Source organism: Metabacillus lacus, assembly GCF_009674805.1.
Lineage (GTDB): Bacteria > Bacillota > Bacilli > Bacillales > Bacillaceae > Metabacillus_C > Metabacillus_C lacus.
Genome location: NZ_WKKI01000009.1, coordinates 1 through 57,671 on the forward strand (window position 1 = coordinate 1; position 57,671 = coordinate 57,671).

General features: G+C 37.0%; 47 protein-coding genes and 3 pseudogenes (1 of these 50 running past the window's edge). 34 read left to right on the top strand and 16 right to left on the bottom strand.

The genetic code is table 11. The features are described 5' to 3' along the window. Window positions 1-337 precede the first annotated feature (337 nt). The gene (locus GJU40_RS07120; protein ID WP_154307067.1) at window positions 338-490 is read right to left on the bottom strand and encodes a lmo0937 family membrane protein; all 153 of its coding nucleotides are present in this window, start codon (window positions 488-490) and stop codon (window positions 338-340) included. A 170-nt stretch (window positions 491-660) separates the two neighbouring features. On the opposite strand from GJU40_RS07120, the gene GJU40_RS07125 reads away from it, so the two are divergent. Beyond that, the gene (locus GJU40_RS07125) at window positions 661-1,749 is read left to right on the top strand and encodes an AI-2E family transporter (RefSeq protein WP_343031448.1); all 1,089 of its coding nucleotides are present in this window, start codon (window positions 661-663) and stop codon (window positions 1,747-1,749) included. A gap of 405 nt (window positions 1,750-2,154) precedes the next feature. Here GJU40_RS07125 and GJU40_RS07130 read toward each other — a convergent pair whose 3' ends face one another. From GJU40_RS07130 to GJU40_RS07150, 5 genes are all read right to left on the bottom strand, one after another. After that, window positions 2,155-2,916: a YibE/F family protein gene (locus tag GJU40_RS07130; protein ID WP_154307069.1), complete on the bottom strand. Its 762-nt coding sequence runs from the start codon at window positions 2,914-2,916 to the stop codon at window positions 2,155-2,157. Further along, window positions 2,913-4,046 (bottom strand): YibE/F family protein, encoded by a 1,134-nt coding sequence (locus tag GJU40_RS07135; RefSeq protein WP_154307070.1) that lies wholly within the window; start codon window positions 4,044-4,046, stop codon window positions 2,913-2,915. The genes GJU40_RS07130 and GJU40_RS07135 overlap by 4 nt, the downstream gene beginning before the upstream one ends. Window positions 4,047-4,266: 220 nt before the next feature. Beyond that, window positions 4,267-4,833 (bottom strand): hypothetical protein, encoded by a 567-nt coding sequence (locus GJU40_RS07140; RefSeq protein WP_154307071.1) that lies wholly within the window; start codon window positions 4,831-4,833, stop codon window positions 4,267-4,269. 213 nt (window positions 4,834-5,046) lie between these two features. Next, the gene (locus GJU40_RS07145; protein WP_154307072.1) at window positions 5,047-5,343 is read right to left on the bottom strand and encodes a spore coat protein; all 297 of its coding nucleotides are present in this window, start codon (window positions 5,341-5,343) and stop codon (window positions 5,047-5,049) included. Window positions 5,344-5,363: 20 nt separating this feature from the next. Continuing rightward, the gene (locus GJU40_RS07150; protein WP_154307073.1) at window positions 5,364-5,564 is read right to left on the bottom strand and encodes a spore coat protein; all 201 of its coding nucleotides are present in this window, start codon (window positions 5,562-5,564) and stop codon (window positions 5,364-5,366) included. Window positions 5,565-5,742: 178 nt separating this feature from the next. On the opposite strand from GJU40_RS07150, the gene GJU40_RS07155 reads away from it, so the two are divergent. Beyond that, on the top strand, window positions 5,743-6,489 hold the full coding sequence (locus GJU40_RS07155; protein WP_154307074.1) for a tryptophan-rich sensory protein: 747 nt from the start codon (window positions 5,743-5,745) through the stop codon (window positions 6,487-6,489). Window positions 6,490-6,684: 195 nt separating this feature from the next. On the opposite strand, the gene GJU40_RS20965 is transcribed toward GJU40_RS07155, so the two are convergent. Continuing rightward, window positions 6,685-6,765 carry a putative holin-like toxin gene (locus GJU40_RS20965; RefSeq protein WP_343031456.1) on the bottom strand — a complete coding sequence of 27 codons (81 nt, stop codon included), beginning with the start codon at window positions 6,763-6,765 and terminating at the stop codon, window positions 6,685-6,687. A gap of 178 nt (window positions 6,766-6,943) precedes the next feature. Between GJU40_RS20965 and GJU40_RS21200 the strand changes: the two genes are divergently transcribed. From GJU40_RS21200 to GJU40_RS07180, 6 genes are all read left to right on the top strand, one after another. Continuing rightward, complete coding sequence (locus tag GJU40_RS21200; RefSeq protein WP_281350673.1) at window positions 6,944-7,072, top strand: hypothetical protein; 129 nt, start codon at window positions 6,944-6,946, stop codon at window positions 7,070-7,072. A gap of 157 nt (window positions 7,073-7,229) precedes the next feature. After that, the gene (locus tag GJU40_RS07160) at window positions 7,230-7,925 is read left to right on the top strand and encodes an MgtC/SapB family protein (RefSeq protein WP_154307075.1); all 696 of its coding nucleotides are present in this window, start codon (window positions 7,230-7,232) and stop codon (window positions 7,923-7,925) included. A gap of 163 nt (window positions 7,926-8,088) precedes the next feature. Continuing rightward, window positions 8,089-9,312: a Bcr/CflA family efflux MFS transporter gene (locus tag GJU40_RS07165; RefSeq protein WP_154307076.1), complete on the top strand. Its 1,224-nt coding sequence runs from the start codon at window positions 8,089-8,091 to the stop codon at window positions 9,310-9,312. A 249-nt stretch (window positions 9,313-9,561) separates the two neighbouring features. Further along, window positions 9,562-10,317 carry a GNAT family N-acetyltransferase gene (locus GJU40_RS07170; RefSeq protein ID WP_154307077.1) on the top strand — a complete coding sequence of 252 codons (756 nt, stop codon included), beginning with the start codon at window positions 9,562-9,564 and terminating at the stop codon, window positions 10,315-10,317. A 36-nt stretch (window positions 10,318-10,353) separates the two neighbouring features. Further along, window positions 10,354-11,292 (top strand): acetamidase/formamidase family protein, encoded by a 939-nt coding sequence (locus tag GJU40_RS07175; protein WP_154307078.1) that lies wholly within the window; start codon window positions 10,354-10,356, stop codon window positions 11,290-11,292. A 104-nt stretch (window positions 11,293-11,396) separates the two neighbouring features. Further along, window positions 11,397-12,164: an SDR family NAD(P)-dependent oxidoreductase gene (locus GJU40_RS07180; RefSeq protein WP_154307079.1), complete on the top strand. Its 768-nt coding sequence runs from the start codon at window positions 11,397-11,399 to the stop codon at window positions 12,162-12,164. A gap of 64 nt (window positions 12,165-12,228) precedes the next feature. Here GJU40_RS07180 and GJU40_RS07185 read toward each other — a convergent pair whose 3' ends face one another. Together GJU40_RS07185 and GJU40_RS07190 are read right to left on the bottom strand one after the other, a co-directional pair. Next, entirely contained in the window at window positions 12,229-13,074 is an 846-nt protein-coding gene (locus GJU40_RS07185; RefSeq protein WP_154307080.1) for an STAS domain-containing protein, read from the bottom strand. 265 nt (window positions 13,075-13,339) lie between these two features. After that, complete coding sequence (locus GJU40_RS07190; protein ID WP_154307081.1) at window positions 13,340-13,507, bottom strand: hypothetical protein; 168 nt, start codon at window positions 13,505-13,507, stop codon at window positions 13,340-13,342. A 274-nt stretch (window positions 13,508-13,781) separates the two neighbouring features. Between GJU40_RS07190 and GJU40_RS07195 the strand changes: the two genes are divergently transcribed. Next, entirely contained in the window at window positions 13,782-14,957 is a 1,176-nt protein-coding gene (locus GJU40_RS07195) for an NAD(P)-binding domain-containing protein (RefSeq protein WP_154307082.1), read from the top strand. Between the two features lie 176 nt (window positions 14,958-15,133). Continuing rightward, entirely contained in the window at window positions 15,134-16,066 is a 933-nt protein-coding gene (locus GJU40_RS07200; RefSeq protein ID WP_154307083.1) for a manganese-dependent inorganic pyrophosphatase, read from the top strand. Window positions 16,067-16,152: 86 nt separating this feature from the next. Here the strand turns inward: GJU40_RS07200 and GJU40_RS07205 are convergent, their stop codons facing one another. After that, window positions 16,153-17,025 carry an alpha/beta fold hydrolase gene (locus GJU40_RS07205; protein WP_154307084.1) on the bottom strand — a complete coding sequence of 291 codons (873 nt, stop codon included), beginning with the start codon at window positions 17,023-17,025 and terminating at the stop codon, window positions 16,153-16,155. 121 nt (window positions 17,026-17,146) lie between these two features. On the opposite strand from GJU40_RS07205, the gene GJU40_RS07210 reads away from it, so the two are divergent. From GJU40_RS07210 to GJU40_RS07235, 6 genes are all read left to right on the top strand, one after another. Then, the gene (locus tag GJU40_RS07210) at window positions 17,147-18,130 is read left to right on the top strand and encodes a CobW family GTP-binding protein (protein WP_154307085.1); all 984 of its coding nucleotides are present in this window, start codon (window positions 17,147-17,149) and stop codon (window positions 18,128-18,130) included. Between the two features lie 113 nt (window positions 18,131-18,243). Next, on the top strand, window positions 18,244-18,603 hold the full coding sequence (locus GJU40_RS07215; RefSeq protein WP_154307086.1) for a hypothetical protein: 360 nt from the start codon (window positions 18,244-18,246) through the stop codon (window positions 18,601-18,603). A 411-nt stretch (window positions 18,604-19,014) separates the two neighbouring features. After that, window positions 19,015-20,151 (top strand): YsnF/AvaK domain-containing protein, encoded by a 1,137-nt coding sequence (locus tag GJU40_RS07220; protein ID WP_154307087.1) that lies wholly within the window; start codon window positions 19,015-19,017, stop codon window positions 20,149-20,151. A gap of 178 nt (window positions 20,152-20,329) precedes the next feature. Continuing rightward, window positions 20,330-21,991 (top strand): catalase, encoded by a 1,662-nt coding sequence (locus GJU40_RS07225; RefSeq protein WP_154307088.1) that lies wholly within the window; start codon window positions 20,330-20,332, stop codon window positions 21,989-21,991. A 164-nt stretch (window positions 21,992-22,155) separates the two neighbouring features. Then, window positions 22,156-24,045, top strand: a complete 1,890-nt coding sequence (locus tag GJU40_RS07230) for an LTA synthase family protein (protein ID WP_154307089.1) — start codon at window positions 22,156-22,158, stop codon at window positions 24,043-24,045. Window positions 24,046-24,192: 147 nt separating this feature from the next. Beyond that, on the top strand, window positions 24,193-24,828 hold the full coding sequence (locus tag GJU40_RS07235) for a LysE family transporter (protein ID WP_425481207.1): 636 nt from the start codon (window positions 24,193-24,195) through the stop codon (window positions 24,826-24,828). A gap of 151 nt (window positions 24,829-24,979) precedes the next feature. Here the strand turns inward: GJU40_RS07235 and GJU40_RS07240 are convergent, their stop codons facing one another. Further along, entirely contained in the window at window positions 24,980-25,426 is a 447-nt protein-coding gene (locus GJU40_RS07240) for a GNAT family N-acetyltransferase (protein ID WP_154307091.1), read from the bottom strand. A gap of 137 nt (window positions 25,427-25,563) precedes the next feature. On the opposite strand from GJU40_RS07240, the gene GJU40_RS07245 reads away from it, so the two are divergent. The 7 genes and pseudogenes from GJU40_RS07245 to GJU40_RS07270 form a co-directional block, all read left to right on the top strand. Continuing rightward, the gene (locus GJU40_RS07245; protein ID WP_154307092.1) at window positions 25,564-26,130 is read left to right on the top strand and encodes a GntR family transcriptional regulator; all 567 of its coding nucleotides are present in this window, start codon (window positions 25,564-25,566) and stop codon (window positions 26,128-26,130) included. Window positions 26,131-26,659: 529 nt separating this feature from the next. Then, complete coding sequence (locus tag GJU40_RS07250; RefSeq protein WP_154307093.1) at window positions 26,660-27,874, top strand: RES domain-containing protein; 1,215 nt, start codon at window positions 26,660-26,662, stop codon at window positions 27,872-27,874. A 975-nt stretch (window positions 27,875-28,849) separates the two neighbouring features. After that, window positions 28,850-28,981: pseudogene (locus GJU40_RS20970) on the top strand (SgcJ/EcaC family oxidoreductase); the annotation flags it as partial. 814 nt (window positions 28,982-29,795) lie between these two features. Continuing rightward, entirely contained in the window at window positions 29,796-31,553 is a 1,758-nt protein-coding gene (locus GJU40_RS07255; protein ID WP_154307094.1) for a TerB N-terminal domain-containing protein, read from the top strand. Window positions 31,554-31,559: 6 nt separating this feature from the next. Continuing rightward, complete coding sequence (locus GJU40_RS07260) at window positions 31,560-32,876, top strand: ATP-binding protein (protein WP_154307095.1); 1,317 nt, start codon at window positions 31,560-31,562, stop codon at window positions 32,874-32,876. A 376-nt stretch (window positions 32,877-33,252) separates the two neighbouring features. Next, window positions 33,253-35,391 (top strand): DEAD/DEAH box helicase, encoded by a 2,139-nt coding sequence (locus tag GJU40_RS07265; RefSeq protein ID WP_154307096.1) that lies wholly within the window; start codon window positions 33,253-33,255, stop codon window positions 35,389-35,391. A 201-nt stretch (window positions 35,392-35,592) separates the two neighbouring features. Continuing rightward, window positions 35,593-35,758: pseudogene (locus GJU40_RS07270) on the top strand (IS1595 family transposase); the annotation flags it as partial. Here GJU40_RS07270 and GJU40_RS21345 read toward each other — a convergent pair. Further along, window positions 35,756-36,760, bottom strand: a complete 1,005-nt coding sequence (locus GJU40_RS21345; protein ID WP_154307097.1) for an HNH endonuclease — start codon at window positions 36,758-36,760, stop codon at window positions 35,756-35,758. The pseudogene GJU40_RS07270 and the gene GJU40_RS21345 overlap by 3 nt on opposite strands. A 341-nt stretch (window positions 36,761-37,101) precedes the next feature. Between GJU40_RS21345 and GJU40_RS07280 the strand changes: the two genes are divergently transcribed. The 5 genes from GJU40_RS07280 to GJU40_RS07300 all read left to right on the top strand — a co-directional run bounded on the left by GJU40_RS07280 (window position 37,102) and on the right by GJU40_RS07300 (window position 42,918). Beyond that, window positions 37,102-38,142, top strand: coding sequence for a nucleotidyltransferase domain-containing protein (locus tag GJU40_RS07280; protein ID WP_154307098.1), 1,041 nt, complete (start codon window positions 37,102-37,104; stop codon window positions 38,140-38,142). 9 nt (window positions 38,143-38,151) lie between these two features. Then, window positions 38,152-39,972, top strand: coding sequence for an E2/UBC family protein (locus GJU40_RS07285; protein ID WP_154307099.1), 1,821 nt, complete (start codon window positions 38,152-38,154; stop codon window positions 39,970-39,972). Then, window positions 39,962-40,432: a Mov34/MPN/PAD-1 family protein gene (locus GJU40_RS07290; RefSeq protein WP_154307100.1), complete on the top strand. Its 471-nt coding sequence runs from the start codon at window positions 39,962-39,964 to the stop codon at window positions 40,430-40,432. The genes GJU40_RS07285 and GJU40_RS07290 overlap by 11 nt, the downstream gene beginning before the upstream one ends. A gap of 4 nt (window positions 40,433-40,436) precedes the next feature. Further along, the gene (locus GJU40_RS07295) at window positions 40,437-41,540 is read left to right on the top strand and encodes an SAVED domain-containing protein (protein ID WP_154307101.1); all 1,104 of its coding nucleotides are present in this window, start codon (window positions 40,437-40,439) and stop codon (window positions 41,538-41,540) included. A 619-nt stretch (window positions 41,541-42,159) separates the two neighbouring features. Continuing rightward, on the top strand, window positions 42,160-42,918 hold the full coding sequence (locus GJU40_RS07300; protein ID WP_154307102.1) for a DUF2397 domain-containing protein: 759 nt from the start codon (window positions 42,160-42,162) through the stop codon (window positions 42,916-42,918). A gap of 31 nt (window positions 42,919-42,949) precedes the next feature. Here the strand turns inward: GJU40_RS07300 and istB are convergent, their stop codons facing one another. Together istB and istA are read right to left on the bottom strand one after the other, a co-directional pair. Beyond that, a complete protein-coding gene (istB, locus tag GJU40_RS07305) occupies window positions 42,950-43,717 on the bottom strand; it encodes an IS21-like element helper ATPase IstB (RefSeq protein WP_154307103.1) in 768 nt (255 codons plus the stop codon). Continuing rightward, complete coding sequence (gene istA, locus GJU40_RS07310; protein WP_343031450.1) at window positions 43,714-45,273, bottom strand: IS21 family transposase; 1,560 nt, start codon at window positions 45,271-45,273, stop codon at window positions 43,714-43,716. The genes istB and istA overlap by 4 nt, the downstream gene beginning before the upstream one ends. 152 nt (window positions 45,274-45,425) lie before the next feature. Here istA and GJU40_RS07315 point away from each other — a divergent pair. The 4 genes and pseudogenes from GJU40_RS07315 to GJU40_RS07330 form a co-directional block, all read left to right on the top strand. Continuing rightward, a pseudogene (locus GJU40_RS07315) lies at window positions 45,426-46,154 on the top strand (DUF2397 family protein); the annotation flags it as partial. A 1-nt stretch (window position 46,155) separates the two neighbouring features. Beyond that, window positions 46,156-47,325 carry a TIGR02678 family protein gene (locus tag GJU40_RS07320; protein ID WP_154307105.1) on the top strand — a complete coding sequence of 390 codons (1,170 nt, stop codon included), beginning with the start codon at window positions 46,156-46,158 and terminating at the stop codon, window positions 47,323-47,325. Next, complete coding sequence (locus GJU40_RS07325) at window positions 47,315-51,544, top strand: TIGR02680 family protein (protein ID WP_170289347.1); 4,230 nt, start codon at window positions 47,315-47,317, stop codon at window positions 51,542-51,544. The genes GJU40_RS07320 and GJU40_RS07325 overlap by 11 nt, the downstream gene beginning before the upstream one ends. 13 nt (window positions 51,545-51,557) lie before the next feature. Continuing rightward, on the top strand, window positions 51,558-52,859 hold the full coding sequence (locus tag GJU40_RS07330; protein ID WP_170289348.1) for a TIGR02679 family protein: 1,302 nt from the start codon (window positions 51,558-51,560) through the stop codon (window positions 52,857-52,859). Between the two features lie 153 nt (window positions 52,860-53,012). On the opposite strand, the gene recJ is transcribed toward GJU40_RS07330, so the two are convergent. Both recJ and GJU40_RS20980 read right to left on the bottom strand, forming a co-directional pair. Then, window positions 53,013-54,674, bottom strand: a complete 1,662-nt coding sequence (recJ, locus tag GJU40_RS07335) for a single-stranded-DNA-specific exonuclease RecJ (protein WP_343031458.1) — start codon at window positions 54,672-54,674, stop codon at window positions 53,013-53,015. Continuing rightward, entirely contained in the window at window positions 54,675-55,037 is a 363-nt protein-coding gene (locus GJU40_RS20980) for a hypothetical protein (RefSeq protein ID WP_154307109.1), read from the bottom strand. Between the two features lie 192 nt (window positions 55,038-55,229). Between GJU40_RS20980 and GJU40_RS07345 the strand changes: the two genes are divergently transcribed. Next, a complete protein-coding gene (locus tag GJU40_RS07345) occupies window positions 55,230-57,095 on the top strand; it encodes a TniQ family protein (RefSeq protein WP_154307110.1) in 1,866 nt (621 codons plus the stop codon). Between the two features lie 288 nt (window positions 57,096-57,383). After that, window positions 57,384-57,671: the beginning of a Mu transposase C-terminal domain-containing protein gene (locus GJU40_RS07350; protein ID WP_154307111.1), read on the top strand. It continues 1,689 nt past the right edge of the window; only the first 288 of its 1,977 coding nucleotides appear in the window; it begins with the start codon at window positions 57,384-57,386; the stop codon falls past the right edge of the window.

Below are 57,671 nucleotides of genomic sequence, written 5' to 3' on the forward strand. Positions count from 1 at the left end.
AAATGACAAAGGAAATGTCCTTCATCAAGCCGATGAAGGACAAAACTAAGTGGAATAGCAAGAGAAATGTCCTTCATCAGGGCGATGAAGGACAAAACTGCGTGGAAAAGCAAGCGAAAAGTCCTTCATCAGGGCGATGAAGGACAAAACAGATAAGAAAAGCAGAAAACGGTCCTTCAGTTGCCGAACCCAAACCAACCCTCCAGCTGAAGACAGTGGATCCTAAAATCTAAAGCAAGAAAACAGGCTGTCGAAGCTTTTCGACAGCCTGTTTTCTGCTATATGAAACTGAGCAAATTGAGACTCATCGCTTTTCATACTGCAATTGCGCACTATCCTATCTGGCAGCAGAGCGCCGGCCTTTGATCACTCTCATAATAAATAGAACAGCAGCCACTATCAGGATGATGTGAATTAAACCGCCTATTAGATCAAGGGCAAATCCAATCAGCCAGAAGATTATCAGTACGGAGATAATGGTCCAAAGCATGATGTTCACCTCCCGGTGTAATAGTTTGTCTATTTTACCTGCTTGTTATTCTGATACCCGCTCTTTTGAACTTCAAAACTGCTGTATAAAGGGAGAGAGAAAGAGATGGTTGAAAGAAAAGAATTAAGGGAAAGAATATGCGAAAAGAAGATTTGAGAGGAGGAGGAACTGTGTGGTATAAACATCCGTTCTTTAAGTATATGACCGGGGCAGTCTTGGTTTTAATTGCATTGTATTTACTGGGAAGAATGAGCTATATTCTCTATCCAATCTTTCAGGTAATTTCTACGCTGTTTTTCCCCATTGTCATCGGAGGATTCTTTTATTACATTCTTAGGCCGCTTGTAGAGCTGCTTGCAAAAGGAAAATATATACCGAGAGCGCTTGCTGTGCTGATTGTATTCCTCATTTTAATCGGTGGTATTGCTTTTGCAGGTTACTCTATCGGTGATATTGTCAAAACTCAAGTGGCCCAGTTGATAGAGCGGCTGCCTGAAGACATGGGAGAGACCGCAGAACAGACAGAGAATTTTATTAACAATAATAATTTTGGGTTGATGGAAGCAGAGGAGCTCAAGGAAAGATTTTTCACCTTCGCTAGAAATCTGGCTGAAAGTATCGGAAATAACATCATGGGAATATTAACTGCGATCACCAGTGTGGCAACAATCATGGTGGTAGTCCCGTTTGTACTGTTCTTTTTCCTGAAGGACGGGCACAAATTTCTGCCATTGACATTGCAGGCATTTCCCTACAAATACAGGGAAAAAGCACGAAAAGTATTTACCGACATCGATGATACGCTGTCAAAATACATAGTCGGACAAATGACGGTGGCCTTTATAGACGGGGTACTGATTTATATCGGCTATTTAATCATTGGCCTGGATTTCGCATTGGTTCTTGCTTTATTTGCCATTATAACTGGTGTAATTCCCCTGCTTGGTCCGCCGCTCGGAACGCTTCCTGCAGTGCTTGTTGCTCTGATGGAGGATCCAATGCTCGCGGTATGGGTTGTGGTGGTAGTTCTGATTGTACAGCAGCTGGAAGGGAATTTGATTTCCCCGCTTGTGTTCAGAAGCAGGCTGAAGCTTCATCCTCTCACAGTTATTCTGCTGCTGGTAGTGGCCGGTTCAATCTATGGCCTGATCGGGATTCTTATTGCCGTTCCATTATATTGTGTAATAAAAGTGACTTTTATTAACTTTTATACATTTTATCAGGAACGGAAAGCAAAGGAGCTTCCGCCAAGTATATGACACGCAGGAATATAGTGAAAAAAAGACTCATCAGCTTGGGCTGATGGGTCTTTTTCCTGAATCATCAACTATCAAAGATGCAATTGCGTCCTTGTGCAATATTCCGATGAATAGACGGAGCAATTCCGCTTAAGCAGCAGTTAGCAGTTAAAAACAGCTTCATTAAACGGAGAAATTCCATCTATCTACTCAAAAAGCCTAGTTTTTGCTGACTTTTAACAGGATAACCGAAAACCTTACCCTTATATCACCTGGAAAACTCCTATAAGTCCACGTAACGGAATAATCTCCGCTTAATTTTTTCCGTTTGTTCATTGAAACATGACTTCACAAAAAAAATTTCCGCTCTTTTATCAGATAGGTTTGAATTTCCTTACCATTTTAAACTCTGCCGTCCCGCAGGTCTTAACGAGTTTTTCTCCTTACCAAATAATAGCTTGTAATCCATGAAGTGATGGGGATCACAATTGTTACTCCGATTCCCGCGCTGAGTATGGTGATCATCTCTGCGCTGAACACCTTGGAATTAATAAATTCTCCTGCTGAATAGGGTAAATCTTTAAACCATATCAGCATGGCAAGATATCCTCCGAAAAAGGCGAAAAACAGCGTATTGGTGCTTGTTCCCAGGATGTCTCTGCCGATGCTCATGCCAGAGAGAAACAAATCTTTTCTATTCATGTGAGGGTTCTGATCACATATTTCTTTCATGGGTGATGATATGGCAATACTTGTGTCAGTAATGGCGCCAATCGTGGTCATGATGATGACAGAAGCAGCCACCCTTGCAAAATCCACCCCGATATAAAGAGAAAACATACTCAGTTCCTGTATTTCTTCATCACTAAAGCCATGTATCGCAGCTGTATCTGTCATAATAAGAATAAAAAACAGCAAGAAGAGCAGAGAAAGAATGGTAGATACAAACGCAGTTTTTGTTTTAATGTTTATTTTATTAATATAAAACAGGTTGATACAGCTGATAACTAAAGCAGCAAGTAGTGTTAAAACAACTGGGTTTCTGTTAGGATCATTCATAAAAATAACAGTAATAAAAACAACGCTGAAATTTAAAAAAAGAGCTAGAAATGACCTGACTCCCTTTTTCCCCCCGATAAGCATCATTAACAGCAATAAAATAGCTGCAAGCAGTACTAAAGCATTCATGTTTTTAACCTCTTTCTGTTAATAAAAAAGATTGCTGTGTACAAGCCTATTGGAATAGTCAGAACAATTCCGATGCCCCCGGCAAGTGCCCTTGCCATTTCCAGAGAAAGGTTTAAGGACAGTGTATAACCGAGTGGAGAAGCGTTTTTGAAATATAGAATCAGGATGGGAATTGAGCCGCTTATATAGGCAAAGAACAGGATATTGGTCATTGTTCCCATGATATCCCGGCCGATTTCCAAGCCGGATTTCTTCAAAGTTTTTACTGATATATGATGATTTTTCTCGTACATGCTGAATAGGGAAGAAGACAGGGTTATAGCGACATCCATGACAGCTCCCAGAGAGCCAAGAAATAAACCTGCCAGAAATACTTCACGGTATGGTCTGGTGATAAACTGCAGTTCCTCATATCGAAGTCCTCTTTCAGCTGTCACCCAGAATACGAGCACAGTAATCAGTAATGACAAAAATGTACCCAGAAGTGTTGCAGCAATGGCAGCATAGGTTTTTTCATTAGCACCGTTCACAATCAGCAAGGAGGATACTGTAAATAAAATCACACTTATACTGCAAATGAGGAGCAAACTCCAATTCGCATTCTTCAAGTACAAATCCAAAGCGTATGATAAGAGCCATGCATTAATCAACAGGCTCAAAATTGAAAAGAAGCCCTGTTTTCTTCCTACCAGCAGAAGAATGATGACAAAAACCCAGCCAGCGAGGACCAGATATTGATCTCGTTTCACATCCAAAATGGTTCCGTTAATTTGTCCATTTTCATTAATTTCTGTACTGATAAACAAATGCTGACCTGGTTTATATTCTGAATCGTACACCTGGGAAGCTGAGTATGAATTTTCTAAGGTGATGATTTCTCCTTTTTCGCTCCCATTTTTAATGGAAACCTGTAGCTGCTGAAGAAACAGCTTATCTTCATTTTGGTAAGTATCCACGATTTCGGTTGTCTCTGTAATATGACTTTCTTTTACCTCTGCAATGGTTTGCTTATATAAAAAGAAATTATTGTGTACGAAGTAAAGAGAGGAGAAGAATAATAGCAGAATGAAAAGTGACAGCAGTTTCTCTCCGGCAGTGTATCCGGAAAAAAAGCGTTTTAAATAAAACATGAAAACCTCCTGAAAAACTTTCTATATCGCAGCACAGCAGATTCTAGCTGCAGAAGTAATAGCAGCTTCTTATTTTAACAGCAGAAATTTCACTCAGTCAAACGTTTCTATTGGAAAATGGCTGTTCATATCAGAGGGAAGGGGGCGGAGAGATGGGGGGCATCGAAAAGACTTTAACAGGCATGATAAAAGCCCCCAAGCATGTGGGGGCTTAAGTGTTCTATGATTGTCTGTTTGTAACCTCTTCACCAAAGTTAGTTGAATTGCTGTCAATCGCCGGCATCACAGTGTTTGGCTTACTGCTGCTGACATCTGAACCGGAAGATGAAGTGCTTCCGCCGCCTGTAGTTGATTTTACAGTATCGGCAAGTTCAGAACCGGCTTCAGCCACTTTAGAGCCGATACTTGTAATTTCTGCTTGAGCATCTTTTACAGTGGAAAGAGTATCAGTTGAAATTTCCATAACATCATTTACTTTTCCAAAAATATCCTGATTCACACGCTCATAAAGCTGTTGAGCATCATTGATTGCATCCTTTAATGTGCCTGCAGCTGATTTGAATTGGTCAATCATTTGATTTTTGACTTCACCCGGATTTTCTTTCACCTGGCTGATCATATTCATAGATGAATCTTTGATATCTACTGCAGTTGTTTTAACAGAGTTGCGAGTTTGTGAGTCTAATAGGGAGATAACTCCACCCACAATACCTCCAATAATAATTCCTTTCATCAATTTGCTGTTTTTTTCATCGCTTTGAATTTTAGTCACTGTGTTTTGGGTCATTTTAAATTCCTCCTAAATAAAATAGTTAACTGTTGTTGTATAGAGATTGTATTCCCGTTATGAATTCCTATTAAACGCCAACTCAGCCACATAGTTTGTCAGCGGTAAAATATATAGGAAATTATTGAAGACATTTGGATATACATGCTGTATAACATGTGAAAAAGAAAAAAGCCTGTACCGCTGATTTTATACAGCAGTACAGGCTTCTACCTACTTGGCAAATTCAAGCGCTTTGTCGGCTTTCTTAATGTCTTCTTTGATTTGTTTTTTTACGTCATATGCATGATACATTTCATTGTCAATCATATACTGAGCAATTTTTTCATGGGCGTCAATCGCCTGATCAAGCTGCTTTTTAAGTATCTTGCGCACTTCAGGCGTAGCTGTCTCTGTAATGGCAACAGCATAGTTGCGAACGCCTGCTTTGGCTGCAATTAACAGGTCTGTGGCTATAGCTTGGTCATCCAGTACACTTTGAATTTTTTCCTTAGTATCTGTTTTTGCCATTTGACTTCAGCTCCTTACCGTTATTTTGCATCCTTAAGAATGTCACGCAGTTCTTCAACAGCTTTGGTTGATTTTTTCACATCATCTTCCAGAAGCTTTTTGAGTTTATTGTCTTCTACAAATTCAAGCATTGCGGTAGATTTTGTAGCACATGCTGTTTTAAACAGGAGAATTTCATGTACTTCCAGTTTTTCATGCATTGCAAGTTCTGTTTTAGCCATATGCCTATCACTCCTTTTAGCCTTGAATGTTTGTGCAAAGTAAAAGTACCCGAAATTTCAGTGTTTCTAACCGGAAAAATCTGGTTGTTTTTTTGTTTGTGAAAAAAGGGAAAAAGTAGTTTTTGCTTTTAAGGAAAGGGTAAGGGGATATAAGAACAGCTAGAGGGGAGTTTTAAGGATGAGAAACAACCGAGTGTTAGCAATTGTTAACCTCATATTTTATATTATCATGGTAGCAGTTAACTACCTGGCTAACGCATTGCCAATTAATGATAGAACTACTGGAGATATATCAGACAGCCTTCCGATCATTTTTGAACCGGCGGGCTACGCATTTTCTATTTGGAGTTTGATTTATATCTTACTTGGCATCTGGGTGATCAAACAATTCTTTGCAAAGGGAGAGCAAAAGATTGCCTATCTAAAGGTCGGATTTTGGTTTGCCGGTAACGCAATGTTGAACAGCCTCTGGATACTCGCTTTTCACTATGAAATGTTTATCATCACGCTGATACTGATGGCAGCCATTCTGATTACGCTGATTGTCATCTACAGTAAAGTGAAAGTTCCGGGCAAACAGCCCTTTTTACTGAGAGCTCCAATCAGTATCTACATGGGCTGGATATCTGTTGCTTCCATAGTAAATGTGTTTATCTTCTTTTATACACAAGATATAGAATCCTTTCTCGGGTTATCCGAATTTCCTTGGGTTCTCATCATGCTTGCTGTTGGAGGAGTTCTTGCATTGTTTGTCAATATGAAAGAAGGAGACATTTTGTATCCGCTTGTATTTATTTGGGCCTATATTGCCATCATTGTGAAGGAAGCAGATCAGCAGGCAGTTGCCTATACGGCACTGACAATTATAGTTCTTCTTGCAGCCAGGATTGTATTTTTCGCTATAAAAAACAGATGGAAAAACTGAACAGGGGAAAAATCAACATTTTTCTGAAGACTGAGCTGGTACTTCCTTAGTTGTTTGTGTTATCTTATACCTGTTATGCATAAACTGAATAGGAAAAATCCTCCTTTGGTCTCAGCCGCCAAAGGAGGAAAGCACAGCTGAATGTTTAATGCATTCAGTTGACTGTTCAGTGTAGCTGCTTCTGAGGGGGAGCAGTTACTTTTTTTTATCTTCAAAGGATAACACCGCAATAAGGAGCATCCCAAATCCAAACATCACATTCAGCAACTGATACACTTCATCCAAGGTGGTCACCCCCTTTCCTGAGGGTTTTTCAACAGCTGTGCAAAATACATTATATCATAAAATTTGATAATTTACATATATTTCCAGTGCTTGTCCATTTTCCCTTACACACATGTATTTTTTCATTCTGTATAAAATAAAAGGGAAAGTGAACCCGAGGAGGATGACAATGACTGACAAAAAAGTGTATCAGCCAAAGGATACAGGTAAGTTAACTAACATTCACTATGGATCTCCGGAAAAGGATGACCGGCTTGAAAAAGCGTTAACAGAGCAAGGTACAGAAAAACTAAAGTGATAAAAATTCTCCCTGAACGGGGAGATTTTTTTATGAGGAAAAGCAGGCATTATCACGCACTTTTAACTGTGCAGTGCAGTAAAGCAATTTCCTCTTTCTTTTTATCGTCCCCCCTACATATATATGTTTGTAGCTGCTTGGAAGGGGGGATGGGGAGATGTCTTGGAGCATGCATGAAGATGCTGTAATCAAACTGTGTTTATCCCTTGTTGTGGGGATTGTGATCGGGCTGGAACGCGAGATGAAAAAAAAGCCCCTTGGACTGAAAACCACTATTATTATTGCTGTCAGTTCATGCCTCCTGACTGTCGTCTCAATAGAAGCTTCTTATATTTATGCCAAAGAGTACAGCAGGCCGATGGACCCTTTGAGGCTGGCAGCGCAAATTGTTTCAGGTGTAGGGTTCTTAGGCGCAGGAGCAATCTTAAGGAGAAGCAATGATGTAATCAGCGGCCTGACGACTGCTGCTGTTATATGGGGTGCAGCAGGAGTGGGAATTGCAATTGGAGCCGGATTCTATATTGAAGCCATTACAGCGATGATTCTTATGATCTCCACGATGGAAGTAATCGCTCCGCTTCTGAAAAAATTCGGTCCTTCTTCGCTTCGGCAAATTGAAATGAAGGTAAGGCTCAGAATACCGGAACAGGTAGATGTTGGCGAGATTTTCCATACAGTCAGAGAACATCAAATAGACATTCGATCTGTTAAGATTAAGGATGTGGTAAAAGAAAGTACATGCCAGGTTGATATATTTGTCAATGTAGCACAAGACCGGTTTCCTTCCGAGGTGTATAAAGACTTGAGGAGCATTCCCGGAATACAATCTGTTGAAATAGAACTGCTGGATTAATTGTATTCTTTATTAGGGCAGGGGCAAGATTCGTGTTACAATGTAGTAATTCAACAAAGAAGTCTGTCTACATTCATTAAAGGCGGTGCTTTTCCTATAAGGGATAAGCACCTTTCTTTGTGGATTCAGACAGACTGCATTATTTACAGAAAGGTTGTTAGTTATGCTGCAAAACCCTACAGGCAAAGAGCGGATTGTCCTCGCTTTTTTGCTGGCTATGCTTGGTATTTTAGGTCCTTTTAACATTGATATGTATTTGCCAAGTTTTCCGGAAATTGCCGATGATCTGAATGCCAGAGCATCGCTTGTTCAACTCAGTCTTACAGCCTGTCTCATTGGCATTGCCGCGGGGCAGCTTGTAATTGGTCCCATCAGTGACTCAGTTGGCCGGAAAAAACCGATATTAATTGGAATTTTCTTATTTTCCCTTTCTTCCCTGCTTTGCGCGTTGGCACCAAATATAACTGTACTCATTGTTGCCCGCTTTTTGCAAGGGTTCACTGCTGCAGCCGGAATTGTTCTTGGCCGGGCAGTAGTACGAGATGTATTCAGCGGCAATGAGCTCGCAAAATTCTTTGCTCTGCTCATGGTTATTAACTCTACTGCACCGCTGGTAGCTCCTTTAGCTGGTGGAGGCTTGCTTTTGCTTCCGTTTGCTACATGGCACAGCATCTTTTATTTTCTTGCAATCTTTGGCCTGCTGATTGTTTTTGTGATTGGCAGAAAACTTCCTGAAACGCTGCCGCCAGAAAAACGCGTCCCTAGCTCACTGAAAAACTCGCTGTTAACCATTGCCAGTTTGTTTCGGGATCGCACTTTTATTGGATATGCTTTGATTGTCGGCTTTATTCACGGCGGCAGCTTTGCGTATGTGGCAGGAACACCATTTGTGTATCAGGGAATCTATGAGGTTTCTCCTCAGATGTTCAGCATTCTTTTCGGGATTAACGGTATTGCCATTATAGCAGGGAGCTACATCATCGGCCGTTTCAGCAGCGTAATGCCTGTGCGCAGCCTGCTGAAAATAGCCGTAGTGATTGCGTCTGGTTCTACAGGCGTTCTGTTGATTATGACCATTGTTCAAGGTCACATTGCGTCACTAGTCATTCCCATTTTTATTTATATGACGTCCATTGGCATGATTATCACCAGCTCCTTTACACTTGCCATGGAACATCAAGGTCATAGAGCTGGATCAGCAAGTGCTGTTCTCGGTATGCTTCCGCTCACGCTCGGCTCCATTGTATCTCCGCTTGTCGGTCTGAATGAAAGCACTGCAATTCCAATGGGCTCTATTCTTTTTATCACAGCTGCTTTGGGAGGAATTTCTTTCTTTCTTCTCACAAAGTCAGAAACAGCACTGCTGAGAGTGAGAAAAACAGGATAACATATGCTGCTATGATAGCATCATTAGATAACCAATATAGAGATCTATGCTTGAAGCGTGAACGCTTCAAGCATTTTTTATGGGCGGCATCCAGGGAGTTATCTCTTTTGTGAAAGTCAGCTGTATTTGCTGCTGCCTTCCTGATTGGAAACACTGAACTATCACCTCATGACTGAAAAGGAAGATGGTGGAAAAAGGGCTGTTTTACTCCAGCTCCTTTCAAGTATAATAGGAAGCAGGGGGGATTTCATGACTTCAATTACATTTAGCAATATATATAAAGAAGGAAAAAAGATTGAAGATTCAGCTTTGTTTATTCACGTACATAATCAGGAAATGCTGCTGCAATATGACAGCAATTTTATTGTATTTAAGAGTATGCCCAGTAGTGAGGAATTTTTACGAGCTTATTCCTACTTGAGAAATTTTCATGAGAAATATAACCAGAAGCACGTAAGATTCTACTTTCCGGAAAATATGGAACTGCCGCCAAATTTGCAGAAGCTGTTTAAGTATGAGGATTTTACAGTGGGAATTCTGGAGCTCTATCATATAGATCCTGATACCTTCAGTGTCCCGGAAGGAAACCCTGATATTACCGTGGAAGCTGTTACTGTACAAACTTTGCAGGATTACCTGGCTCTTCAGTACGACTTTACCAAGGAATATGGAGAAGAATTTGCCTTGAGAAAGCAGGAGAAACTGATTGCAGATTTTTATGCAGCGCACAAGCAGCAGGTGATAGCCTATTACAGGGGTGCTCCGGCAGGCTCAGTGGATGTGATCCTATCAAATACGACAGCTGAGATAGATGGACTGGGTGTGAAAGAGCAGTTTCAGAAAAAAGGGATTGGAACAGCTCTTCAGCATTGGGTCATGAAACAATATGCCGATCAAACTGTCATACTCGTTGCAAATGGTGAGGATACACCTAGGGACATGTACAGAAAGCAGGGCTATCAATATGGAGGCTTTCAGTATGAGTTGCTTAAGGTGTATGAATGAATATAGTATTGGCAGTTTCATCAGTGGGAGAAAACAATGAAAAAAATCCATCAGATTGAAATCAAAGATCAACACCTGCAGGGATCCATCAGCAGGAATTATGAACCTATCCTTGCTGTAAATTCCGGTGACACCGTTCAATTTACTGCAATTGATATCGGCTGGGGATATTCTTCGCAACAGGGTGAGGAAAGAGAAATCTTCCAGTCACGCGAAAGGGAGAATTTTTGGGGCCATCCTGTACTGGGTCCCATCTATGTGAATGGTGCAAGGCCCGGGGATGTGCTGGAAGTTAAAATTGATCAGCTCACTCCAGGCTGGTATGGGTGGAATACTGCTGGCGGAAAATTCAATTGGCAAAATGAGCAGCTTGAGTTAACGAAAAAGGAAGCTCGTTTGGACTGGCTGTTAAACAGGGAAAAAATGACGGGAAGCTCTTCAATTGGAGAATGGGGCTTTGAAGTTTCTTTAAAGCCGTTTCTTGGATTCCTGGCTGTCTCACCAAGTGAAGAAGGTGTATTCTCCACCGTTCCGCCAAACTACTGGGGCGGTAATATAGATTGTAAGGAGCTTACTGAAGGAAGCACACTTTATTTGCCTGTTTCTGCAGACGGAGCGCTTTTCACAGCGGGCGACGGGCATGCGCGCCAAGGAGACGGTGAGATTTCAGGACAGGCAATTGAATGTCCGATGGATGATGTATACTTAACTCTGAATATTGTTCGTGACATGGAACTTAGGCTTCCTGCAAGCAGTACATCTGAGGGCTGGCTTACTTTCGGATTTCACGAAGACCTAAATACCGCTGCAGCTTCTGCAATGAACAGCATGGTAGACTATATATCCAATAAGTTTACAATCAACAGAGCTGAGGCAGCAGCACTGGCAAGTGCGACGGTGGACCTTCGCATCACACAGGTGGTGAATGGGGTAAAAGGAGTTCATGCAGTTTTGCCTTTTGATGCGGTTAAATGAATTTCAATTTTTCTACTTTTTTACCAGATATTTTCAAAAAAATAGTCAATGTATGTTATTTTCCGTTAATATGTTTATAAGATGAAAAGCAGGAGGTGAAAAGTATGAGATTGCAAAAAAAAGTAATGGTCATAACTGGTGGCGGAAGCGGAATTGGCCGAGCTGCAGCTCTAAAGGCTGTTCGTGAAGGAGCAAAAGTTGTTGTCGCAGATATCAATGAAGATACAGGGAAAGAGACAGTTTCTCTTATTGAAAATAGCGGAGGCGAAGCTGCTTTTTACAAAGTTGATGTAACACATTTTCAAGAAGTTGAAGCTCTTGTGCAATATGCTGCAGATTCATACGGAACGATAGATGTCATGTTTAATAATGCTGGAATCGGACTAAATAAGCCATTCCTGGATCACAATCCTGAAGATTACGACAAGGTGGTAAAGGTGAATCAGTATGGCGTTTACTATGGCATATTAGCCGCTGGAAGAAAGATGAAGGAACTTGATGTGAAAGGCAGCATTATTAATACAGCTTCTGTATTCGGATACATGGCATCTCCTGGAGTATTTGGCTATCAGGCTGCAAAAGGAGCAGTGATTATGATGACAAAATCTGCTGCACTGGAACTTGCTCCTTATGGCATCCGTGTTACTGCAGTCGCACCTGGAGGCGTCAATACCCCAATCGTTCAAGGTTATAAAGATCTTGGATTATGGGACCATCTTTCCAGCCAGCAAATGACAGGGAACATAATTGAGCCTGAGCAGATTGCTGATGTAGTGGCTTTTATGGCCTCAGAGGAATCCAGTGTAATCAATGGAACAGTTGTGATGGCGGATGACGGTTATACAAGCTTCAAATCTCATTACGGCAGATAAACTGACTGCAATCAAAAAAAAACCCCATGCCATATAAGTGGGGCTGGGGTTTTATTTAGTCATATCAACTGGGTCGGATGCTGTAGCCATGGCCGGCAAGAGCTTGTTTAAGGTTTGCTCTTGTTTCTACTGAGCGAAAGTCGATGCCAAGTCCAATCACTGTTTGGGCAATTTCAGGGCGAATTCCCGTAATGGTCGTTTCAACTCCTATCAATCTTAGCGACTGAGATACTTGGAATATATAATTTGCTACCATCGTATCCATCACAGGTACCCCTGACAAGTCAATGAACAGGTGTTTCAGCCTAAGCTTAGTGCAATAAGATAGTGAATGATTCATTATAAGACTTGCCCGTTTGGTATCGATTTCTCCTACAAGAGGGAGCACACCAATTTCGCTGCTGATTGGCACGATTGGAACAGAAAGTTCATCAACTGCCTGTCTGGCAAGTTCCAAATTTCTCTTTTGGTAGTCAACATATGTTCTTGAAAAAGCAAAAATAATTGAATCCAGAAGCCTGTCTATGAGCTGAAGACCTTCAAGAAGTGTTTGAAATGAAATTTTTCTCTCCTGCAGATCGTCTTCGAAAATTTCCCATAGGGAAGCTCTGTAAAAAGACACTGCATGCAGCAGGGTATCGAGCTCCAGACCCCTTCTGACATTACTTTCCGCTACTTCCTCTGCCCAAAGTGACACTCTTTCAGCGGCATCTTCCTCATGAAGAAGCGCTGCAGCAATCATTTCCACCAGATTTAGCCTTAGCAATCCAAGATTTTCTTTTAGCACATCTGGCACGGCAGGCGAATGTTCATAATGTTCTTCAATTAACTGGAACATATTCGACGCAATATTTTGTTTGTTCTCAAGAAATTTGTTGGAAATGTATTTGAATTCTTCTTGTTTAGTCATAGGGTTCCTCCGGTCTATGTAAGCCGTCTCAGCTGCTTCATTGTTCCTTCTTTTTCGTTATGTTCACTTATTAAGCTGGTGCTAAACCTGTAGTCAAGCCTTTTGAATCGATTTTTACTGCACATTATGCCCCAAATGATATACGGGGGAACTCACTTTGAGGCTGGCTTTCTCTTTAAAGTAAACTTTAATTAAAAAGGTGAAGGGCTGGGTTGAAAGCTTATTTACAGTAAAAAACCGGAGATTGCCTGCTGCAATCTCCGGTTTAATGAACCATTTTCTTCTTGTCTATTTCAACAATAACATCACTGAGCAATTGAATTTCTTTATATATCATATACTTCACTTCGTCATGGGTGCAATTGCGGTAATCCTCAATCAAGCGGCCAATTTCCTTTATAAAATAGACAATTTCCTCTTGTTGTACTGCCACTTTTACATTCTCCCTTCATTTACCATTGGAGGGCAAGATTTGTATTTTCCTTGTTGCTATACTTTACCCGTTGTAACACAGTATCAACCATTACAAATGACCTATATTGGTTATTTTTTGGAAAAAAATATGTAATAGTTGCTGAAAGACTTTTCTTTCTTTATTGTTATCGGCTAAATATCTAGGTCTTTTAGTCTAATTCACGAAATTACTTTCTTTACCCGGCAAGACTCTATATAATAAAACGTAATAATTACGATTTGAGGTGGAGAATATGAGTATTGGTTTATGGCCCTGGGTTATTATCGGAGGGGGCATTCAAGGCTGTACTCTTGCAATTGCATTGGTAAAGTCAGGAAAAGCATCAGCGGAAGAGATTGCAATCATAGATCCTCATCCTGTTCCGCTTTTTAATTGGCAGAAAAACACCAGCAGAACGGACATGAAATATTTAAGATCGCCTTCTGTGCATCATCTCGATACTCATGCTTTCAGCCTGCAGGTATATGCTGAAAGATTGGGGAGTAAACATCATCTGTACGGTAAATACAAGCGTCCCTCTTTGGAACTTTTCAATAATCACTGCCTAGAATTGTTCAAGGAAACTAACCTGGACAAATCGTGGATGAAAGGCAGAGTATCCAAGATAGAAAGATATGAGCACGGATGGAAGATATCATTGGGCAGCGGGAACTATGTTTACAGTGAAAATACAGTGATCTCTTCAGGATTTACAGAAAAGGAAAACTGGCCGGAGTGGGCATTTGAAATCAAGCGTGACAACAAAAAGCTGATATCTCATGTCTTTTCCAAAGAAGAAGTTCAGCTGAAAGAGGCCCAAAGAATCTTGGTGATAGGCTGTGGAATTTCTGCAGCACAGCTCGCCATAAAACTCTGCAATCAGGGCAAACATGTTACAATTCTCTCCCGCCATACAATCAGAATACATGATTTTGACAGCGATCCCGGCTGGCTCGGACCAAAACTGATGAACTCATTTGGAAAGATGAAAGATCCTTCTCAAAGGAGAGAAAGTATTACAAGGGCAAGACATAAGGGTTCTCTTCCGGCGGATGTAGCCTCAGTAGTCAGAAAGTTAAGCAGAAATGGAAAGATTTCTATAGTTGTTGATGAAGTGGAAAGAGCAGTTGCTGAAAAAGACATGGTGCATGTGGAGCTGCAAAGCAAGAGCAGCCTGCAGGCAGATCATATTATCCTTGCAACAGGGTTTACAAGCAATATTGAAGATTTAGATTGGCTGATGAAACTTAAAGAAGACGAAAATCTTATATGTGCAGAATGCGGATTTCCAATTGTCCCGGAAGACCTGCAGTGGAAAAAATCATTATATGTCATGGGGGCTCTTGCAGAACTGGAAATAGGACCAACCTCTAGAAATATAGCAGGAGCAAAAGCAGCCGCACAAAGAATCATTGGTTCTCTAGGCTAAATTGAATTTTTAACAGTAATCTGCAGTATCAGCTAGTGCTTTTAGAGAGCGGGGGAATACCCCAAGTTCTTCATAAGAGAGGAAGTTTCACAAGAAAGATATCGTTTTAGGAAATGAAGGTTCTATGGTAAAATAACGGGTGAGATTCAGCACATTATCGTACGAGGAGAGAAACCATGGAAAAAGTATTAGTTCTTGGACATAAAAATCCTGATACAGATTCAATTTGCTCTGCTATTGCATATGCGGAATTGAAAAAACAGTTGGGAATAAATGCAGAACCAATCCGTTTGGGAGAAGTAAATGAAGAAACCGCGTTTGCATTAAAAACGTTTGGTGCTGAAACACCCCGTTTAGTTACTGAGGTAGCTGGTGAAGCAAAAGAAGTCATTCTTGTTGATCACAATGAAAAACAGCAAAGCGCAGCAGATATTGATGAAGTAAAAGTTGTGGAAGTAATTGATCATCATAGAATTGCCAATTTTGAGACAGCGGATCCTGTCTACTATCGTGCCGAGCCAGTGGGCTGCACAGCTACAATTCTTAACAAGCTTTATAAAGAAAACAGCGTGAAGATCAAAAAGGAAACAGCAGGTTTAATGCTGTCCGCTATTATTTCCGACTCTCTTTTATTTAAGTCGCCTACATGCACAGACCAGGACATCGAGGCTGCACGCGAACTTGCAGAAATAGCTGAAGTTGACGCAGAAAGCTACGGGCTCGACATGCTGAAGGCGGGTGCTGATCTTAGTGATAAATCCATAGATCAGTTGATATCACTTGATGCAAAACAATTTCCTATGGGGAACAAGACAGTTGAAGTTGCCCAGGTTAATGCGGTAGATCTTCAGGATGTATTGAGCCGCCAGGATGAACTCCAAACAAAACTAGCAACAGTGATTTCCGAGAAAAACCTTGATTTGTTCCTTTTTGTTTTGACTGATATCCTCAATAATGACAGCGTCATTGTCGCTGCAGGAAATGATGCAGATGCAGTGGAGGAAGCATTCGGTGTTACCCTTCAGAACAACTCTGCTCTTCTGAAGGGAGTCGTTTCAAGGAAGAAACAAATTGTGCCGCAGCTTACTGAGGTTTTAAAGAAAAAATAAGCAGCACTGCTGCTTGGACTGCAGGCAAACTTTTCTCTAAAGTTTGTTCCGCAGTCTTTTTTCGTTTTTGTTATACAAGTTCATGTCTATTGACAATACATGTCCAAAAAAGCTGAGATATCTTCGTTGATGACTTTGAGGTCTTTGGAGGAAGGAAAGTGACCCATTGACCTTTCTTTAAAGGACACAAGATTTTGGAAAATCTTTGTTGAAGCAGGCGCCAGTATATCAGACGGAAAGAAGATGTCTTCCTTTCCGGCGACAATCATTGTGGGTGCTTTAAAGTTACGAAGTTCCCTCTGTGTTGATAGCTTTGGCATATTACGTTCAAGTTTCACATGTTGAAAAATGTGTCCTGTTATCTCCCTGTCAATTTCCCGCATGAAACCTAAAGACATATTGTTAGTAATCGTAAACAAATGCTTTTGAGAAGAGAATATCTTGAATTTCATGAGCGGCAGCAGTATGTTTTGAATCATTTTATATTTGCTGCCAAGCTTAATGCCGGCAGGCGCTACAAGAATTGCGCAAGAAATTTTTTCCGGAGAAACGGCAGCCAGGCGCAAAATCATTCCTCCTCCGAAAGAAGGCCCTATAAAAGCAGCGGAAGACAATTTATAGTGGTCCATAATGTTGCTGATCCAGCTCGCGGTATTGTCATTATTCAGCCTTTGTTCCTCACTGTAGCCCGGGTGCCCGGGAGTGTCAGGGGCTATAATTCTATGCTTGCTGAACAATGGTGCGAACCAGGACAGGGTCATGGGGCTGATGCAATTTCCTCCTTGCAGGATTATAAGAGGGCTGGCATCTTCGGGTCCTGCTAAGAGTACATGCGTGTTGCCGCAGCTGGTTGGCACGTATGTCCGTTGAAATGTAATTGGCAGCTGCTGCAGGTAATGGTCATAGTATTTTTGAATGCCTTTTTTTCCTTCAGGCGTTCTGTAAATAGAGCTGCTCATGACACTCCTTCTTTCTATTGTAATGATGATTAGTGAGATGTAATCGGGCAGAAAATGTTAAGAATACTGATAAAATTGTGAGAGATAACGTTATGAGAATCTACTGAGGGAGGCAGGAAAGATGAATACAATACCAGTATATATCATCAGCGGTTTTCTGGGGAGCGGGAAAACCACTGTTTTAATCAATCTGCTGCAAGAGTTGAAGCGGCAAAGAAAAACGCCTGGCATTATTCTGAATGAACTTGGTGAAAAGAATGTGGAAAAGCACCTTTTTACTGATCAGCAGGTATTTGAACTATTGAACGGGTGCATCTGCTGTACAATTCAGGAAGATCTTAAGCTGACTTTGAAAGAGTTTGCCAAAGAAGCGCAAGTAAAGGGGGCTGACGTTCTGCTGATAGAAGGGACAGGTGTGGCCAACCCTTTAGAAATCACTGAAGCTCTGCTGAGTCCTGAGTTTTTCCATACGTATGAATTAAAATCGATCATTAGTGTCATTGATGCAGCAAACTTCCTGGAGTATCAGAGTATTTTTTCAAGCTCTAAAGAAATTCGGACTCTTTTAAAAGACCAGGTGGCTTACGCCTCTTCATTGATAGTGAATAAAACAGATATGGCTGATGAAAAAAAGCGGAAAAAGATCGAGAGCAAACTGCAAAGCATGCTGAAGAATAAGCAAGGAAATCTCTATTTTACTTCTTACGGTGATGTAGCTGCAGAAGCATTGCTGAATACCGCTATTCCCATCGTGACACTTGGCAAGAATGAAAAAAGCTGCGGGTGCCCCCCGGATTGTGATGGTGAACACGTCCGGAAACACAGCAACCATGGCGCGTTTCAGGCTGTAAAAATAGAGAACGTGCCAAGTATAAATCAACAGAACTTTAAAAAATGGCTTCAGTCCCTGCCTTCAGACATTATTCGTGGTAAAGGAGTTGTCAGGTTAGCTGAAACAGGCCAGCTATACGATTTTCAGTACGCTGGAAAACAACTGAACATGAGTAAGCTGGAATCCAACGATGAAGAATGTGTGATTGTCTTAATCGGACTTCAAGGCAGCACAGACTCTCTTAGACAATCTTTCGAATCTGCTTTTTTATAAATGTATTCAGTGGGAGGCGTCCTTCTATAAAAGATGTACGCCTGTGGTTTCTTTTCATTTGCCTCCGTTTCATATAAACTAATAGCAGCTCAGGAAAAGGAAGGGTAGCCTCAATGAAATTTACGAAAAAACAATTGAAGGCCCATGGTGTTGTGTTAGCCGCGCTTTCTGTGTTCATGCTGGCAATTTTACTGCTGAAAAACTTTGACATTTTGTTTACGATGATTAGATTTGTACTGATTGTCACCATTTTATGTATCGCAGCCATCCTTTTATACAATAAGAGACTTTTCTTCACTTATGGTGTTTGGGTCGTTCTCCTGACAATATGGATGTTTCTGCTTGCTTTTATGAAAAATGAACTTGATCTCTTGTTTTATACATATATGATTGTGTTTCCATTTATCTTTATACTCTTATTGTCAGCTGGAATTGAACTGGCAGTGAAAGCAGGCAGGCGGGGAAAAGATTAAGGGTGATGAAGGGCAAACCTTAATGGAAGAGGATTAGAAATGTCCTTCTTCAAGGCGATGAAGGACAAAAGTGGGTGAAAAGCGCCCGAAATGTCCTTCATTAGGGTGATGAAGGACAAAAGTGAGTGAAAATGCGGCAGAAATGTCCTTTATCTGGCAAAGAAAAATGGTTGTTGCAATCTTTGAGTCTAAAAACATCCATTCATTACAAACTAAAAAAACTGCACTCTATTACCTTACCGCCCTCTTTCAACGGTTCCAATCGCAATTACAGAATCTCCCTTCAAAATGACAAAAAAACTACAAAATACTTTTGAGAGTTTAAGCAAGTTGGTACGGGGTATTAAACCTGTATGCAAGATACTACTTAAATTTAAAAAATGAATTTAACTTTTGAAGGAGGAATTTGAAATGAGTAAGCATGTTGTAGGTATCTATAGTACAGAAGAAGAGGTTATCCGTTGTGTAGAGGATTTAACAGCACAAGGTTATTCCAAAAATGATATTTCAGTTGTAACAAACGGCAGAAATAATTTGGCAAACTCAACCGGCACTGATATCGAGGATGTATCTACAAATGATCGTCATAATGATTCTTTCCTTGATAAAATGAAAAGTGCATTATTAGACGATGGTACAGATAACAGCAATGTTGATGTAAGAGGCAGGCTGACAAATATGGGCATTTCAAATGACCATGCTGATCGTTATGCAGATGATATTAACAACGGTAAGTTTCTAGTATTAACATCAACTAATGGTACAGGGACGACTGACATGAATAGCAGAAGTGATATGACATCAACTTCTTCAACTATGATGGATAACAGCTATGGAACTGAAAGCACAATGGGTACAGAAAATACTCGTTCTGCTAACAGTGTAACAAATGGCAGCAGTTTTGGCCAAACAAATGATTCAACGTTGAGTGCAGATGAGGAAAGGAAGATTCAGCTGCGCGAGGAAGAGTTGAATGTACAGAAAGAAAGAGTACAAGCTGGCGAAGTTCATGTAAACAAAGAAGTTGTTACTGAACAAAAGAGCATCAATGTACCTGTTGAGCATGAAGAAGTATACGTAGAACGCCGTTCTGTAGACGGTAGAGAGGCTCGTGATGCTTCGCCGATTACAGATGGAGAGGAAATTCGTGTACCTGTAATAGAAGAAAAGATTGAGGTAACGAAAAAACCTGTTGTAACTGATGAACTTGTTATTGGGAAAAAGACAGTTCAGGAAACGAAGGAAGTTCGCGATACTGTTCGCCGTGAAGAAGCTTCCATTGACAGTGAAGGCAGCTTGAATGTGCATGATGCTGACTCAGCTAATGGACTTAGCAATTCAGCAGGCCGCAATAGTTCAGCTATGCTGGAAGATGAAGATTCAGTGACTCGCCGTCAATCAACTGGTCTTGAAAACGATGAATATGTACAAGATGGCGGAACAGACGGAAACCTGTTAGACGATGACAACCGCTCAAACGGATTGTTCGAAAACGACAGAGACCGTGATAATAACGGGTTGTTTGGTTCAGATGACCGTAAAATTTAATATGAAAAATAGATACCCTGGGACCTTCCCAGGGTATTTTTGCGTTAAGTTATCAAAAATATAGGCACAAAATTCCTGCTTGACTATGCAGCACTGTACGTATAAATGGTCACAGTTATAATCTCTAAGTATAAGAAAGAGGTTTATAAAATTTAGAAAGAGGTAATAAATAGTTTGTATGTTAATTCAAGGAGGGATTAGATTGGACAAGGATAAAAAGGAAAAGATTGGGCCTGCGGTTGATGGAGTAGGCGGACCTGCTGATTCCCGCAAAGGCACTGGTGAAAGTGAAGACACCTTAACAAACAGACAGGGACACCCTGTTACTGATAATCAAAATGTCAGGACTGTAGGCAATCGAGGTCCGACAACACTGGAAAATTATGATTTCCTTGAAAAGATATCTCATTTTGACAGAGAACGGATTCCAGAGCGCGTTGTACATGCAAGAGGTGCAGGCGCACATGGCTATTTCGAAACATATGGTACAGCAGGAGATGAACCTGTTGAGAAATATACAAGAGCGAAAGTATTCCAGGAAAAGGGTAAACAGACACCTGTATTCGTTCGCTTTTCAACAGTTGTAGGCGGCGGACAGTCGGCTGAAACTTTAAGAGATCCGCGCGGCTTTGCGGTTAAATTTTATACTGAGGACGGAAACTGGGATTTGGTTGGAAACAACCTGAAAATTTTCTTTATCCGTGATCCTCTTAAATTCCCTGATATGGTACATTCATTCAAGCCGGATCCTGTTTCCAACATTCCGGACCCTGAAAGAATGTTTGACTTTTTGTCTCAATCACCAGAGGCAACTCATATGGTTACTTTCCTCTTTTCCCCATGGGGCATCCCGGCAAGCTACCGCGAAATGCAGGGCTCAGGTGTCAATACATATAAATGGGTGAACAAAGATGGAGAAGGAGTACTTGTTAAGTACCATTGGGAACCTATTAATAATGATATTAGAAACCTGACGCAAAAAGAGGCTGATGAGCTGCAAGGCAAGAATTTGAACCATGCGACACAGGATCTATACGAAGCGATTGAAAAGGGAGAATATCCGGAGTGGGAGCTTTGCGTTCAGATTATGAGCGATGATGATCATCCTGAACTGGATTTCGATCCTTTAGATCCTACAAAACTGTGGCCTGCAGACCAATTTCCATTCTTAAAGGTTGGGAAAATGGTTCTTAATAAAAATCCTGAAAACTATTTCAATGAAACTGAGCAGATTGCGTTTGGTACTGGAGTACTTGTTGATGGACTTGATTTTTCTGATGACAAGCTTCTTCAGGGGAGAACGTTCTCCTATTCTGATACACAGCGTCACCGAGTAGGAAGCAACTATCTGCAGCTTCCAATCAATGCCGCTAAAAAGCGTGTCGCAACCAATCAAAGAGGCGGCCAAATGCAATATTATGTGGATCGTGCACCGAGCCAAAATCCGCATGTTGATTATGAGCCTTCCACCCTTGGAGGCTTGAGAGAAGCTGAGCAGAATGGAAAGGATCATCAGCCGAGCTATAACGATAAGCTTGTTCGTGAGCCAATTGACCGCACTAATAATTTTGGTCAGGCAGGAGATACGTATCGCAGCTTTGAAGAGTGGGAAAGGGAAGAACTTGTTTCCAACCTTGTTGATGCCTTGAAGATCTGCCAGCCGCAGATTCAGGAAAAAATGGTTGAATATTTTACAAATGCAGATGAGGATTATGGACGCAGAGTCTCAGAAGGTCTGAAGCAGGCTGCTTCTGAACAAGGAGAGCACACTGGATCCGAAAAAGCTGACAATGCAGTAGACCAGGCTAAGAACATGGGCGGCGAAGCAGATCCTTATTAATCAGTAAGAACTTTCAGAGAAGCTCAGGAAACTGGGCTTCTTTTTACTAGCAGGATTTAGCAATCTCCGTTTTAGATGGGAATGAAAAGGGAATAAGTTGCTAACTTCCCTTAACTTTAGTAACCTTAGTGGAGGTAAAATGCAGTGATATTCAGGAGGACACTATGGTGAATGGATTTCTTAGAAAATATGCATTTATGCTGATTGCCGTCCTTTTTTTGTGGGCAAAAACATATATTGTATATCTCACTTGTTTTGATTTAAAAATTGAAAACGGCATACAGGCGGTCATCCTTTTTTTTAATCCTTTGAATTTTCTCTTACTGATTTTTGGGCTGAGTTTGTTTATGAAAGAAGGAAACAGAAACATCTTTATTATTACAGTCAGCTCTGTACTGACTTTTATATTAATATCAAATATTACTTTTTACGGTTTTTATAATGATTTTATTACCATTCCTGTTCTTTTTCAGTCAAGTAACATGGGAGATTTGGGAAGCAGCGTGCTGGAACTGATCAGGCCGTTTTACCTCCTGCTCACTGTGGATATTTTCATTTTATGCTGGCTTGCTAGAAAGATCTTTCTTTTACATGATGAGGCAGATATTCCTGTCAGGGAGAAAAAGATTTATTTTTTGATTGCCGGGGCATTGCTAATGCTGAATCTGGGAATTGCGGAGCTGCAAAGGCCGAACATTTTGGCGAGATCTTTTGATAGGGAAGCCCTTGTCAAAAATCTTGGATTGTATGATTTTCACGTTTATGATGCCCTGATGCAAACCTCCACCTCCGCCCAAAAAGCTTTAGCTGACGGAAATGAACTTGCGGATCTTAAGGAGTTCACTGAAGGGAAAAAGCAGGAAACGGTATCTGATATGTTTGGAGCTGCAAAAGGGCGGAACGTTATATTTGTATCTTTGGAGTCCACTCAGAGCTTTGTAGTGAATGAAAAAGTGAATGGACAGGAAATCACACCTTTTTTGAATGATTTTATTAATAGCAGCTATTATTTTGAGAATTTTTATCATCAAACAGAGCAGGGAAAAACCTCTGACTCTGAGTTTATCGTCGCAAACTCTCTTTACCCGCTTGGAAGGGGAGCCGTCTTCTTTACGCATGCAGACAATAAATATTATACTCTTCAGCATATATTGAGAGAAAACAGCTACTACACTGCTGTTTTTCATGCCAACAACGCTTCTTTTTGGAACCGTGACGTTATGTATGAGTCACTAGGAATAGAGAAATTTTTTGATGTAAACAGCTATGAGGTTCATGAAGGAAATAGTGTGGGCTGGGGCTTGAAGGACAAGGAATTTTTTGAACAGTCTGCTTCACTGATGAAAGAGATGCCTCAGCCATTTTACAGTTATTTTATCACGCTGACCAATCACTTTCCTTTTCAGCTGGAGGAAGAGGACAAGCTTCTGAAAGATTATGATTCTAGCTCTGATATACTAAACAGATATCTACAGACTGTCAGATATCAGGATGAGGCTTTGAAGCACTTTATAGAATCTCTAAAAAAGGAAGGGCTGTATGAAAACTCTGTCATTATTTTAATGGGAGACCATTATGCTATTTCAGAAAATCATAACAAAGCCATGGCAGAATTTTTAGGAAAAGATGAAATAACACCTTTTGACACAGTTCAGCTGCAGCGAGTGCCATTTCTTATACACATGCCGGGTATTTCTGATCAGAATCCGCACACATATGATCAGGTTGCCGGCCAAATTGATGTAAAGCCGACCCTGCTTCAGCTTTTGGGCATTCAAGCTAAACATTCCGTGCAGTTCGGCAGCAGTGTTTTTTCAGAAAATAAAGCAGACTTTACGGTTTTAAGAAATGGCAGCTTTATCACTGAACATTATATTTCTGCATCAAATATCTGCTATAAAAAAGAGACGGGGGAGCCCTTGGAATCCTCTGAAATGTGCAGTGTTTTTGAAGAAAAAGCCCAGGAAGAGCTGCTGGCTTCTGATAAAATTATTTATGGTGATTTACTGAGGTTTTATCCATCAGATCGATATTCACAACTACTTACAGAATAAATGTGAGCCGGAGTACATTTCGTTAAAGAATGTATTGCGGCTTTTTGAATTGATGAATCGTTCCACGCCTAAGAGATTTCAAATAGGATATATCTGTGTTAATTCACTCCGTATGAGCATACATTGTACAAGCTGATCAAATCCGGGGTGGTAGAGTTGAATATATACGCGGGGTATATTCTGTTGGGGCTAACTTTGGCAGCTCCAATTGGTCCGGTCAATTCCGCCAGAATTGATAAGGGACTGAAAAACGGGTTTTGGCATGCATGGATGGTAGGATGCGGATCAATGGTTGCTGATGGATGCTATATGCTTCTGGTGTATATGGGACTTGTCAACTTTTTGGATGCAAGGCCGGTTCAAACCTTCCTGTGGCTGTTTGGAGGATTTGTTCTTCTTTACACAGGGATTGAAAGCATCATTGGTGCAAACTCCTACCAGATAAGTGAAGACAGAAAAAAACAATCGCTGGCAAAGAGTTTTCTGTCAGGTTTTCTATTGTCTATATCAAGTCCCCTCTCTATGCTGTTTTGGCTTGGTATATATGGGTCGGTGCTAGCAGAAACAGCCAGCTCTTATGGAACAGGGCAGCTCTTAGCATACAGTGCGATGATCTTTATCGGGCTTGCACTCTGGGATATTATTGTGGCGGCTCTGGCCAGCGGATTTCGTACGTTCTTAACTTTAGGAGGCATCAGGGTCATTGCTGCCCTTTCAGGGTTTTCACTTGTAGGGTTTGGTTTGTATTTTGGATATAAGGGGATTATCTCACTTTTTCAGTAGAGATAACTCCACTGTAATGATGAAAGCTAAAAGTTGACCTGGATTCCAGATTTTCATTGAAAGAAGGAAACTTCTGAAGTTAAGACACACTCACTGAAAGGGCGGCAGCTGAAGAAGCTGCCGTTTTCCTGTTCATTTCTGTCAGAATTGCTTATTCCTCCGCCAAGTACTTCTTAAAAGAATAACTGGTTATGTTGTAACCCATTTTTTGTTCATAAAAACGGTGAGCTTCTTTTCTTTGCAATCCTGATGTAAGAGCGACTGTCCTGCAATCAAGTTCCTCAGCCATATTATGAAGATATTCAAGGAGAGCTTCCCCATAACCACGTGATCTCATATTAACGTCTGTCACCAGGTCAAAAACAAATAAATGCTTTCCATCATAAAAATTTGTTCTTACCGCGGCTCCTGCCACTGCTGCCGTTTTTCCCTCTGCAAGAAAGGCAAACAGTCTGTAACCTTCCTTTTTCATTTCCTCAAACAGCTGCAAATACTCATCTCTTGTAAGGTTAGTTCTAAGCTGTTTCATAATGTCCCATGCCTGTAGCGCTTCCTCTTCTGTGGTAAATTCTTTCATTTCCCCAGCAATTGAATTCATCAGATTCACTCCTTCCTTATTACAGTTTAAAATGAATCTGAACCTAATAAAAGTGCCAGTTTTCATCTTTTTTATGGGATCAGATTGCTTAAAAACTGTACACTAATAGTAAGAGAGAAGAAGAAAAGGGGATTTCTATGAATGAAAGAACAGTAGAGTTTGCTAATTCAGAACCCATTTACTTTCAGCTATATTCTTATATGAAAAAAGAAATTTTAGATGGCAGCTTGAGTGAGGGCTGTAAATTACCTTCTAAGCGGCAATTTTCCCGCCATTTGGGTATAAGTATGAATACAATAGAAAAAGCTTATCAGCAGCTCATTGCAGAAGGATATATTTACTCTGAGGAAAGAAAGGGCTACTTTGTTTCCAAAATAGATGAAAGCCTCTTTCAAGACAGCAGAAGTGTTTCCCCGGAAATAGCAGAAAACGACAATTTTCGAAGCTGTAATAATATTGAATTTAGCCAGGGAAACATTGATCTTGATTCATTTCCTTTAAAGACTTGGAAAAAATCAGTCATGGAGGCGCTGAAGAGTGAGACAGATTCTTCCAGATATAAAGGTCACCCACAAGGCGAATGGGAGCTGCGCTATGAAATAGCCGGTTATCTTTACCGTTCAAGGGGATTTACCTGCAGCCCTGAAGAAATCATAGTAGGTGCAGGAACTCAAATGCTGCTTGTAATCCATCAGAAAGTTTGAGATAACATCATAAAGCGTGAGACAACTCCACAAAGTTTGAGACACAAACCAAGGCAAACCCTTAATACATCAACCTTTAAATTCACCAAGGTTGAGACAGCCCCAAAAGGGTCAAATGAGCCAAGTCAAGGTACCTGTGTTTCCCCTATCTTAAGCTTTGTGAACTAAATTAGAATCACAAACATTGAGATGGAGTGTACTATTGTTCAGAATGATTGAGATGATACAAATAAAAAACCATAATGCTTGAGATAGGGTAGCGCCATGAACCCCACTTTGGAAATAAATCACCCTAAGTAACTATAGTTATAATACCTCTTAAACGTTCTTACTTGGAAGGCTCGAATGATTTTTTCTAAAAGCCTGAAATGAACTTTATGTTTAGATTAAATGATATTAATTCAGAAAGAAGTATAGTAAAATTTAGGAGTTAATTGGGCAGAAGGACCGTATTTTTTTCATCCATTTTAAATAGTTATAAAATATTTATAGTGATTATATAAATATGTATTGTTAGGAAGTGAAATCAATGGATGTATGTTGTGAAAGCTGTTTTGATGATATTAAACTTATATTCGATGAATATGGAATTGAGATTCCTGAAGGTAAATGGTTCGAAGGGAACAGTAATAGTGATGCGGTTTGTTTGATTTGTAACCATGAGATTGACTCAGAGGAATCCTATTATTTTTCAGATACAATTGATGAAGAAATATTCCATGCTATTGAAGAATTGGGAGATAGTTTATCACAAAATATTGACGCTTGTTTTAACTGTGAAGGAAATGAAATTGATTATTTTTTATATAAGTGGAATAAAGAAGCTGATAAAGATGAGTACCGAGAAAAAGTGCTAGGGACATCTGTTGAGGAATTATTATACAACCACGAAATTCCGGAAGCCTTGCATGAGACGGTAACTCAATACTTGCAATGTAAGAAATGTCGTTATGGAAAGGAAGCAATGCATCCGAAACATAACCCAGACGGGGGAATTTTTGAGTTGTATGATGAGATTTACACCCAAAAGGAAATAGATGAATTTTGGGGATTGGATTATGAAGAGTTTTCTAATTTTGCATTACAATATGGGATAAGCTTAAATCAAGCAGAATTAAGTGATTTTAAGAAGTACATGATTGAGAACCCTTTATTAGCATTTAAACATCCAGTGGGTCAAAAGGTATATGACGTATTAAAAGCACATTTTGAAGCGAAGGATAATATTGAGCTCAAAAAAGGTCAAATATTGTACCGGGGAAGAAACCGCAAAGTGGATGGTAGAAGGTTTAATAAAGATGAAATGTGGAGCCCGCCGAAAGGTGTTTCATCACATGGACGGTATAATCTCATTGGAACGTCAGTATTATATTGTTCGGATAAAGTTGAAGGCATTCCTTTGGAGATACACCCTGCACATGACGAGAAAGTGGAAATTGGTGTCTTTGAGATTGAAAAAAAATTAAAGTTGTTGAACATCGACTTCTTTGAGAACTTCGGCGGGTTTTTTAGCGAAAAAGATACTAATACAAAAACTTTAAAGGATGTATATTTGCTGCCGAATTTCATTAGAGACTGTTGCTATGAAATCGGCTATCACGGAGTGCAGTACAAAGGAGTTCATGATGAGGGAAAATACACAAACTACGCTTTTTTCAACTTTGAGATGGGGGAAGATATTATAGCCAAGAAAGTATACACATTAGGAATGAAAATCAAATATTTAGTTGTTGGAGAGGACTAATTAAATAATGGGGATAAGAAGGGATGAGGTACCAGGTTATAGAAAATTTCTTAGTTCACATGAGTTGTCATATCGAAAAGTTTTAGATTACTTCCTACGTTTATTTAGATATTAGGCAAGCTCAAACATTAAAAGTGAAAATAATAATTAACAGCTTTGGTTCGAATCATTGGTACAGAACAGGCAGTATTTTTAAATTCTTTATTTTTAGTGGCAGGCGAAACTATCTATTTATTGATTCTTAAGTCCTCCTAAACTTCATATAAGTTATCGGTTTTTTTAAAAGCCTACTTTTAAGATAACGGGTTTACTTCAGAGGTGCAAACAAGTAAAACACAAAGCAAATTGCACGGATTTTCACATAGAAATTCACCTTGCGGTTTTTCTTGTTATATCAATGTTTTTTTGTATTTAATTTTAAAATCACACATCAATTCACAGGTCATTACACATTGACGGAAATAATTATTGGAGGGTATGTGATTTTGTGGTGATTTGGTAAGTGGATTTTATGGTAATTGTAAAGGTATTTGGATATTTATGTTAAAATCGACATAAGACTATCAAAGACCTTGTGAAATAATGTACTTAAAGTAACGGGGCAGTTTCGTTGTGCGAAATGTTTCTGGCTTAAATTGAGATTGGTCACAATACTCAGGTAAAGGTCGGACAGTTCTAATCCGAACTGAAGGATTATATCGAAGAATCAAATGATGGGGTAACGCCTTGAAGGGTTCTCTCTTAGTCGAATAGCACTGGATTTAGTAAGAATGATAGTGTTATAAGCTCGGTGAAAAGGCGTGAGGATTTGCCGTAACAGGTTAAGCTGACGAAAGCCTACCCGATGGGGTGGTGTAAATCATGATGCTTGAGTTGAATGAATATGGTGAGAATGCGAATAAACCTAAAAAAAAGGTTAAGCTGACGAACTTCTGAATGTACGGGTCTATACCTGCGATACATAGAAATGTGTATAATCAAACGCTTATTGTGGTAAAAAAAGACCGAAATTGGCTTATTAAACTATACCAAAATACTCCTGCCCAGTTTCACGGAAGACCTGAATTAGTGAAACAAATGACGGAAGAACTTAGAACGTTATTATAAGATTAGAGAATAAATTAAACAAGTATGGCTGTTTCGACAGCCTTTTTTTCCTTACTCAACTAACGGGTGCTTTGCTTCAATAATGGGGCAAGGCTTTTTTTCTTATTCAAGTAAATGTGGCAGTTTTGTTAAAGAAGGAATTATTTATTTCTGTATCGAATGAATAAGATAGTTAAATTCAAAGGAAGATGCGTAGGGGGATAATGTGGAATCTAAGTTAATTATCTTACGAGGAAACTCTGGAGTGGAAAAACAACAACCGCAAAAGGTCTTCAAAATCATTTGGGGCGTGGAACACTCTTGGTTTCTCATGATACCGTTTGATGTGAAATGCTGAAGGTTCAAGATAGAGATGGGAACCTTTCAATTAATTTCATTGAGCAAATCGCTCGGAGATGGATGACTCAAACCGATAATAATCAATATATACACGTTTTATAAGTACAAGGTTTGCTATTCGGATTTCTTTGATGGTAAAGATACAGGTTCTTCAAACACAAAGCATTGTGCCTAGAACTGGAAGAATCGAAACACCAAGAGAATCTGATAAATGAAAAGTCGCGCCTTGAATCAATCATGAACCAAATATCATCCTCAGATTTTTTAAAAGACAAAATTAAGGTTTAGAATATTTTTTCTTAACAAAGGACTTATCCGGTAAAGATAGGTCCTTTCTATGTAATACCCACTAGTAATTTCATGCTAGTAATTTAATACTATATAAACGTTTAAAACCAAATGGTTAACTCTTTCCATTTTGTAGTCATATCAGTAAAATAGGATTAGGTGAACCGAACAACAAAGGGTGAGGAATTTGTTTTTTAAAAAATTATTCAACAGAGATAAAAAGGATAACAAAAAAGTTGAAACCATTGTCGCAGAGCCAATGCATAACAAGACACCACCGCAGCTTTCTGTTTCTGCCCCTATAATGGCAAAAAAGAATCCTGAGAAAAAGCAGTCTGAGAAAAAGCATGAAAAACTATTTTCTTATAATGAAGAATCCATATATTTAGATGAATTCAAACACATTAAAACAACCCCTAAAATTCTTAAGATGTTAGAAGACATCATGGAACCTCCTAAAAGAGAGGTTGCGAATGGCATTAGTGTTACCATTACGTTTGATGTCTCTGAGAAAAACTTTGTAAAAGATTCTATTCGATTCAGTAATATGACACATCACCAATGCGAGATGCCTCCATTCCATACTTATTATTCCAAATTTGCTGACATGAAGAAAGAACAAAAGAATTGGTATTTTTATTGGCGTGAACAGGTATTGAATGGTCACTATCTGCCAACTGATTTGAGTTACATATATGTTTTTGTATATGAACTCATCAATTACTCTTTTAATCAAAATGCTGCATTTAATTTGAGTATGCTTTACAGGCTTTATGAAGCTTATAGAGGTCAGCATCACATCGAACGGTTTATCTCTTTAATAGGCGATATGTTGTATGAATTAGGGGAATATCGCTTAGCTGAAAAGTGGAGCCCAAATATCCCCTCTATTCCGCCACTATATAAGCAGTTAAAGGAAAAACATGATGACCTGTCTCGAATTTCCATAACCTATTGGAAAAGTTATCTTTTTTCTTTCCGGGAATCAAAATTTTACACGGAAAACAAAAATAAGATTTATAAAACATTCAAAGAATGCCTTCCTTTATTGGAAGCGAGTCATGTAAAACGGGACAACAAAAAGCTAATTGATTTGTACTTTGAAAAAAGAGAGGATATGCAACAACGTTGGTTATTTCCTGGAATGGTTTCCATTCGTGGAGGTAATAATTTTATCCAATTTAAAATAGATAATATTTATCCAACACCACTCCTTCATCAGGAAGTAGTTGCCTTTTTCAAACTCTCAGAGAATGTAACCCGATTGATGAACGGGGAAAAACGACAACTCCAAGTAGATGAGAATATCTTTCCTCCAGAACTAAAAGAGGAAATGATAACGTTCCTGTCCCGCCCTAAAGAGAAAGGACGTTTTAAGACAGTCAAGACAAAGAGTAAGGAAAAACAAGGCGGTCTGATTCCACCTAAACCAGAGGATAAACCGAAAGTAGTAATTGAATTTAATGATGATAGAATCAGGCAACTTAAAGCAGAAACAGACAACCTGGTGGACGAAGTAGAAAGAAGAGCGCAAGAACATTTAGAGAATGAAGAAGACACTAATACGCCAACAAATGAGAAACAAGAAGAAGTAGGAGAGAAACCTTCTAACGAAGAAACAAAACCTGATAAGGAAAAAGATGGATTATATAAATTTTTCACCACTTCAGGTGATGATGCGGATGAGGAGCAAGTGGAAAATTTCTTAGGGGAACTAACCGATATTGAACGGGAATTCATCCAACATTTCACCGATATGGAATGGACTAAAGCGGAAGCCACTCAATTTTTAAAGTCTAAGGGTCAAATGTTAGGTGTATTATTAAGTTCTATTAATGAAAAAGCTCAGGAATCTTTAGAAGATAACTTCCTAGAGGAAGACGGAGATACTATTTTAATATTTGAGGAATTTGAATCGGTGGTCAACAGGATAAAGGAGAGGTAATGAATAATGAAGATAAAGAAACGTGACTCATCCGCCATACTTAATTCTTTAAGCGGGGGTGTCGTCCCTAATCGTGGAATACAACACATTATGGTAGGACGTACTGACGAAGCGAAACAAATAATGACGGATTTAGATAACATTAAAAAAGGTTCTTCTGTTATTAAGTTCTTTATTGGACCTTTTGGTAGCGGTAAAAGCTTCATTCAAGGTTTTATCAAACAATTAGCTTTCAATGAGAAGTTTGTTGTGACATCGGCTGATTTTACGCCCGAAAGAAGATTATATGGAACAGAAAACAAAGCTGTAGCTTTGTATAGTGAACTTATGAAAAACCTTTCTACATCCACACAGCCCGATGGTAATGCGTTGCCAAGTATTTTAGACAAATGGATTAATGAAGTACAAATGAAAGTCATGCAGGAGAAAAATCTTACAACCGTCGAATATGATAATCCTTTATTTGTGTCACAGGTGGAGCGAGAAATTACCAATGTTATTTCTAAAATGGATGAATTAACGGGCGGGTTTGATTTTGCCCGTATTCTTACTCAATATTTCCGTGGATTCGTAAAAGATAACCAGGACTTGCAGCGTAGAGCTCTTAGATGGCTACGGGGAGAATATGGTACAAGAACAGAAGCGAAAACAGATTTAGGTGTTCGAGATATCATTGATGATAATAATTGGTACAACTACATTAAAATCCTATCTCAGTTCGTTAAACAAATCGGTTATTCCGGATTGGTAGTAAACTTAGACGAAGCGATTAACCTTTACAAAATAACACACCCTCAAACGAGAGATAAAAACTACGAAACCATTCTAAAAATATATAATGATACTCTTCAAGGGAATATTGAAGGTCTTTATATTACATTTGGCGGTACGGTGGAGTTCCTAGAAGACGAAAGGCGCGGGTTATTCAGTTATGGTGCTCTAAAGCGTCGTTTAGAAACCAATAAGTTTGAAACGAGCGAATTTAGAGACCTTTCTCAACCGGTCATTAAATTAACTCCATTAAAGAATGACGAAACCTTCTTATTGTTGCAGAGACTCCGCGATATCCATGCTGCTCATAATGACTATGAGACATCCATTACGGATGGTGAAATCAAACGGTACATTGTAACGGAATACAATCGCCCTGGAGCTTCTGAACACTTAACAGTGGGTGATATCATTCGTGGATTCATAGGTGCATTAAACATCCTGCATCAGAACCCTGATTATAACCGTGAACAAATATTTGGTGCAGAAAAGACAGTCGAACAAGAAAAAACGCCAAGCTTCCAATCTCGATTCTCACGCACAGAAAGTTAAAGTATATGAAGGATTGACAAATATGCAGCCAAGAGTGGAAATTCCATTTGGAAAACAATAAATTGCTTTTATTGATGTTAGATAAAAATAGATTACGGTCAATTCAAGATATTGTTATTAAAAAAATCGACATAGAGTATATGGGTAATTTTAAAGCGAAGCCATTTATATCTATGCTAAAGACCTAAATGGAAATGCTATTAGACGTGATAAAAAAGGAACCAAATCATGGAGAATGCTATCCAATAACTAAATGGTTCCTTTCGGTGTTGAGGATTTTCTTTATCAACAACTGCTAAACGGTTTCGATTGGAAGAAGTATGCGAATCAATAATTTTCACAATCGCATCATGGTCAAAAGGAAAGGCGGTTTCTTATGAATTCTTTTGATTTGTTATCAAAGTTTTTACAGAAAAAGATATGGGATATGCGTTGGTCCAGTTTTACAAATATACAGGAAAAAGCCATTCCTGCTGTTCTTCAAACAGAAGATGATGTTGTGTTATCCGCTGGTACTGCTTCTGGTAAAACAGAGGCAGCTTTTTTGCCTGTTTTAACAGAAGTGGAAGCAAGTGCCGGACAAGCATTGAAGATACTTTACATATCACCTTTAAAAGCTCTTATTAATAATCAATTTGAGCGGATAAATAAGCTTTGCGAATACATGAACATTGAAATCCATCGTTGGCACGGTGATGTTTCCCAAAGTAAAAAACAAAAGTTTATTAAAAATCCAACAGGAATTCTCCAAATTACTCCTGAATCGATAGAAAGTTTATTTATTAATCGCCCAGGTGCATTATCTACTCTTTTTAAAGAATTAGAGTTCGTTGTTATTGATGAAATTCATTCCTTCATCGATAAAGAAAGAGGTGTGCAGTTGCGGTCTTTGTTGTCTCGAATTGAGGAGTTCGCAACGAAACGACCTAGAATTGTCGGATTATCAGCCACAATTGGCAATTTTGATTTGGTTAAAGAGTGGATTAATTTTAAATACCCAGAAAACGTGACCATAATAGAAGATAAGTCATCCGATAAACAATTACTTTATAGCTTGATGTTCTTTGAAACCGATAAAGATAACAAAAAACCGATAGAATTATTTGAAGATATGCGGGAAATCACCAAAGAACAAAAGTCTATTATTTTTTGTAATAGCCGGGGAAGTGTGGAAGAGACAACTGTCTTTTTAAATCGATTAGCGGAGCGGGAAGGGATGGGAGAAACATATTATGCTCACCATTCCTCTATTGATAAAAAAGAGCGGGAATATGTAGAGAAAGTCATGTCCGAAACAAATATGCCAAAAAGCGTAGTAGCCACCAGTTCTTTAGAACTCGGTATAGATATAGGAAATGTTGATTTAGTTGTCCAATTGGATAGTACCTACACTGTATCGTCTCTGAAGCAACGTTTAGGTCGCTCAGGAAGAGAACGGGATGCTTCTCAGATGTTGCAGCTTTACAGCACCAGCAAAGACAGCTTGCTTCAGTCTCTTGCTGTTATGGAGCTTGTTCTTGATAAATGGATTGAGCCTGCTACGGGATACGCTATACCATATGATATTCTATTTCATCAACTCATTTCAGTGTGTGCTGAGAAAAATGGTATGACAATCAAACAACTGTTACATTTCGTTCACAACAATGATATCTTTCATTCATTAGAAAGTCATAAAGCTGAACTTCTCATTAATTACATGATTGAAAAAGACATTCTTGAAAAGTTGAGCGGAAGAGGCGAACTAATAGTAGGGATAGAAGGGGAACGAATTTTAAGAAGCAAAGAGTTTTACTCCGTCTTCATGACAAATGAAGAATACGAGGTAGTGGAAGGAACTCGCAAAATTGGTCAGGTAGACAAAACACCTTTTATATTCGAGGGAGATAACATTATTTTATCCGGACGGTTATGGACGGTTATTTCACTTGATTCAGATAGAAATAAAGCTTATGTAAGAAAAGCTGTTAATGCCAAGCCCCCAAAATATTTTGGTGACGGCGGAAAGATTCACAAGAGAATCGGTGAAAAGATGATGGAGGTTCTGTCAGGTGAAGATGAATTTGAGTATATAGATTATAAATCGAAATCTGCCCTAGAAGAGCTGCGTAGACCTTATAAACTTTATGAAGTCGGTATCCAACATCGTGCTCTTTGGAAAAATAAACGAGAGTATTTAATAGAAACCTTTACTTCTACTCAAATTACAACTACGCTTCACTGGATGATGAGGGTACTAGATGTAAATGTTCTGGAGAGAGACTTGTTGGGAAGAATTAGATTTGAATATTCCGGTGATATAAACGACCTTTTCTTTGACTTAAAATCTTGCATATGGGATGAGAAAGAAATTGTGGAGAAAAAGAAAAAAATAAGTGATTTCCCTTCTAAATTCGCTACGTACATTCCGGAATATCTAAAAGACGAAATGCATATAAAACACGAACTGGATTTAAAAGGAGCTCTGGAATTTCTTAATGATTTTGAATTGAAGATAATTGAACTGGAGTTTTAAACGCAAAAAGCCTCGTTTAGTACGGGGCTTTCTTTAATATCCGCATATTTTTTTGGAGGGAAGAATTTTACATTTGAAAAACAAGTGGAGCAAATGCTTATTTTGCGCGCCAAAAATCGAGTTTTACAACCGTTAACATAAAAAAACCTATGCATTTACATAGGTTTATTTAGTAATCTAACCTTGAGTTATCAAGGTGGTATGAAAGATATTCGTGAAGCTCGTTTTGCATCTGGAATGACTTGTGTTCATTGTGGTAGCACTTCTGTTAAGCGGAACGGCAAATACAAAACACGCCATTTTCAGGCTCTCGTTATCCTGAAAGATGGTTAAGTATATCGAATTAATGGTAGAAGGCTATACTTTATTTGTTGACTTTGTTGTGGCAATTACCTTTGTTGATTATTTTCCTCATTTCCTCAATAGAGAGAACTTTGTCAGGTCTCCTGTGTATCATCCGATGACAGTTAGAACAAACAGGTATGAGGTCTGTTCTAGGGTCGAAGTATTGTTCTTCTCCTTTTAACGAATTCAACGGCTTTACATGATGAACTTCAATGTATTCCTTGCCTCGTTCACCATAAACATCTTCAAAATTAAAACCACATACTTTACAAGTGAACCCATGTAACTCTAAAGCCCTTTGACGGTTTAATGGACTTCTTTCATACTTATTGCCATAATATTGTATATATTTCCCTTCTAATATTGCTTGATACTTTTCGAAGATATTCTCTATATCAGAAGCTTCCAAGTCATTTTCAATTGTAAGGATATTGACATGATGAATTTCAGGGATAAATTTTAAAAATTTCATAGGAGGATGATTCCTCCTCTCAAGCGGACGATTTCTGTCTATTGTATATGAACATATTCTTATACTCTTTATACTTGAAAAGAAATCATCACCATATTTTTCGGTAAAATAACAATAAGCAGCATGTCTTGAAGAATCATTGCCTTGCATATTAGTAAAAGGAAGATTAAAAAAAAATTCTTCTCGTTTGTCTTTAATGAACAGAATATAATTTTGGGGTTCAACTTTAAATTCCCAGATTTCGAAGTCACTTCTTTTTTTATCTGTAATAAATAATTTCTTAAATTCATGATAACCCTTAGTGATTTTTTCATTAGATTGTTTATTTTCCGGCAATTGAGGATATTCTTTTTTATTTACCATACAATCAAGACACTCATCTTCTAAAACTTCAAATAACAAGTGGCTTTTTACATTCGGATTTTTATTGAATTCCATAATGTCCTTGTATTCCCCGCATTCAATACAAGATTTTAGTGTATTGTCATAATCATCCTGAACTCCTTTTACAGTTCCCCTTGAGCCAACTTCTTTTCTCCAAATTACAACCATAATTATCACTCCATCCTGGTAAAATTACTTTCTGGTGAGTTTTCCCTATTAGGCTATTTCCTAATAATAGTTTAATAATATCAATGTAATAGGAAATTATAAATGTGTATATAATGTACTTTAAAATTGGAAATAATAGTAGTTTAATCGCAAAATATATACTATATATAGTGTTGTTGAATTTATTTTTAAACAAAATATTGTGTTTATGCGGAATGGAAATGGAAAAAATATTGACTCTTATATTCATAGGAATATATAATGAGTTTATTAGGTGTTCGAATGTATGTTCTTAGTTCGATTGTATCGATAATAATTAATTTGATGGAAAGAGGCGGATTATGGCAAATTTACATTCTTATTTTAAAAGTTTTCATGATGCTATAAAACTAGATTATGATGACAACAAGGGTTTAAGAGAAAAAAGGGACGAATTACTAGAAGTATTAAAGAAGAATATGTCTATTGATGCAGGTTCATTTGAGATATTTCATCAAGGAAGCTATGCCATGTATACTGGAATTAAGTCATTGGATGGAGGAGATTATGATATCGATGTTGGACTATTGTTCAATATATCAAAGGACGATTATCCGAATCCAATTACAGTAAAAAAATGGGTTTATAATGCCCTAACTAATGAATATGATGATGTAGAAATGAAAAAACCTTGCGTTACAGTAAAATTTGAATCCGAAGGAGAAGGTGAGCGTAATTATCACGTCGATTTTGCTATTTATGCAGACCACGAGGAAAGCGATGATACTTACCTTGCTAAAGGGAAGTTAAATAGTGACGCTGATAATCGCTGTTGGGAAGAATCTGACCCGAAAACACTTGTGAATGACATTAAGAATCATTTTGAAGATAGCGATGATAGAAAACAATTTAGACGTACTATTCGTTATATAAAAAGGTGGAAAGATATTAAGTTTAAAGGTCAAGTGAACCGTCCATCTGGTATTGGGTTGACAGTTGCTGCTTTAACGCATTTTCAAGCAAAGTATTCTTATGATGGATTTACGAATACTAAGAACGTTAAAGATTTAGATGCATTAGAAACATTTGTCCAAAATATGATTAACGCATTTGTGACCACTTTAGTTGATGATTTTGAGTTGGAGGAACGATTAAGAGTTAATCTGCCTACACCACCAAAGAATGATATATACGAAAAGATGACAGGGAAGCAAATGGCAGCATTTAAAGAGAAGCTTGAATGTTTATTGAACAAGCTCCAGCAGGCAAAAAATGAAACAGACCCTGTAGTAGCCTGTAAGTTATTGCAAGAAGAATTTGGGGATGATTTCCCAGTGCCAGAAGAGTCAACCACTGCTCAAAAAAGAGGACCTTCAATCATTGTTGACCATTCTTCTGCGTGAGGTGAATAGATGACAACTATTGTAGAAGTTCTAGAACGTGCTTTGCAAGATTTATTACCATCGTTTAAGAAAATAATGAGTCAAGGTGTTAATAGTAGAAGGGGACCTTTTCAGGCAGCATTTGAAGGTGTACATTCTATCGAAGGGAAACAAATCACCATTCAAATAGCTTTGCCTAAGCATTTTCCTATAGAAAAACCAATGATTTTTTTGAAGAATCCGAAAGTGTTAGGATTTCTCCCGCATATTGAAAAAGATGGTTTCATCTGTTATTCCTTTGATGAGGGGTTGCTTTTAGACCGAAGCAACCCCTTTGGTATTATACAAGAGGCATTTTTTCGTGCAGAAAACACTCTACAAGATGGAATTTCAAGAAAAAATCACGATGATTTTCTCAAAGAATTTGAATCTCTATGGTCGAGGCAAGAAAAAATAGTAAAGGTCGATACCCTTTTTTCTCCAAGGGATGACTTTCAACAAATACTGGTCTTTATGGATAATAAAAGAGAAAAAACTGTGTTTGTTAACAATTTGGATAGTGGAACAAAAAGAACGTTAAATACATTGTATAAATGTGATGTGGCAAACGAATTTCAATCATTGAGGGGTATTTATATTCCATTACGTGAAGGTGCAGATGTAAAACCTCCACCTTATTGGAAATTTTGGGACATTAAACAGTTAAGAAAAATTATTTTTGAGAACATCACTAGTTCTACCAAAAGAAAACTAAATGCATATTTAAAGAAGCGAACTTTTAATAAGAATGATAAGGAATATATGCTGATTTCTATTCCATTAGGACAAGAGCAAAAAATCCTTATAGGTATTTTACTTAAAGATTTTTCAAAGAAACAAAACGTGAAAATGATGTATCCTATTCAACATCCGTTAAAAAAAGTGCAATGTAATTTTTCTGTTATACCCTTAACGATAAAACGGCATGATAAAGAGTATCTCTTAAATCGAACGCAAGGTAATAATCGATTGGTAGGGAAGCGGGTCACTATAATTGGTCTTGGTTCTTTAGGAAGTAGAATAGCATTTGAACTAGCTAGAGCAGGTGTTACATCCGTTACTTTGATTGATAAGGATAGGATTGATATAGATAATATTTATCGCCATGAATTGGGAGCAAACAGCTTATATTGGAGGTTTGATAATAAATTTTCTTCAATTTCTAAGGCTGAAGCTTTGAAGATGGAATTAAATAATCATTTTCCTTTCCTTGAAATTGAATATGAAATTGCTGATGTTCTTGACCTAATGGAAGAAGAGATAGACTTAATTTTAAATGCTGATTTAATAATTGTCGCACTAGGTTCTCCAACAGTTGAGTTACACTTCAATGAGCGGTTTTACAAAATCGAAGAAGCACCTCCTGTAATTTATACATGGATTGACCCTTTAGGTATTGGAGGACATGCTCTGCTAACGAATAATAATAAAAAAGAAGGATGTTTTCAGTGTTTATTTACACACCCTGAAGAAAATGAGTATTTGATTCCTAATAAGGCATCCTTTGCTGCACCTGAACAATTCTTTGGTAAAACCTTGGCAGGCTGTGAATCAATGTTCACTCCTTATGGCTCTATAGATGCTCTACAAACAGCAATCACGGCAACCCGACTAGCTGTGGATAATTTGAATCAAAAAGTAATAGGAAACCCTTTACGTTCATGGAAAGGTGATTCTAATGAACTCTTGACACAAGAATATAAAGTAAGTAAAAGATACGGTCTAAGTAGCGAACAACTCTATGATTCTAGGTATCTTTACCAAGCGGGAAATTGTTCAGTTTGCGGGAGTGTAAATCAACATGAATTTTAGAATAGATTCAGATGGGTTACTGAAGATAAGTGAAAAAGCTCTTTCTGTTTTACAACAATATCGCCAAGTGGGAAGTAGAGATAAAGAAGCAGGTGGCGTTTTATTAGGGCGTTACATTCAAAGCTCAAGAGATATAGTTGTTGACTTGGTAACTCATCCAATGAAGCACGATATAAGGAAACGTTATTTTTTTAAAAAGTGTAGAGAGGACCATCAAAACATAGTTCAAACTTTGTGGGAAGAAAGTGATGGTACATGTAATTATCTTGGTGAATGGCATTCACATCCTGAGACTTTTCCAAGCCCTTCCTCTCATGATATAAAAGAGTGGAAGAAGGTAATAGAACATACTATCTGCGATTCAGATAAATTGTTCTTTATCATTGTAGGAACGAAATCAATTGATGTTTGGGTTGGATGCAGAACAAGTTTGGAAATAAAAAAAATGATTAGGTGTTGAGAATATGGCAAGAGACCCTTTTAAACTCTCTACAGTTGATGATAGAGCCTTATGGGTAACTTCTGGAGGTTTGTGTGCGAAATGTAAAAGAGTTTTAATATTTGATGATATTGAAAAGAAAGTGAACATTGGTGAAAGAGCTCATATTATCGGAAAGGGTGATGGAAAAAAAGCACCAAGACGAGAATTTGCCGAGGAGTATGAAATAACAGAGGAAAACGTAGATTCACTAATGAACCTTATGCTCATGTGTAGTCCTTGTCATCATACAATTGATAACAATGTGAAGAATTACCCACCTGATTTACTGTTCGAAATGAAAGATAAACATGAAGCATGGGTTTTGAATCGATTATCACAAAACAAGAAAGCGATAGCAGTGTTGCACAAAAGGAAAAACGGTATTCCCTTCGATACTGTGCTGCTCTCTGAAGAAATTGATACTTTGATTTTGGACGCGGTAGCTCTTCAGGAGGAATTTGTTGATTTTTCTAATGAAGGTTGGAAAAAGGCAAAAAAGGAAAACGAAGAATTCTTCAAAGAAATCGTCAAATCGAAAAGGGAGTATGCGGGAACATTTCTTTATATTTTCCCTTTATCTCCGATACCGCTATTAATTCATTTAGGGAAACTAATCTCTGAAACGGTTCCTGCAGTTGTTTATCAGTTTGATAGAGATACGCAGAAATGGTGTCTAGACGATGTGAGTGTGGATTCAACACAAAAAAAAATTATCATCAACCAAACAGATGAAGTGTTTGATGCCCTTGTAGTTACGGTTCAAGCGAGTGGAACAATTACGCAAGAGGATTTAACAGGTGTTATTGATACTCCTTATCAGCATTTGGACATACGGATTGAGAATCCACAACTTAACTCGGTTTTATTTAGTCAGGATGTTATAAATCTTAGACAGACTTTCCGAAAAGAAATCTATAGATTAAACGACTTGCATAGTTATAAAAAGATACATTTATTTTATTATGGACCCGCCGGACTTGCAGTTGAGTTAGGAAGGTGTATAAATGAAAATATGTTGCCTGAGATAAATTTATACGAATATACAAATAGAAATGGTATAAAGTATGCAAGAGCATTTAGTATATAGTATTGCTACGGACACTAGGGAGTGGCTTAAATTAAATGAAACAATAAAAAAGAAACGCTCTGAGGTTTTTTCATCTCAGAGCGTTTTTCTATGCTGATTATATTGTGTATTCTCTGGTCAATTCGGTTGCTAAAACTATTGTAATTCTATCTTGTAATATTGTACTTCAAAACCGAACCCGTTAATTGTTTATAGAGCAGTTTCTTTCTGTGGGGAAAAATTGATATTGTGATACTCATCGATTCAATAATATTTTTGTTTTTCCCATTCAAAAACATTCTCAATTAGTTTTAACGCTAAAGCCTGGTCCTCCGCCGACGCTACAGTTAATGTAACAATGGGAGAAAATAAAATAGTGATATCATTTCCATCATTCTTTGAAAATGGATGGAAAGTAATTGATTTTTCATTAAACTGCAAAATTGAGGCAACAGTTGTATCTGTTGCTTTTTTTTGTTTGAATTCTGAATAATAATAGAAGAAATTGTTAGAGAGTCTAAAGATAATAATAAAATTACCCAGTTAATATATGGTAAAATTGTACTAAGATAATAACTTTAAAAACAATATGGAAGGTAATATCCTAAAGAAACAAAAATAAAATCCAGAGGTGGTTCTTGTGGATGAAAGATTAATGGAAGGCATTAAAGAGGCAGGATACTTAAATACACAAAAATCTCATAGATACAGACCGATTATTAGATATATGTATGACAAAACAATGGCATACTCCCCATTAGTTTTACCATCGGAGATGATTGGCTATTTAAATCAATTTCCTTTTTTTCAAGATTACTCTGAAGAAGAGTTAATTGGGGATTTAAATTCACTAGTGAAAAGTAATAACATGGAACAAATCCAAGATAAAGGGAAAGTGAAAACGTATGAGGAGTACAAGCGAAACAGATACAGGTATAAGCTAACTCCTCATACAATTGAATTAGAAAAAGCATTAATAAATATGGAATCTAATCTTCAATCAATTCGTGGCTCATTAGAAAAGTCGTTGACTGATAGATTATTAGAAGAGCTAGAGAAATTATTTTCACAGTCATTATCACCTGAAGTGACCAAGGCGGAGGCTCAGAAGATAAATGACAAATGGGAATCGCTATTTGAAAGGTTTAATAAACTTATCAGCGATGCAGGACTTTATCTCTCGCATATTAATGGAGATAAACTAGAACTAATTATGCGAACAGAGTCTTTTATAATTTTTAAAAATGCTTTTGTTGATTATCTACAAAACTTTATAAGTGCGCTTAAAAAGAATACTGATAAAATCAAAGCTAATCTAAATGAAATCAATGATGAAAAAATAGACAGTATTATCGAGGCGTTGATTTTACATCAGAGAAGTATACCTAGATTAGTGTAACCGTCAAGTAGTTTTGAACACTTTCTGCCAATTAAGTTTGAACACTTTTATCGCCAAAAATCGTACTTCTATGCTTAATCCTGTAGCTATCCTCATTTAGTTGGATAACCTCAACTCTATGGAGAAGCCGATCCAAAACGGCGGTCGTAATCCCCTGGTCTCCCATTAACTCACCCCATTGCTCAGGTCCCTTATTGGATGTCAGGATAATAGAACTCTTCTCGTAAAGCCCGTTGACCAAATGAAAGAAGAGGTTTGCCTCTCTCTGATCCATAGCCATATACATTAAATCATCAATGATTACCAAATCCGATTCACTTATCCTTTTAAGCTGGCTCTGGGATTTAGACAGATATTCCTGTGTCTTGAGAACATGGACCAGTTCGCCCATCGTTAAGAAGGATACCTTGTAACCTTTGTGGATGGCTTCAAGGCCCAGCCCTATCGCAATGTGGGTTTTGCCCACTCCTGGCGGACCAAGTAGAATAAGGTTATACTGCTGTTCCAGCCAATTCAGTTCCCGCAGCTGATTTATTTGGCGGGAACTGACTGACTTTTGCTCCTCAATCCTGAACTCATTCAGTGTTTTGTGATAGGGGAATCTAGCCCATTTCAGCCTTCTTTCCACACTTTTTTCTTCTCTTCTTTTCAGTTCAAAGGCCAAGAGTTCCTCTAGGAACTCCTGATAGGTCCACGATGCCTGCTCGGCTTTCCGCAGTAATGCAGGCAGCCCGGTCGCCGTTTCGGCCAGCCGGAGGTGACGGAAGCGATCCTGTATATCCTGTATTGTGCTGTTCATTGTCCAACGCCTCCCAGTATTTTTATATAATCATCCAGCTCCCTCACGTGTGCAGTGGCTCGTATTACGGGGGTGTTGCCTTGATTTATATTGTTGAACTGGAGAGTTTGGGGCTCTTTTGATTCATTTATGCGGGAGAGATGCAATGTTACATCTCGTAGGTCATTTGCACTCCAGAGCTGGTCTTTTATACAAATATCAAGAGCTTCCTCAATTTCCTGGCGGAAATGGTGGATGGTTGACTGGACAATTTGAAGCTGATCCCTAATGTATCTGGGATAGTGTTCGCTCAATTTTTGGATGAAGAGAGTCGCTTGCTCTTCATCACTGAATTGTCGAGTGATGGTTTCCTTATAGGCGTGTATACCTTTTGAGCGGTCCCGAGAATGTTGCCTACTTTTGATGAGTTCTCCTTTTCCTTTGCTGAGAGTGTGCCGGGCAAGGATTTCCCCTTGCTGAGAAGCCTTTATAATCAATTCTGTATCTTTCGTCTCAATGTAAACCTTATTACAGCCTTTGGGGCGGTAAGTCCCCAAAGGAACGGAGTAGCGATTGGACCTGTACTTTATAATATTGTCCGGACAAACAATCCTTGTTATACTGGAACCATGGCTACTCTCGAGAGAGAGCAGGGGAGAGACTGGAGTTAAGTGTTGCTTTTCGAGGGCGTGCACTTCTTCCGGTCTCTTTTTTGTTGTGTTGTGCACATTGTGGTTTCCTGTTCGGCCAAGCCAGGCTATGCTTTGTTCGTTCCATGCATCTATATTCGAAAAAACTCTGCTTTTGGCAAAGTTCCTTTTTACGAACTTCACCACATTTTCAATTTTCCCTTTGCTTTGGGGATCTGCCTTACGGCATAAATATATACGGAATTTCCGTTGGCTCTTATAGGCCTGAAACTCACTGGTCAAGAGGATGTCACCTGCATTTTCACTGACTGTAATCAGATGGTCCTGGTCATACACCAGTTCCTCCGGCATTCCGCCAAAATAGATAAATGCATTTTCATGACATCGAATTGTATCTCTCGTTGTGAATGGCTTTCCTTGCCATTCTACATATTTATATCTGGAATGGGACAGAACAAAGGTTATAAAATAGAGTTTTACATCCTTTTTTTCTTTGTTTTTAACCGTTATTTCTCCCCAGTCCACTTGTCCTTGCTGTCCCATCGGCAACTCCTCTACTGCTTCATGGTCCCGGACATATGGCACTTTTGCTATATGGTAAATTTCCCTCAAGTCCTTCACAAACAGCCTGACTGTGCTGCCCCCAATTTGAATGCCTGAATGGTGTTCTTTTAACCAATCCTCGACCTGAGAAGAAGAAAGATCAGGATATTCTTTTAACCAACTTAGGATTTGGTCCCGATAGGGATCGAGTTTTTTCTTTCTGCTATTTAGAGAATTAGCCCAAACCACCGCCTCTTCCAAGGACATTTCCAAAAACTTGTAAACGGTGTTTCTTGAAATACCTAATTTATTGGCGATAGCCGCCACCTTGAAACCTTGTTCTTTTAATTGATGAATTTCCACAAACAACTTTAATTTTTCCACCTTTCATCCTCCAGTCAAGCCATGTTGAAAGAATAATCATAGCTTAACTGGGCGTATATGTGGTGAAAAAAGTGTTCATTTTTAGTTAGCAGAAACTGTTGAATTTAGTTTAGCAGTTACAATTAGATGAATTACCGCCTGATGAAGAACTATATAGTAGTTTTAAAGATAAATGGATTAGTTTTAAAAGCTGGTTTATTTCTAATGAAAGAGAAAGCGATGTATATTACTTAGAAAAACAAACTATGGAAATGATAAGGAAGATTTCAAAAATGGCACAACAAGCTTCGGAAAGACAAAGATATGTAAAAAGTAGAAAAACTGATTTTTTGCATTTAGCGAATATGGTAGGTGAATTTGATGATATAGAAAAATCGAATCATCTATTTTCTTTGTTATTTGGGATAGAGAAAACGAGACATATTAAAATTAAAGACTTAAAAGAAAGTGATAGTACGCAAAAAAGCATATGGGATTTTCCGCCTAGTTCTATTGTGCTCAAAGCAAGAAAAGAAACTGAGCGAGCTGCTGTTAAAAGGCAAGTAGTAAATAAAAATAATAAGGAAAGAAAAGAGTTAATGGAAGAGTACAAAAAGCAAAAAGAAAAAGAAGAAAATTTAGAGAAAGAACTAGTAAATAAAAAGCAATTTAAAATTAATGAATTGGAATTTGTACAACCATATCAAAGAACTTTATTACTTAATTGGATAGGTAAAGCTATGGCAAACAAAAGTCCAAATGATAATACATACTTCGGTAAAACGGAAAATGGATATGAATTTATGATAATAAAGAAAACTGAAGATAAGGTCACTCTAGCTTCCTCGGATGGAACACTAACAATGCCTGATTATGAGTTTGTTTTTGAGGAGCTGAAATAAAGTGAAAGCCTACGATGAAAATTTTATCAGTTGTATAGAGGCATTATTTGATAATTTTTGGATTCTCCGTAAAGAAAAAGAAGACCTATATTATCTGATAAGAGAATATGAGAATGAACTTAGAACTTATTTTAATAAAAATTTTCATTTCAGACTTGTAATAAAACCAGAGTTTGTAAAGCTTGAAAAAATTATTGTGGATTATAAAGATTGGATGAAAATCGAATCTTTTAGAGATACTAAGGATTTTGTATTGTTCTTTTGTTTATTAGCGTTTTTAGATGATAAGGTGGATGCCCAATTTACATTAGAGGATATATGTGACAGCATAGTTTCGTATTACCCTAATGACCATATTATTTGGACTGAAAATGAAGGTTATAATAATAGGCTAACGCTTATTAGGGTAATTCGATTCGCTATTAATAAAAATCTTATGTTCGTGGTAGACAGGGACCTAGATGGTTTTAAAGGAAATGCTAGTCATGCAGTTCTTTTTCAAGGAACCATAATGATTAAATATTTTATGAGAAATTTAGCATACGACCTTGAAACTGCCAATTCATTTAAAGATATTATTGAATTACACGCGAATGAGGAAAAAGATTTAGGGGTAGAACGAAAACATCGTATTTATAGAAAACTGTTCATTGAACCAGTTATATACGAGGATGAAGTTTATGATGATGAGTTCGCATATCTAAAACAATATGCTTATTCTATTAAAGACCATGTAGATAAATATAGTGATTTTCAATATGAACAATACAAGTCAACGGTATTATTAACAAGACAAGAGGATAAGGCAGATGTTACCAAAGTATTGTTTCCAGAGGAAAAGAAAAACGTCTCTAAATTAGCTATACAATTTGCTACAGTTCTTCGTAATAAAGTTGAGGAAGAAGAATTTGTTCAAGATTCAAAAGGAAGAGTAGAGCTCACAAACATTGACTTTACTAATATTTTGAAAGATGTAAAAAGTGCATATCAGATTTATTGGACTACAAATCAGAAAAAAGCAACGATTGATTCTATAGTAAAAGAATTGATTGATTATTTAACAGAATGGAACCTATGCAAAGTAATAGATGAATATAATCTTATCATTCTAGATACTCTGGGTAGAGTTGAAGGTAAATATGAGTTTGAGGGTGAAACCGGTGAAAAATAGATGGGAATTATCAAGAATAGGAATATTTAATTATTGGTATTACGGTTATCAAGAGTTCCATTTTAAAGATGGGAGATTATTGTTAAGAGGACAAAATGGTTCTGGTAAAAGTGTGACGATGCAAAGTGTAATTACGTTCCTTTTAGATGGAAATAAGCATCCATCGAGGCTTGACCCGTTTGGTTCAAAAGATAGAAAAATGCGAGATTATTTGTTAGGTGAAAAACATGTTTCTAAAATTGAGGAGCGCATTGGCTACCTTTTTTTAGAATATCATAAACCTGGCACAAATCAGTATATGACAACTGGATTCGGTCTAGAAGCAAAAAAAGATGCTACTAGTTTACATTCGGAATGGGGATTTGTCATTTATAATCCATTTAAAAGAATTGGTGACGGCGAAAACGATTTAAAATTATATAAAGAAGAAAAAATAAACGGGAAGTTGGAACAAATCCCTTTAATACAGTCAGATTTTAAAAAAGAATTAGGGTTGGATGGCGAGGTCGCTTCAGGGCAAGAAGAATATCAGGAATTAATCAATAAGCATGTTTTTGGTTTTCCAGATATCGAGGGCTTAAAAAAGTTCACATGGTTACTAGTACAGTTAAAAAGCCCGAAATTATCGAAATCATTTAACCCAAGTACGGTTTGTGAGATTCTTACAAATTCTTTACCAGAGCTAAGTGAAGAGGAACTAACTCCTTTGACTGATACTATTGAGTCTCTTGATTATATCGAAAAAGAGATTCTTGAAACAGAGAGAGATTTGAAATCAATTTCTAAGTTAAATAAAGCATATGATAATTATAATTCAGTGGTTCTTTTAGAAAAATCACATTACTACCTAGAAGCAAAAAAAGAACTTGATAAAATCCAAAAGTTAAAAAAAGAGAAAGAAAAAGAATTATCAGATGTTGAAACTTCACTTTCAAATACTACAACTTCAATTAAACAAATTAAAATCGAACTAGAAGCTTTAAAAAGTGAAGAAAAATCTCTAAAAAATGAAGATGTTTTTACTTTGAAAGAAGAGGAAGTAACAGTTCGAGATAATATTAAAACCTATCAGAATGAATATTCGGAAAAAAATAATCGCTTAGAAAACAAGAAAAAAGAAGAGCGTGATATAAAATCCAAAATAAATGATTTAGATTATGAGCATTCGAACTTACAAAAAGAAATGAAAACTGTCATAGAAGAATTAGATTATTTTGGTGGAGAGACTAAGTTACAACATCACGAAAATCTTTCAGCGCATTTTCTAAGGCAAATTGAGGATTCTGATTACGATTTTACATTGTGGGAAAATCAAATGAACTCGTATCATGATATTTTGAAAAAAATAAAAGTGAAACTGGATGCACATCAAAAGCTAATACAAGACAGAGATAATATCAATAATCAAATTTTGCAACTTGAAAAAACTATAGAAAAAGAAAATAAAGAACAGAACCGATTGGGAGACATTGTAGACGAGAAAAGAGCAGAGCTGCAAGACGATATTGATGAATGGTTTTCTTTGATAGAATTGCTTGATTTCTCAGAATCAGAAAAACAAAACATCATTAGGTTAATAATGGGCTTGTATGAAACTGTATCAGCAGATGAAATTAAAGAGATAGTAGATACCAAGTATAGCCAGGTTAAAGAACAAATTTCAAGTGATTTATTCAACTTAAATAATGAGAGTAATGATGCAAAAATAAAATTAGAAGAACTAAAAGAACAAAAAGAAAAATTAATAAATCAACCAGATATTGAGCCAGAGTGGCACAAAGATAAAGAAGAAGCACTGTTATATTTAGATGAATCAAAGATTCCATTTCTACCCTTTTACGCAGCAGTAGAATTTAAGGAGAACGTATCACAAGAAAAAAGAGGTCTATTAGAATCTGTGATATTCGAATCTGGGCTCTTGCAGTCATTGATTGTTCCGGAAAATTATTCAGAGATGGTAAGTCAGCATATCCCTGTAATAACTCAATTATATAAAAGAGAAGACAATATATTACAATATTTTGAGATTATCGAAGGAAATGGAGTACAGAAAAATGATGTTGCATCTATTTTAGAAGGAATAAGTATTTTAGAAAATAGTGAAAGCTTTATTTTGGAGTCAGGTCAATATAAGAGTGGATTTATTCATGGACAATCTGCAAATTATGGAGAAGCAAAGTATATTGGTCAATTAGCTAGAAAAAAGAATAAAGAAAAATACTTAGAAAAACTGGATAATGCCATAATCGAAATATCCAACCAAATAGAAATGTTAGAAAAAAAGGTAATTCAGGCTAAAAACAAGCAATCAAGTGTTAAAGAAGAATATACAAATTTTCCTATTTTCTCTATATTGCGTTCAGCAGTTGAGGCAATTGAAAATAAAATAAAAGAAATAGAAAATATTTATTTGAAGAATTTACAGCAATTAAATGATAATAGTAAAAAATTTATAGAAAAAATTAAAGTTTCTTATTCAGAAATAAAAGAAGAAGCAGTAGATATAGAGTTAAATATCGAACTAAATATATTTACAAAAGCAGTAGATTTCATGACTGAGTATAAGGTGAACTTTGCTAACTTGAAAAACCATTATGATAAATCCATTAGTACAAAAGAGCGGTTGAATGAGCAACAGGCTTTGTCAGACCGTACTCTTGAAGATATAGAAATCCTTACAGACGAGGTCATAGCAGCCGAACAGAAAAAAGATAAGTTTGTTAAGCGTTTAGAGGATATAGAAAAACAATTGAAAATGAAAAATGCAGATGAGATTCTATCCAGAATTGAATATGTTGTTCAGAGGTTAGAAGAGCTCCCCAATACATTGTTCAAGTATGGTCAGGAAGAACAAAAATTAAAGAGTAATCAGGAGAATATTTTAAACAGTATTAAAAATCAGGTAGATACGTTAGCAACTTGTGAAAAAATTCTTCTTATATGGCAGCAATTGTTTAAAGAAGAGTTAGGATATGGTTACTATTCTGATTTAATAAAAGATGATGATGAACAAGATACGATTATTTTAGCGAAGGATATTTATACAAAGCTTAAAGAGGAATTTGGAACTGATAACAAATTTTCTAGCATAGAAAATATTAAGCAAAATGCAAAGAATAGACTTGATAGAAATTTCAATGAAGAGTTGGCAATTTTAATTCAATATAATATGTTGAAAAAAGAAATAATGTCATCTATTCAAGAACCATCGAATCAAAGAGAAGAAGAAAAGATAAGATTAATCAAATCTGTATCTTCACGATATCTTATTGAATTAGAATATGAACAACATAAAAGAAATCCGTATGAAGTAGCAGAGAAGTTAGAAAACCATTTGCAAATTCAAAAAGATTTACTAACTGAAAAAGATAAAGAACTGTTCGAACAAATAATGATAGATTCTATTGGTGATATCATCAAAAATAAAGTTCAAGACGCTGAGTTTTGGATAAATGAAATGAATTCATTTATGAAGCGGACGGATAACACAAACGGTTTATTGTTCCAAATAAAGTGGATTCCAAACGGAAAAGATGATAAGGAAGACCATTTGGAACCAAGGAAATTAATGGAATACTTAAAACGTGATTACTCATTACTTAGCCAACCTGAAAAAGATGCTATTTCAAAACATTTTAGGAAGAAAGTTCAATATGCAAAGAATAGAAAGGAAATAGACGAACATAAAGAAGAACCTTTATTAACTATTATAAAGTATATCCTTGATTATAGAAGGTGGTTTAGTTTTGAAATCCAATGCAAACTTGGACAAGAAAACTTAAAGCCGCTAACCAATACAAGATTCAATCAATTTAGTGGTGGCGAGAAAGCTCTTGCGATGTATACACCATTACTATCTGCAGTTCACTCCCGTTTAAAAGAAGCAAAGGCGGATGCTCCGAGAATAATTTCTCTAGATGAAGCTTTTGCTGGTGTAGATGATAAAAATATTGAACAAATGTTTTCTTTAGTTCAAAATTTAGATTTTGATTATATTATGAACTCACAAGCATTATGGGGATGTTATCCAAAAGTAGACAGCCTCTCAATCTACGAGCTGCTGAGACCATTGGATGCTCCATACGTTGGTGTAGCCAGGTATGAGTGGGATGGAAGAAACAAGGTATATATTCATGAAGATATTCATGTGGAACAAGATGGTTCAGATAATACTGAATCCAAAAAGGGTATCGAGCAATTAAGTTTACTTGGAGAGTAAAGCAGGTGTTAGAGTGGAAAAGCTAGATATTTCATACTTTAAAAAGAAAAAGGGGTTCCATCCTCTTTTTCTTGAATTTAAAAAGAAATATTCCTCTTACGGTCGCCTCGGAGGAATTATAAAACTAGACAATCCAAGCGATGAAACTAAAGAGGCATTATCGGGAATATTGGGTGTTGATGTTAGAAGAGACAAAGAAGTAAAAGTTTCAGTTGTGAAATTTGAAAAAGCTTTGTTAAAAACTATATTCAAAGATTTTACTCTTATAGAAATAGTAGAGGCATACTTTGGGGAAGAGTTACGAAGTAAAAAAGAAATACAAGCAGAGAAGGAAGAACAAAAGAGGGTTTACTTCCAAACATATTATAAATACGCTAAAAATGATTTGGCGAGATATTGGTTGGAAGCGATAATAGAGAAGAACGAATTAACAAAGTATGTTCATAACTATTATGAAAGAGATAAAAAAGCTCTTTCTTCTATATTGAACAATGTAATTCATGGACTTAATCGGCTTCCGTTAAAAGAATATGAAAGACTGCCTATATTTGCAGCAATCACAACTAAAAATCCTCATTACTTTGACATTGGTACTGATAGTGGACGAGTATTGTTAGCTGCACTTCAATTGTATTTAAAAGTTACTGAAGGCAAGTATTTTACACAATCTCCAAATTCAGGAGAAATTACAGAAATTCTCGCAAGGTTTAATATTATGAGAGATGATATAAATAATGATGTTACTGTCTTTGGGTTACAAGGGTACTATCAAGATGGTTCTACCTCCAATTTATTAAAGTTTGCAATGGAAGAGAATGTTGTAATGAATTTACCTTTAAGAGAAGTAGTGCGTTTAGGAAAGATATCCGCTTTAAACAATAAAGTGTATGTTATTGAAAATTCAGGTTTATACTCAACGTTAATTGATAAAATTATTGAACAAGAAGTAGAAGTATCTATGGTTTGTTCAAGTGGACAATTCAATTTAGCAACATGGAAATTAATTGATAAATTGGTTGATAATAATCATTATATTTATTATTCGGGTGATTTTGACCCTGAAGGAATATTGATGGCTAATAAAATTAAAGAGAAATATCCAAATTATGTTCACTATTGGCATTTGGATGTTGCGTCATATAAATCATGTCTGTCGGATGAAATAATAGTGGAATCCAGATTAAATCAGCTTCTAAATATACAAAACCAAGAAATAGGTCCATTAATTACATCGTTACTAAATACGAAGAGAAGTGGTTATCAAGAAAGGCTGATGGAGAGTCTATTGGAGGAAATAAAATCGGGTAAGATATAAAAAGGCTAATTCGTTTATTCGAATTAGCCTAAACTTTAAGAGGAATTAGTAATAAAGATAATTAGCAACTAACTTTTATCATCAAAAATACTCGTCATCAGAGTGTTTTTGTTTTTTTTTTGAGTACAAATTCTTTCCTTAATTCTTGCTGGATTAAGCTTTATGAATTCCGTGCACAATAAATTCGTAAGAATCATTCATCGTTGAGGAATAGAAAAGTTTTACCTCTTGGTTTCTTAATTTATTTACAATACTTCCCCTGTTGAAGAGATAAAAACGTTCATTTGAAGGTAAGAGTAATTTACCGTGATTATTCTCTTTGCCAAATGTTTGAGTTTCGGTGAATATCAAAGAATCAGACAAAAATATAGGCTGACTAAACCCCTGACCGAATGGTTCTAGCAAATGAATATAATTATATATGCTGCTCGCGAAATATTGTGGCGAACACTCGGTAAAGAAGTGTTTAACAGGCTTAATGGGTCCTTCATGTTGGGCAGCTATTTGCATGCTATAAATGAATTCTTTTATAAACTTTTCGTGTGGCTTAATAGAAAATCCAGCAGCAGCTTGATGTCCTCCAAATCTAGATAAATGATTTTTACACCGATTTAATGTGTTGATGATTGAAAAAGATGTTCCATTTACACTTCTGCAAGAACCTGTCCCGTTTTCAGAAATAACAATGGCGGGCTTATGATATTTTTCTGCTATCCTTGATGCCAAAATGCCAATTAAACCATGATGGTATTCTCCATATATAATAATAATATTGTTTTTTGAAAGATTATTTTTGACAATCACTCTTTCGCAGGTTTCAAATTGTTCAGCCGTCAGTTGCTTTCTTTTTTGATTGAAATCAAGAAGGTTTGTAATATCTTTTGGATTTACTGTTTCGTTGGTTAGTATTGCAACCGCATAATTTGGGTCATCAATACGTCCAAGTGCATTAAATATAGGAGCAATCTGAAAACCGATTGTGCCGCTATTAATCTGGTTTACTTTTAACCTTCTGATTATCTCTCTGAAAACTATTGAAGGGGCAACATTCATTCGTCTTAATCCCAACTTACAGATTATTCTATTTTCACCTTTTAGAGGCATTAAATCAGCGATAGTACCAAGTGTAGCTAATTCAATATACTCTTTTACTTCGCTATCCCAGTTCTGATTTTTTAAGAGGCAAAGAGCGTGAACCAGCTTGAAAGCGACACCAGCACCGCATAGTTCAGGAAATGGATACAGATTATCGTGCCTTTTAGGATTTATAAAAGCGTAACAATTTGGATTTTCCCCTAATATTTCATGATGGTCTGTAACGATGACATCAATGCCTCTTTTTGCTGCCTCTTCCATAGCCTCATGAGCGGAAGAACCGTTATCCACAGTAATAATAAGTGTAACACCTTTGCTTGCAGCTTCTGAAATCGCATAAGGTGAGATTCCATACCCTTCCTCACGTAATGGCAGTCTGTAAGAAACATGAACACCATTCTTTTTTAAATATTTATAAAGAATAGAAGTGGAGGTTATCCCGTCACAATCATAATCCCCGAATACCAGAATCTTTTCCTGTTGGTGAATTCCCTTTAAAATTCTATTCCCTGCTTTCTTCATATCATTTAATAGGAAAGGGTCATGAAGATTATCAAACGATGGGCTGAAAATATTATATAGCTCTTCTGTATTTTCCATACCATGCAGAAACAGATATTGCATTAGAAGAGGATGACAATAGAAATACCTTGAATAGTAAATAATTTTATCTTTCTTTGGATGTTCCTGAAACGGAACATCTTTATTAATCCAATGTATTTAAACCCCCTCCATTGCAGAACTTTCATATAGCCAAACCCAATCAGTTCCTTCGTAAGCTTTGAGCTTTTTAAAATATCCTGAATCAGGAAGACAATCGGTACAATAATAGGATGCATATAATCCCTTTAAGCGTTCTTCGCTAATATTATATTTAAATGTTTCTTTCGGTATAGGAAAAGCTTCCCTTTTTAATTCAGCAGGTTTTGATAGGTAAAAAAATAAATCAAACTCTTCTTCTTCAACAATAGACATTTCTGGTATGAAGAATAAATGTCCGCTTTTTTTGTGTTTAATAAGGAAGACCTTAAGCTCTAACATGCTTTTAAACTCTCCCGTTTCCAACATTGTACTTAACTTCATCAAATCACTTCCTTAACTTTTCTTAATTTCACCCCAATTGTTTCCAGGTATATTTCTTTTTAAACGCTGGGAGTAAAATATTTTACAAATTTTCTTTTTTGCTAGCTTGCTAGCCGCATTATAAGAAAGAAATTCTAAACTCGGCGTATAAACACTTTAATTACCGGCTAGTCTTTTGGATAAAAAAAGAGGGTGAAAGCTATACAACCATTAAATAATCGTATCGAATTAGATGTTGAAGAAAGTCTTGTCAGCTATATTTATAGGTTGTCTATCGCTAATCATTTCGAATTTCCTTCTGTTATTGGAGATGTCATAGGAGTCAGATGGTGGGAGCTAGGTTCTAACAATTTTGATGAGCGTGTGTGTAAGATATTGGCGGTCCTTAGCAGAGCTGATTATCAGGATATATATACAAAATCTTATCATTCCATTTTTAAGAAACTTAATGAAATGGAAAGAAAAATATGGACAAATGGAAGCAGAATAAAATATTGTCCGAAATGTATTGCTGAAAAGAAAATGCATAAATCTTTGTGGGGTCTAAGACCAGTAAGCGTTTGTATCAAACACCGAAACATTTTAAGGCATACCTGTCCTAAATGTAAAAAAAATGTGCAATTTGGCTCTTTAATTAAAGGTGTTTGTAAACATTGCTCATTTAAGTTAGAACATTCAGAAACTGAGTTCATAAATCAAAATAGCTTTTTTTACACTGCTCAACGTGATTTTCAAGACTTTCTGTTAGGAGCAAATAAAAAGGCATTTGGGAAGTTATCCAAATTTCAGATTGTATCAATTATTGATGCAACTTGTCGCTTATTTGATGGATTAGAAAGCTTAATAAAGGATGAAGGATACACTAAAGAACAAAAAATTTTCACATATCCGCCTGATGAATTTCTATATACTGTTTCATTTGCAAATGCGTATTGGATGCTCTTTAAGAACTTTCCTAAGAATTTTCATTATGCACTTGAGATATTTGAGCGAAGTGATTCACCCAGAAAAAAATACAGAAAAAAACAATTCATAAACTTTTTATCCACGCATTGTGAGTTTGCTAATGTCAAAAAGGCTTACGAGGACTTTAAAGAGACGAGAGTTATAGAGGGACAGGTTCCAAGGAACTTAGAAACATTTGATTTGGATTCTGCTTTAAAGAGAAAAAAGCATTATTTTACAAAGCGAGACATTTTGAAGTTATATGATATTTCAAAAGGAGAAATCGACAAACTGTGTGAAAGTGACATTTTAAAACCGAAAAAGGTATTTGCAAAAACACATACTAATTACTTTTTCGAAAAAAAGGAGACCGAAATAGTCATAAGAAGATTTTTAGAGAAAAAAAGTGATTTAATGACAAAAACAGAGGCTGGGGAAATTCTCGATGTCAGTTGGAAGGGTCTTACATTTTTAATAAAGAGTGGTCATCTAAAGCAAAAAGCAGGACCTGTTGAGAAACAGTTTGTTTATATAAGTAAAAAGTCTGTTGAGTCTTTTGTTAGTAGGATGAACCAAACAGTTTTTTCGTCTAAAGAGAATCAACAAAGTGGTTTGATAAGTTTTCAAGCCTGTTTTGATAAATATGTCACCAGCGGTTTGCAAATTGGCAAACTACTCGATTGGATAATCTCAAAACAAATTAATTGTTATTCCTTTACGGAGGATTTAGCAATAAATCAGTTACTTATTGATGAAGAAGAAATAAGGAACCAATTGAAAAAACGAGCTATAGAAGAGAAAGGCTATACACAGAAAGACGTTTCAAAAATACTGGGGTATACAGAACGAACACTTCATAAAGTGATTGGAGCAAATCTGATTACTCCAAAAGTGGTAGTAAATAAACAAGGGAGAAAGATATATTACTTTAAAAAACATCAGGTCGATAAATTTAAAAAAGTGTATATTACTCCAGGGGAAGCAGCAAAAAAATATGATGTAAATTACTCTTTTCTAAATAAGTTATGGCATAAAAAGGCGTTGAAAAATTATTTGGCGGAGTATGTCGGAAAACTCTTTTTAAGAGAGAAGAACTTGAAGAGATTTTGTTAAGGAAAGGGGTAATATCGAAAGGTTTAACTTAGAAATATATTGGTTTTTTTGTAATTAATAACGAAACAATTTAGAAATATAAAAAAATATATCTTTTTATACAAAACTTCAATTATAAGATAAAAAAAAACATATTTCAATATACTTCCAGAATTTACATTTGAAATAGGAACATGCGCTCCTGTATTCTCGTTTTCAGAGCCATATAAAAACCAGGTTTAAAAAATCCAAATCTAACCATAATGATAATACTGGTAATCTTTCAATCTGGCAAAAGGAGAGGATATTATGAGCAGCCGTGTTCATATAGCAAGCGGCACAAAATTCATATTAAATGGTAGGAAGTTTGAAATCAGCCAAGAGATTGGGGAAGAAAACTATCTAGCGAAAGATTTAGACTTTAAAGACGTCGAAGAAAAGTTTTCGCTAAATGATTTGCTTTACCAACTTGAACAAGGAAATTTAGAATTCCTCACTAGAGGAAGCATTAACAAAGATGGAGAAGCTGCTTCTCCTGATTATTCGGATTTTAGTTTATATCCAGAAAAACTTCAAGAAAGGGCGAAATTCCGATTG

Coding starts and splice junctions, on each gene's coding strand:
- GJU40_RS07285 (WP_154307099.1), top strand. CDS start 38,152: ATGACAACTATTGTAGAAGTTCTAGAACGTGCTTTGCAAGATTTATTA.
- GJU40_RS07150 (WP_154307073.1), bottom strand. CDS start 5,564: ATGGCTAAAACAGAACTTGCAATGCATGAAAAACTGGAAGTACATGAA.
- GJU40_RS07265 (WP_154307096.1), top strand. CDS start 33,253: ATGAATTCTTTTGATTTGTTATCAAAGTTTTTACAGAAAAAGATATGG.
- GJU40_RS07140 (WP_154307071.1), bottom strand. CDS start 4,833: ATGACCCAAAACACAGTGACTAAAATTCAAAGCGATGAAAAAAACAGC.
- GJU40_RS07130 (WP_154307069.1), bottom strand. CDS start 2,916: ATGAATGCTTTAGTACTGCTTGCAGCTATTTTATTGCTGTTAATGATG.
- GJU40_RS07170 (WP_154307077.1), top strand. CDS start 9,562: ATGACTTCAATTACATTTAGCAATATATATAAAGAAGGAAAAAAGATT.
- GJU40_RS07245 (WP_154307092.1), top strand. CDS start 25,564: ATGAATGAAAGAACAGTAGAGTTTGCTAATTCAGAACCCATTTACTTT.
- GJU40_RS07295 (WP_154307101.1), top strand. CDS start 40,437: ATGGCAAGAGACCCTTTTAAACTCTCTACAGTTGATGATAGAGCCTTA.
- GJU40_RS07185 (WP_154307080.1), bottom strand. CDS start 13,074: ATGACTAAACAAGAAGAATTCAAATACATTTCCAACAAATTTCTTGAG.
- GJU40_RS07120 (WP_154307067.1), bottom strand. CDS start 490: ATGCTTTGGACCATTATCTCCGTACTGATAATCTTCTGGCTGATTGGA.
- GJU40_RS07280 (WP_154307098.1), top strand. CDS start 37,102: ATGGCAAATTTACATTCTTATTTTAAAAGTTTTCATGATGCTATAAAA.
- GJU40_RS07220 (WP_154307087.1), top strand. CDS start 19,015: ATGAGTAAGCATGTTGTAGGTATCTATAGTACAGAAGAAGAGGTTATC.
- GJU40_RS07225 (WP_154307088.1), top strand. CDS start 20,330: ATGTTAATTCAAGGAGGGATTAGATTGGACAAGGATAAAAAGGAAAAG.
- GJU40_RS07135 (WP_154307070.1), bottom strand. CDS start 4,046: ATGTTTTATTTAAAACGCTTTTTTTCCGGATACACTGCCGGAGAGAAA.
- GJU40_RS07200 (WP_154307083.1), top strand. CDS start 15,134: ATGGAAAAAGTATTAGTTCTTGGACATAAAAATCCTGATACAGATTCA.
- GJU40_RS07180 (WP_154307079.1), top strand. CDS start 11,397: ATGAGATTGCAAAAAAAAGTAATGGTCATAACTGGTGGCGGAAGCGGA.
- GJU40_RS07215 (WP_154307086.1), top strand. CDS start 18,244: ATGAAATTTACGAAAAAACAATTGAAGGCCCATGGTGTTGTGTTAGCC.
- GJU40_RS07155 (WP_154307074.1), top strand. CDS start 5,743: ATGAGAAACAACCGAGTGTTAGCAATTGTTAACCTCATATTTTATATT.
- GJU40_RS07260 (WP_154307095.1), top strand. CDS start 31,560: ATGAAGATAAAGAAACGTGACTCATCCGCCATACTTAATTCTTTAAGC.
- GJU40_RS21345 (WP_154307097.1), bottom strand. CDS start 36,760: ATGGTTGTAATTTGGAGAAAAGAAGTTGGCTCAAGGGGAACTGTAAAA.
- GJU40_RS07250 (WP_154307093.1), top strand. CDS start 26,660: ATGGATGTATGTTGTGAAAGCTGTTTTGATGATATTAAACTTATATTC.
- GJU40_RS21200 (WP_281350673.1), top strand. CDS start 6,944: ATGACTGACAAAAAAGTGTATCAGCCAAAGGATACAGGTAAGTTAACT.
- GJU40_RS07290 (WP_154307100.1), top strand. CDS start 39,962: ATGAATTTTAGAATAGATTCAGATGGGTTACTGAAGATAAGTGAAAAA.
- GJU40_RS07210 (WP_154307085.1), top strand. CDS start 17,147: ATGAATACAATACCAGTATATATCATCAGCGGTTTTCTGGGGAGCGGG.
- istB (WP_154307103.1), bottom strand. CDS start 43,717: ATGAACAGCACAATACAGGATATACAGGATCGCTTCCGTCACCTCCGG.
- GJU40_RS07205 (WP_154307084.1), bottom strand. CDS start 17,025: ATGAGCAGCTCTATTTACAGAACGCCTGAAGGAAAAAAAGGCATTCAA.
- GJU40_RS07230 (WP_154307089.1), top strand. CDS start 22,156: ATGGTGAATGGATTTCTTAGAAAATATGCATTTATGCTGATTGCCGTC.
- GJU40_RS07160 (WP_154307075.1), top strand. CDS start 7,230: ATGTCTTGGAGCATGCATGAAGATGCTGTAATCAAACTGTGTTTATCC.
- GJU40_RS07175 (WP_154307078.1), top strand. CDS start 10,354: ATGAAAAAAATCCATCAGATTGAAATCAAAGATCAACACCTGCAGGGA.
- GJU40_RS07240 (WP_154307091.1), bottom strand. CDS start 25,426: ATGAATTCAATTGCTGGGGAAATGAAAGAATTTACCACAGAAGAGGAA.
- GJU40_RS07145 (WP_154307072.1), bottom strand. CDS start 5,343: ATGGCAAAAACAGATACTAAGGAAAAAATTCAAAGTGTACTGGATGAC.
- GJU40_RS07165 (WP_154307076.1), top strand. CDS start 8,089: ATGCTGCAAAACCCTACAGGCAAAGAGCGGATTGTCCTCGCTTTTTTG.
- GJU40_RS07195 (WP_154307082.1), top strand. CDS start 13,782: ATGAGTATTGGTTTATGGCCCTGGGTTATTATCGGAGGGGGCATTCAA.
- GJU40_RS20980 (WP_154307109.1), bottom strand. CDS start 55,037: ATGAAGTTAAGTACAATGTTGGAAACGGGAGAGTTTAAAAGCATGTTA.